This window comes from Pedobacter sp. KBW06 (assembly GCF_003852525.1).
Lineage (GTDB): Bacteria > Bacteroidota > Bacteroidia > Sphingobacteriales > Sphingobacteriaceae > Pedobacter.
Window position 1 is genome coordinate 416,654 of record NZ_QAJL01000001.1, and the last position, 57,671, is coordinate 474,324.

The 57,671-nt window shown below is 43.5% G+C and carries 53 protein-coding genes, 1 other RNA gene and 1 riboswitch (2 of these 55 running past the window's edge); of the genes, 13 read left to right on the forward strand and 41 right to left on the reverse strand.

Features of this window, described 5'->3' with window-relative positions; translation table 11 throughout:
* The 26 genes from DBR43_RS01625 to DBR43_RS01750 form a co-directional block, all read right to left on the reverse strand.
* A protein-coding gene (locus tag DBR43_RS01625; RefSeq protein WP_158622398.1) for a TonB-dependent receptor crosses the window boundary here: on the reverse strand, positions 1-2,720 show its 5' portion. The gene continues 799 nt to the left of window position 1, outside the view; the window shows 2,720 of its 3,519 coding nt (coding positions 1-2,720); it begins with the start codon at positions 2,718-2,720; the stop codon falls past the left edge of the window.
* Positions 2,721-3,015: 295 nt separating this feature from the next.
* Positions 3,016-4,065, reverse strand: a complete 1,050-nt coding sequence (locus tag DBR43_RS01630) for a FecR family protein (RefSeq protein ID WP_124577292.1) — start codon at positions 4,063-4,065, stop codon at positions 3,016-3,018.
* Between the two features lie 73 nt (positions 4,066-4,138).
* Positions 4,139-4,717, reverse strand: a complete 579-nt coding sequence (locus DBR43_RS01635; RefSeq protein ID WP_124577294.1) for a sigma-70 family RNA polymerase sigma factor — start codon at positions 4,715-4,717, stop codon at positions 4,139-4,141.
* Positions 4,718-4,851: 134 nt separating this feature from the next.
* Positions 4,852-5,781: a transporter gene (locus DBR43_RS01640; RefSeq protein WP_317125978.1), complete on the reverse strand. Its 930-nt coding sequence runs from the start codon at positions 5,779-5,781 to the stop codon at positions 4,852-4,854.
* Positions 5,782-5,813: 32 nt separating this feature from the next.
* Positions 5,814-6,875 carry a cytochrome-c peroxidase gene (locus DBR43_RS01645; RefSeq protein ID WP_124577296.1) on the reverse strand — a complete coding sequence of 354 codons (1,062 nt, stop codon included), beginning with the start codon at positions 6,873-6,875 and terminating at the stop codon, positions 5,814-5,816.
* Positions 6,876-6,880: 5 nt separating this feature from the next.
* The gene (locus DBR43_RS01650) at positions 6,881-7,732 is read right to left on the reverse strand and encodes an MbnP family protein (RefSeq protein ID WP_124577298.1); all 852 of its coding nucleotides are present in this window, start codon (positions 7,730-7,732) and stop codon (positions 6,881-6,883) included.
* Positions 7,733-7,783: 51 nt separating this feature from the next.
* Positions 7,784-8,860, reverse strand: coding sequence for a cytochrome-c peroxidase (locus tag DBR43_RS01655; RefSeq protein ID WP_124577300.1), 1,077 nt, complete (start codon positions 8,858-8,860; stop codon positions 7,784-7,786).
* 5 nt (positions 8,861-8,865) lie between these two features.
* Complete coding sequence (locus DBR43_RS01660; protein ID WP_124577302.1) at positions 8,866-9,666, reverse strand: MbnP family protein; 801 nt, start codon at positions 9,664-9,666, stop codon at positions 8,866-8,868.
* Positions 9,667-9,873: 207 nt separating this feature from the next.
* A complete protein-coding gene (locus DBR43_RS01665) occupies positions 9,874-10,230 on the reverse strand; it encodes a hypothetical protein (RefSeq protein WP_233602799.1) in 357 nt (118 codons plus the stop codon).
* 39 nt (positions 10,231-10,269) lie between these two features.
* Positions 10,270-10,530 carry a YHS domain-containing protein gene (locus tag DBR43_RS01670; protein ID WP_199756931.1) on the reverse strand — a complete coding sequence of 87 codons (261 nt, stop codon included), beginning with the start codon at positions 10,528-10,530 and terminating at the stop codon, positions 10,270-10,272.
* Complete coding sequence (locus DBR43_RS01675) at positions 10,527-11,165, reverse strand: SCO family protein (RefSeq protein WP_124577303.1); 639 nt, start codon at positions 11,163-11,165, stop codon at positions 10,527-10,529. Before DBR43_RS01675 ends, DBR43_RS01670 begins: the two co-directional genes overlap by 4 nt.
* Positions 11,165-11,599 (reverse strand): hypothetical protein, encoded by a 435-nt coding sequence (locus DBR43_RS01680; RefSeq protein ID WP_124577306.1) that lies wholly within the window; start codon positions 11,597-11,599, stop codon positions 11,165-11,167. Before DBR43_RS01680 ends, DBR43_RS01675 begins: the two co-directional genes overlap by 1 nt.
* 175 nt (positions 11,600-11,774) lie before the next feature.
* Positions 11,775-12,149 carry a hypothetical protein gene (locus DBR43_RS01685; RefSeq protein WP_124577308.1) on the reverse strand — a complete coding sequence of 125 codons (375 nt, stop codon included), beginning with the start codon at positions 12,147-12,149 and terminating at the stop codon, positions 11,775-11,777.
* A gap of 80 nt (positions 12,150-12,229) precedes the next feature.
* Positions 12,230-12,616, reverse strand: a complete 387-nt coding sequence (locus DBR43_RS01690; protein WP_124577310.1) for an acyl-CoA thioesterase — start codon at positions 12,614-12,616, stop codon at positions 12,230-12,232.
* 35 nt (positions 12,617-12,651) lie between these two features.
* On the reverse strand, positions 12,652-13,656 hold the full coding sequence (locus tag DBR43_RS01695) for a beta-ketoacyl-ACP synthase III (RefSeq protein ID WP_124577312.1): 1,005 nt from the start codon (positions 13,654-13,656) through the stop codon (positions 12,652-12,654).
* Between the two features lie 57 nt (positions 13,657-13,713).
* On the reverse strand, positions 13,714-16,032 hold the full coding sequence (metE, locus tag DBR43_RS01700; RefSeq protein ID WP_124577313.1) for a 5-methyltetrahydropteroyltriglutamate--homocysteine S-methyltransferase: 2,319 nt from the start codon (positions 16,030-16,032) through the stop codon (positions 13,714-13,716).
* A 167-nt stretch (positions 16,033-16,199) separates the two neighbouring features.
* Positions 16,200-16,392, reverse strand: a riboswitch (cobalamin riboswitch).
* Positions 16,393-16,452: 60 nt separating this feature from the next.
* The gene (locus DBR43_RS01705; RefSeq protein ID WP_124577315.1) at positions 16,453-18,207 is read right to left on the reverse strand and encodes an ATP-binding protein; all 1,755 of its coding nucleotides are present in this window, start codon (positions 18,205-18,207) and stop codon (positions 16,453-16,455) included.
* A gap of 74 nt (positions 18,208-18,281) precedes the next feature.
* The gene (locus tag DBR43_RS01710; RefSeq protein ID WP_124577317.1) at positions 18,282-19,409 is read right to left on the reverse strand and encodes a sensor protein KdpD; all 1,128 of its coding nucleotides are present in this window, start codon (positions 19,407-19,409) and stop codon (positions 18,282-18,284) included.
* A 308-nt stretch (positions 19,410-19,717) separates the two neighbouring features.
* Positions 19,718-20,788 carry a porin gene (locus tag DBR43_RS01715; protein ID WP_124577319.1) on the reverse strand — a complete coding sequence of 357 codons (1,071 nt, stop codon included), beginning with the start codon at positions 20,786-20,788 and terminating at the stop codon, positions 19,718-19,720.
* A 156-nt stretch (positions 20,789-20,944) separates the two neighbouring features.
* Positions 20,945-21,511, reverse strand: a complete 567-nt coding sequence (locus DBR43_RS01720; RefSeq protein WP_124577321.1) for a K(+)-transporting ATPase subunit C — start codon at positions 21,509-21,511, stop codon at positions 20,945-20,947.
* Between the two features lie 58 nt (positions 21,512-21,569).
* Positions 21,570-23,603 carry a potassium-transporting ATPase subunit KdpB gene (kdpB, locus tag DBR43_RS01725; RefSeq protein WP_124577323.1) on the reverse strand — a complete coding sequence of 678 codons (2,034 nt, stop codon included), beginning with the start codon at positions 23,601-23,603 and terminating at the stop codon, positions 21,570-21,572.
* A gap of 100 nt (positions 23,604-23,703) precedes the next feature.
* Complete coding sequence (gene kdpA / locus DBR43_RS01730; RefSeq protein WP_124577325.1) at positions 23,704-25,422, reverse strand: potassium-transporting ATPase subunit KdpA; 1,719 nt, start codon at positions 25,420-25,422, stop codon at positions 23,704-23,706.
* A gap of 10 nt (positions 25,423-25,432) precedes the next feature.
* Positions 25,433-25,510 (reverse strand): potassium-transporting ATPase subunit F, encoded by a 78-nt coding sequence (locus DBR43_RS01735; RefSeq protein WP_073235656.1) that lies wholly within the window; start codon positions 25,508-25,510, stop codon positions 25,433-25,435.
* A 269-nt stretch (positions 25,511-25,779) separates the two neighbouring features.
* Complete coding sequence (locus DBR43_RS01740) at positions 25,780-27,111, reverse strand: sigma-54-dependent transcriptional regulator (protein ID WP_124577327.1); 1,332 nt, start codon at positions 27,109-27,111, stop codon at positions 25,780-25,782.
* A gap of 20 nt (positions 27,112-27,131) precedes the next feature.
* Positions 27,132-28,274 carry a M20/M25/M40 family metallo-hydrolase gene (locus tag DBR43_RS01745; protein WP_124577329.1) on the reverse strand — a complete coding sequence of 381 codons (1,143 nt, stop codon included), beginning with the start codon at positions 28,272-28,274 and terminating at the stop codon, positions 27,132-27,134.
* Between the two features lie 174 nt (positions 28,275-28,448).
* On the reverse strand, positions 28,449-29,057 hold the full coding sequence (locus DBR43_RS01750; RefSeq protein ID WP_124577331.1) for an N-acetyltransferase: 609 nt from the start codon (positions 29,055-29,057) through the stop codon (positions 28,449-28,451).
* Positions 29,058-29,251: 194 nt separating this feature from the next.
* Between DBR43_RS01750 and DBR43_RS01755 the strand changes: the two genes are divergently transcribed.
* From DBR43_RS01755 to DBR43_RS01780, 6 genes are all read left to right on the forward strand, one after another.
* Complete coding sequence (locus tag DBR43_RS01755) at positions 29,252-29,905, forward strand: SCO family protein (protein ID WP_124577333.1); 654 nt, start codon at positions 29,252-29,254, stop codon at positions 29,903-29,905.
* Between the two features lie 2 nt (positions 29,906-29,907).
* Complete coding sequence (locus DBR43_RS01760; protein ID WP_124577335.1) at positions 29,908-30,330, forward strand: c-type cytochrome; 423 nt, start codon at positions 29,908-29,910, stop codon at positions 30,328-30,330.
* Positions 30,331-30,648: 318 nt separating this feature from the next.
* Entirely contained in the window at positions 30,649-31,293 is a 645-nt protein-coding gene (locus DBR43_RS01765; protein ID WP_124577337.1) for a hypothetical protein, read from the forward strand.
* Between the two features lie 134 nt (positions 31,294-31,427).
* A complete protein-coding gene (locus DBR43_RS01770; protein ID WP_124577339.1) occupies positions 31,428-32,063 on the forward strand; it encodes a hypothetical protein in 636 nt (211 codons plus the stop codon).
* A gap of 32 nt (positions 32,064-32,095) precedes the next feature.
* Positions 32,096-32,470: RNase P RNA component class A (rnpB, locus tag DBR43_RS01775), an RNA gene on the forward strand.
* A gap of 66 nt (positions 32,471-32,536) precedes the next feature.
* Complete coding sequence (locus tag DBR43_RS01780; protein ID WP_124577341.1) at positions 32,537-33,940, forward strand: sigma-54-dependent transcriptional regulator; 1,404 nt, start codon at positions 32,537-32,539, stop codon at positions 33,938-33,940.
* 69 nt (positions 33,941-34,009) lie between these two features.
* Here DBR43_RS01780 and DBR43_RS01785 read toward each other — a convergent pair whose 3' ends face one another.
* The 5 genes from DBR43_RS01785 to gatB all read right to left on the reverse strand — a co-directional run bounded on the left by DBR43_RS01785 (position 34,010) and on the right by gatB (position 39,935).
* On the reverse strand, positions 34,010-35,803 hold the full coding sequence (locus DBR43_RS01785) for a chloride channel protein (RefSeq protein ID WP_124577343.1): 1,794 nt from the start codon (positions 35,801-35,803) through the stop codon (positions 34,010-34,012).
* A 10-nt stretch (positions 35,804-35,813) separates the two neighbouring features.
* Entirely contained in the window at positions 35,814-36,536 is a 723-nt protein-coding gene (locus DBR43_RS01790) for an RluA family pseudouridine synthase (protein ID WP_124577345.1), read from the reverse strand.
* A 29-nt stretch (positions 36,537-36,565) separates the two neighbouring features.
* Positions 36,566-37,255, reverse strand: a complete 690-nt coding sequence (locus tag DBR43_RS01795) for a response regulator transcription factor (protein WP_069380689.1) — start codon at positions 37,253-37,255, stop codon at positions 36,566-36,568.
* A 105-nt stretch (positions 37,256-37,360) separates the two neighbouring features.
* A complete protein-coding gene (locus tag DBR43_RS01800; RefSeq protein WP_124577347.1) occupies positions 37,361-38,467 on the reverse strand; it encodes a TlpA disulfide reductase family protein in 1,107 nt (368 codons plus the stop codon).
* A 4-nt stretch (positions 38,468-38,471) separates the two neighbouring features.
* Positions 38,472-39,935: an Asp-tRNA(Asn)/Glu-tRNA(Gln) amidotransferase subunit GatB gene (gatB, locus tag DBR43_RS01805; RefSeq protein ID WP_124577349.1), complete on the reverse strand. Its 1,464-nt coding sequence runs from the start codon at positions 39,933-39,935 to the stop codon at positions 38,472-38,474.
* 311 nt (positions 39,936-40,246) lie between these two features.
* On the opposite strand from gatB, the gene DBR43_RS01810 reads away from it, so the two are divergent.
* Together DBR43_RS01810 and DBR43_RS01815 are read left to right on the forward strand one after the other, a co-directional pair.
* Positions 40,247-40,435 carry a hypothetical protein gene (locus DBR43_RS01810; protein ID WP_124577351.1) on the forward strand — a complete coding sequence of 63 codons (189 nt, stop codon included), beginning with the start codon at positions 40,247-40,249 and terminating at the stop codon, positions 40,433-40,435.
* A gap of 4 nt (positions 40,436-40,439) precedes the next feature.
* Entirely contained in the window at positions 40,440-41,366 is a 927-nt protein-coding gene (locus DBR43_RS01815; protein ID WP_124577353.1) for a glycosyltransferase family 2 protein, read from the forward strand.
* A 104-nt stretch (positions 41,367-41,470) separates the two neighbouring features.
* Here DBR43_RS01815 and DBR43_RS01820 read toward each other — a convergent pair whose 3' ends face one another.
* The 9 genes from DBR43_RS01820 to DBR43_RS01860 form a co-directional block, all read right to left on the reverse strand.
* On the reverse strand, positions 41,471-42,469 hold the full coding sequence (locus tag DBR43_RS01820; RefSeq protein ID WP_124577355.1) for a helix-turn-helix transcriptional regulator: 999 nt from the start codon (positions 42,467-42,469) through the stop codon (positions 41,471-41,473).
* A gap of 8 nt (positions 42,470-42,477) precedes the next feature.
* Positions 42,478-42,798 carry a DUF6686 family protein gene (locus DBR43_RS01825; RefSeq protein WP_233602800.1) on the reverse strand — a complete coding sequence of 107 codons (321 nt, stop codon included), beginning with the start codon at positions 42,796-42,798 and terminating at the stop codon, positions 42,478-42,480.
* A 22-nt stretch (positions 42,799-42,820) separates the two neighbouring features.
* Positions 42,821-44,347, reverse strand: coding sequence for a S41 family peptidase (locus DBR43_RS01830; protein WP_124577356.1), 1,527 nt, complete (start codon positions 44,345-44,347; stop codon positions 42,821-42,823).
* A gap of 17 nt (positions 44,348-44,364) precedes the next feature.
* A complete protein-coding gene (locus DBR43_RS01835; protein ID WP_124577359.1) occupies positions 44,365-45,345 on the reverse strand; it encodes a hypothetical protein in 981 nt (326 codons plus the stop codon).
* A 207-nt stretch (positions 45,346-45,552) separates the two neighbouring features.
* On the reverse strand, positions 45,553-46,158 hold the full coding sequence (locus DBR43_RS01840; RefSeq protein ID WP_124577361.1) for a hypothetical protein: 606 nt from the start codon (positions 46,156-46,158) through the stop codon (positions 45,553-45,555).
* A gap of 66 nt (positions 46,159-46,224) precedes the next feature.
* Entirely contained in the window at positions 46,225-47,187 is a 963-nt protein-coding gene (locus DBR43_RS01845) for a hypothetical protein (protein ID WP_124577363.1), read from the reverse strand.
* A gap of 22 nt (positions 47,188-47,209) precedes the next feature.
* On the reverse strand, positions 47,210-47,977 hold the full coding sequence (locus DBR43_RS01850; protein WP_124577365.1) for an HmuY family protein: 768 nt from the start codon (positions 47,975-47,977) through the stop codon (positions 47,210-47,212).
* Between the two features lie 29 nt (positions 47,978-48,006).
* Positions 48,007-48,666, reverse strand: a complete 660-nt coding sequence (locus tag DBR43_RS01855) for an HmuY family protein (RefSeq protein ID WP_124577367.1) — start codon at positions 48,664-48,666, stop codon at positions 48,007-48,009.
* A gap of 14 nt (positions 48,667-48,680) precedes the next feature.
* A complete protein-coding gene (locus tag DBR43_RS01860; RefSeq protein ID WP_124577369.1) occupies positions 48,681-51,044 on the reverse strand; it encodes a TonB-dependent receptor in 2,364 nt (787 codons plus the stop codon).
* A gap of 357 nt (positions 51,045-51,401) precedes the next feature.
* On the opposite strand from DBR43_RS01860, the gene DBR43_RS01865 reads away from it, so the two are divergent.
* The 5 genes from DBR43_RS01865 to DBR43_RS01885 are packed head-to-tail and all read left to right on the forward strand — an operon-like array spanning position 51,402 to position 55,246.
* On the forward strand, positions 51,402-52,232 hold the full coding sequence (locus DBR43_RS01865; protein WP_124577370.1) for a hemin ABC transporter substrate-binding protein: 831 nt from the start codon (positions 51,402-51,404) through the stop codon (positions 52,230-52,232).
* Positions 52,226-53,272: a FecCD family ABC transporter permease gene (locus DBR43_RS01870; RefSeq protein WP_199756932.1), complete on the forward strand. Its 1,047-nt coding sequence runs from the start codon at positions 52,226-52,228 to the stop codon at positions 53,270-53,272. The genes DBR43_RS01865 and DBR43_RS01870 overlap by 7 nt, the downstream gene beginning before the upstream one ends.
* Positions 53,272-54,072: a heme ABC transporter ATP-binding protein gene (locus tag DBR43_RS01875; RefSeq protein ID WP_124577372.1), complete on the forward strand. Its 801-nt coding sequence runs from the start codon at positions 53,272-53,274 to the stop codon at positions 54,070-54,072. Before DBR43_RS01870 ends, DBR43_RS01875 begins: the two co-directional genes overlap by 1 nt.
* A gap of 11 nt (positions 54,073-54,083) precedes the next feature.
* On the forward strand, positions 54,084-55,109 hold the full coding sequence (locus DBR43_RS01880; RefSeq protein WP_124577374.1) for a hemin-degrading factor: 1,026 nt from the start codon (positions 54,084-54,086) through the stop codon (positions 55,107-55,109).
* A 2-nt stretch (positions 55,110-55,111) separates the two neighbouring features.
* On the forward strand, positions 55,112-55,246 hold the full coding sequence (locus tag DBR43_RS01885) for an alanyl-tRNA synthetase (RefSeq protein WP_124577376.1): 135 nt from the start codon (positions 55,112-55,114) through the stop codon (positions 55,244-55,246).
* Between the two features lie 80 nt (positions 55,247-55,326).
* Here DBR43_RS01885 and alaS read toward each other — a convergent pair whose 3' ends face one another.
* Positions 55,327-57,671, reverse strand: partial view of an alanine--tRNA ligase gene (gene alaS / locus DBR43_RS01890; protein WP_124577378.1) — the 3' portion only. It continues 361 nt past the right edge of the window; the window shows 2,345 of its 2,706 coding nt (coding positions 362-2,706); its start codon lies beyond the right edge, outside the window — the gene reads right to left on this strand; it ends in the stop codon at positions 55,327-55,329.

Genomic DNA, 57,671 nt, shown 5'->3' on the forward strand with positions numbered 1-57,671 from the left:
GCTGAAATCTTTTTAATGAGGTTATTGTAAGTGGTCAGTGTCGCTGTTGCATTAAATTTCAAGTCCTTACCGATATTGGTATGTGCAGAGATGGCCAGATCCAATCCATCGTTTTTCATTTCGCCGATGTTCACATAAGGCTGTCTTGAAGCACCATTGGAAGCGATCATTTCCGGATTATACAACAGGTCTTTAATCGTTTTACGGTAGTAATCAGCGGAGATTTCAAACTTCCCACCAAATAAAGTCGCATCTACCCCAATGTTTGAATTGGTATTTTTCTCCCATTTTGCACCAGGGTTACCCGTCGCATTTTTATAGAAGCCGGAAACCACATTGTTTCCCCCACCTATCGCATAGTAAGAAGGCGCAATAGCACTGCTAAAAGTATTGAATCCGTTTCCATTGGTCACGTTCAGCTGATTCCCCATGACACCATATCCTCCTCTGATTTTCAAATCGGTAAGCCATTTCACATCTTTAAGGAAAGATTCCTGAGAGATTCTCCATCCCCCGCTTACAGAAGGAAACCAGCCATATACATTTTCCGTGAATTTAGACGAACCGTCTCTCCTCAGCGTTGCACCGATCAGGTACCTGTCGTTGAAGCTATAGTCTAAACGTCCGATCAAAGAGAACATCGCACTGGCTTCCCGCTCACTGGAAGAATCTTTTGGACCACTTCCGGTATTCAGATTGGTAAAGTTGGGATCAAAAGAGAAATAGCCTTTATTGCTCCCGCTCAGTGTGTTGTCACGATTCCTAAGGTATTCTGTACCCACTACGGCTTTTACACTATGTCTGTCAAAGACTTTCGTAAAAGCAAGCGTGTTTGTCCAGGTATATTCAAAACCTGTATATGAAGATTCGGAATAGGTATTGGTTATGTTATTCTCAGAATTTTCATATTGAGGATGAACAAATGATCTGGAATCACCGGAATAGTTGGCACCTCCAAATGAACTGCGAAGGGTAAGTGATGCCGGCAGGTCGACTTCAACAAAAACATTTCCAAACAACCTGTTATCAGTTGCCCTGTTATTTTTTGTTCTGTTCAACATGGCTACCGGATTATAGCCATCGCCCAATCCACCACCAAAAGAACCGCCATAATTCCCCATAATGTCATATACCGGAATGATCGGTTGCTGACGGAAGGCATGACCAATGGCATTATCGCCCGTCAACCCGCCGATTTTAGGGTTATTTTTAATGGAATAAGCAATGTTCTCACCTATCCTGATTTTTTTACCAATGTTGTACTGCGTATTGGAACGTACGGTATACCTGGTGAGAAAAGTTTCCATCAAGGTACCTTCCTGGTTAAAATAATTGGCAGAAAAAAGGTAACTCCCCTGATCTGAACCTCCGCTCACCGCTACGTTATGACTTGTAATTGGCGCCGGACTGAAAATTTCTTCATACCAGTTTGTTCCGTTTTTATTGGACCGGGTGATCCTGTTAAAACCGGCATACTCTGCAGGGGTGAAAAAAGGTTTTACATTATACAAAGAAGGATTTGTTCCCGGATCGCCTTCCTTTGCTCCCCTTGGTAAAATGTAATCAGGGACAACATAAGTAGGGCCATTTCCGTAGAGCGCATCATTGAGGTCGGTTTCTCCGGAGTTGATCAGCATCTGGCGCTTTAAATCTGCCATTTCCTGAGGGTTCAGGATATCCCATACGTTTCCGCTTTTAGGACGCTGCGTTCCATAATAGGCATCGTAGTTCACCTGGATCTTTCCTTTTCCTTTTTTAGTCGTCAGAATGATTACTCCATTTGCAGCTCTGGAACCATAAATTGAGGCTGAGCCCGCATCTTTAAGCACCTGCGCCGATTCAATGTCGTTAGGGTTGATGTCGGAAGTACTTTGGGTAGGCACTCCATCTACTACATATAGCGGACTGTTGTTTCCGAAAGTATTGATCCCCCGGATTTTCACCTGAGGCTCTTCGCCCGGTTGTCCGGAACCCAGTACGGTTACGCCGGATGCCTGTCCCTGTAACAGGTTGTTCACTGATGAAACCGGTTGTTTGATCATGGAAGAAACGTTCACCACCGAGACTGCTCCCGTCAGGTCCTTTTTCTTTTGTGTGGAATACCCCACTACCACCACCTCACCGAGGGAGGTGGCTTCTTCTTCCAGCTGGACATTGACCGTAGTTTTTCCTGCAGCAGCAACCTCCTTGGTTTTGAAACCGATGTACGTAAAAACCAAAACCGCATCTGCTGACGTTGTGGTAATCGCATAATTACCATTGGCATCCGTCATTGCACCAATGGAAGTTCCTTTTATTTTTACACTTACGCCGGGCAGGGTTTCTCCCTTGGTGGAGCTCACCTGTCCTTTGATGACGATCTGTGGTTTTTTCGCTTCTGCTTCCGCAGCGGCAAAGCTGTCTTTATCGTATAATAAAATGTGCTGATCCACCACCCGATAAGTGATGTTAAGGCCAGCGAGCGTTTCCGACAGGATGTCTCCCAGACGTTTATTAACTACGTTTACAGAGACGATCCGCTCAGATCTGATCATGGAAGGGCTATAAATAAACTTTACCTTAGTCTGGTTTTGGATTTCCTTTAAGATCTGTTTTATTTTACCTTCAGTAATATTGATAGAAATTTCTTTGTTCAGGATTCCCTGTGCCTCTACTTTTTTTGCAAAGGTGCTACAGGTAAATAAGATCACAAGAAATATTTGGCTTACAGATATTCTCATTGCTGTTATTATTAAAGCAACAAATCGCTTTTTATTCATACCTTTAGAAGTTTTGTTCGTTAATGTGAAAATTTCGTTCAGAATCAATTTAACTGGCAATGTCCCGCAACATTGTCAGTTTTTTTTTGGAGTTGGTCTAGTAAAAGTTTCTCTTTTTCATAAGCTGTTGGTTTGGTTGGTTGGTTAGTTGATTGGTTAATTAAATTGCTAATGTTCATTCAGATCTCATGATCTCCTGCAAGGTCCCGCAACGCTGCTGGTTTAGATCTTTTGACCTGTTATTTCTTATCGTTTGTTATTTCTTATTCTTAATGATGATGCTTGTTCCTGAGACTTCATAGGTCGCTTTGATGGACTCGCACAGGAAATCCAGTTTGTTGTATAAGCTCTGTTCAGAAAGATCACCGGTAAACGTATTGTTATATAAAGCCTTATTTTCTACAATAAAATCGATCTCATAGGTCTTTTTAAGTTGTGCAATCACCTCAGACAATGGTGCATCGTTGAACGCAAAAGCATCTTTAACCTCGGCACCACGCAGTTCTGCCGATACCGGCTCAGGATTGCTGACCAGCATTTTTTCAAATACTTTCTCATCACTAACGAATACCGCCTTTTGATTGGGGGTTAAGAAAATGGCTTTATCTGTGCCCAGGATTCCTTTCACAATGGCCAGTCTGCCGGAAACCGGAGAAACCTGAACTTTCCCGGTATGAACAGAAACTTCGGTTGATTTACCTGATGCACTTGTTCTGATCATGAAACTCGTCCCAAGCACTTTGGTGATCACATCTTTACTATACACCATAAATGGCCTGGAAGCATCTTTACTGATCTGGAAAAATCCTGCCCCTTCAAGGGTCACTTCCCTCACATCAGGACTAAAATGAGCCGGATATTTAATTACCGTATTTTTTTCGAGGATAACAGAGCTGCCGTCTTCAAAAGTAATTTTCTCGGGCTTTCCCGAAGTATTGGTACATTCTTTAATGCCCTGTACGGATTGAACGGCCAGGAATGTTGGAATGCGGCTTTCTTCTTTAAAAAACACATAACCGGTGATCAGAATAAAACCGGCAACCGCAGCAGCAATTCCAGTCCACATTCCTGCAGTGCGCCTGCGCTGCTTTGCGAAAACAGGACTTGCCATTTCCGGAGCAGAGATGTCCACATGAATCCGGTCCCAAAGCTTTTGCTCCATGGTATTGATTTCCCTGGAGTTAATTTCGTCGAGGTCTTCTTTGTCGAGCATTCCGTAAAGTTCTTCAACGATTCGTTTTTCCTCGTCTGTACATGTTCCCTGGAGGTATCTGTCCAATAAAAGATGAAATGCTTCTCTGCTCATTATTATAGCTTTTAAACTATATGTAAGCTAAAGGCAGGCGATCCCTAAAGAAAATAAAAATATTTTTCCGTTTTTATAAAAACAGACTGAGAAGGACTGGCAAAAAGAGGTAATCTTTCAAATGAAAACGCATCGATTTGAGGGATTGGGTGATGTGGTACTCTACTGCTTTTTCGGAGATGTTCAGCTCCCTGGAGATGTCTTTTACAGAATAATGCTCCAGTCTGCTCAGCTTAAACACCTCTCCTGTTTTCTTGGGCAACCGGGCGATCCCATCGCTTAGCGCGCCAGACAATTCATTGAGCATCAACAGGTAATCGGTATTTTCTACCGTATCATTCTTCAGAACTTTCAGGTGATCCTGATAGTTCTCCCTTACCAGCTGAGATTTATAATGATTAATGATGCTGTATTTCAGGCCTCCAAAAAGATAATTACTGATGGAAACAATGGTTACGGTCTCCCTTCTGCGCCAAAGGTCTACAAAAAGATTTTGTGTGAGTTCTTCAGCAAGCTCCTTATAATGTGTTTTTTTATAAGCCACCTGGAAGACCCCTTTCCAGTAACGGGTATAAATCTCCCTGAACGCACGTTCGCTGCCGTCTTTAAAAAGAACGACCAGTTCATCATCGGTGAGGACTGAAAGGTTCATATGGCAGTTAGGGTGGTTAGTTGGTCTGGTTCTAACAAATTTAACAATAAAAGTCAAACGGCGATAAAAAATTATCTGCCCCTAACTAACCAATCACTCAGCAGGATTGACAGTGCCTGCTGAGTGATTTTAACCTAAAAGGGTAAAGACATATGTACCATTACCCGGTTTCCGGCTTTCGCCCTTCCTCCTGCGAGGTCCTGGGAACGCACATTCTGGTAATTGGCACCAAAGGAAAGTCCCTTCATCGCCACTTCTACCCCTGCAACAGCGGATAAGGAATAACCTCCGGAGACATCCACATTGTACTTATTGTTTTCTACATCTTTATCGGCAGTCTCATATAAAACACCTGCATTGGGCGCTACAGTAACCACATTTGCCAGTCTGAATTTATAATAGGCCAGCATATTTGCCGTCAGCTTATTTCCATACCGGTAATTGTATTTGTTTTCCGTATTGATCTTATAGTTCACATTTGTGTTCAAACCCAGGTCATTGTAACGGATGTCGTAGGCCGCATTGAGGGTAAAATCAGTGCTCGCGGTCCCCAGCTGGAAGTTGTTCGGAGATTCCTGGATCGCCAGTCTTTCCGAAGGCTCATATTTCCCCGTAGGCACTTTTACCCCGCCTCCAATCCAAACCGATTGCACGAGCAGGCGTTCCCCAAGGGTTCCGCTTTTGTCGAGCAGTTTATAATATCCCATCAGTGCAATGTCTCCAAGGCCATTTTTAGTACCATTGCCGGTCTGACTTTCCCTTTTATTGAAATTATAAGGCACAAAAGCCAAAATCCGAAAGCGGCTTCCGATGTTCCAGCCCCCCCAGAGCTCTGCACTCTGGTAAGTTTCATCGGCAGTGATCGGTGTTCTTTGTCCGAGTGGGCCCAGGTGTGTCTGTAAACTCTTGTGCTGATACCTCAGCCCTATAAATCTTTTGTTAAACTCGGGCAGGATGCCCAGGTAATAACTTCCTACCCCACAGCCACAAATGTCACAGGCTAAGCTGGCAAATGTAGTGGAGCACAACAGCATCAGGCTAATTATTATTTTCTTCTTCATCATTGTCATCGTTGTTTGATCGTTATAAAACCTTGTTATTGTTCAGACAAAAGCTTGTTATTGATAAATTCCTCATCATTTAAAGTGGCTAAGAATGCAGTCAGCTTCGTCTTGTCATTTTCTGTTAAAGCAATTCCCCGGCGGTCTCCCTGCTGAAGTAAGGGATCGAGATTGAGGGTGGCCTGAACTTCTGAATTGTAATGTTCCAGTACGCCCCCAAGACTCAAAAACCGTCCGTCGTGCATGTAAGGAGCAGTATACCTCAGGTTCCTCAAAGAAGGCACCTTAAACTTATACTTATCCGTACTGATGAGGGTAGCGAGGTATAAACCCTGATCATTGATCGGGCTGGGCCCTAAGCCATTGTTCCGGAAAGTGCCATCGGTAAACAGCGGTTCGCTATGGCAGGAAGCACATTTCTGCTTAAACAAAGTATAGCCCTCCTGTTCCTCGGCTGTAAAAACCGCATTTCCTTCTTTTCTCATCACCTTATCATATTTGGAATTGCTGCTGACACACAGGAGCATGAACTGCGACAAAGCCTTCATAAACCTCGCAGTGCTGATCTCTTCGGTTCCAAAAGCACGTTTAAACATTTCCGGGTATTTAGGCAGCTGCCGGAGTTTATTGAACACATTTTCCAGTTTCTCGTCCATTTCCTCATGCGTGGTAATGGGTGCAATGGGCTGTAAGTCCAGGTCGTAAATTCCACCTCCCCACATGAACGATTTGCTCCAGGCAAGGTTCATAATCGGCGGGGAATTGCGCGTTCCCAGACGGTCGTCGATCCCATGGCTCACGTCATGCCCATGCTGTGTGAAAGCAGAAGACTGAATGTGACAGGAACCACAGGTGATGGTATTGTTCCGGGAGAGCCGGGGCTCATAAAACAAAGCCCTTCCCAACTCAAAGCCCTCCTTAGTGACTTTATTGCCGGCAAAATTATAGACAGGCTCCGGGAAGTTTGCAGGTTTCTGAAAGCCCAGAAAATCTGCAATCTTATCGATTACAGGGTTGTCTTTGAGGACCACATCTTTCTTACAGGCCAGAATAAAAATGCCCATCAGAAAAAGCGTCATCCAGTGTTTTTTATTCATGGCGACTAATTTTCGGTATGGTCATGTCTGAACATTTCGCTCAGGTTATTGGCAATGTTTGCACTAAAATCACCAAACATGACGTTCGGATGTGCCGCGATACTGAACGCATTTTTTCCGTTAAAGACTTTCATCAGGTCTACAAACAGGTGGACATTGCTTTGACGGTCCTTCCTCACCCTGGCAATCCCCGCAGCTTTCAGGTCTAACGTAACCGTCCTGATGTTGTTTAATGTTGGGGCATTATAGCCACCAAAACCACCAATATGGTATTTGAACTGCTTTTTACCGGAAGGATCACCATTTTGATCATCAGAGATCACCGCAGAATTTCCTTCGAATTTGAAAAAGATATAGCCGTTTTGCCAGCCCCAGTACATCCCACCCGAATCATGGCCACCACCGTAGGCAGGATCCAGAATTCCGGTCCGTTTTTCCACAGGCATCGTGCTTCTCAGACTGTCTACACCTATGGTAAAGGTTAAGCGGGTATAGTCTCCCTCCGGAACATTGACCTTGGCAAAACGGGTCGTTTTATCGGCACCATTGATCAGGAAATAGCTGTCGTCCTGTTTTACGGTGTATTCCTGACCGGAGGCAGTTGCCACCTTAATGTTACTGATGAAATATTGCAGAAAAGAAATGGAGAACTTCTCTCCTGCAGCATTGGTATACGGACTTCCGGTATTGTTGATGGAAAAGGTCCGCTCTCCGACGATATTGTCGAACTCTACGGAGAAAGGGGCCAGATTTGTTGCCACAAATTCCGGAGCTGCATCTTCTTTTTTAGAACAGGCAGATAAGATCAGAAAGATACCGCCCAGCAGTACCCATTTAACGTTTTTTATGTTGTTCATCTTTGTTTTTTTTATTGGAAAACCAATTTAAAGCCATAAATGGCCATTCTTTCAAAATGGATTTCCCTGTTTTTTATTGGTAATAAATGATTCGTCGGTTAATGTCCCCAGAAAAGCAATCAGCTCCTTTTTCTCTGTTTCAGTAAGCGGAATGCCTATTGCACCATGGTCCTGATAAAGGATGGGATCAACAGTCTGACTGGCTTTTATCCCGGAATTGTAATGCTCCAGCACTTCTTCTATCGTATGGAACCTTCCATCATGCATGTAGGGTGCAGTAAGCAGAACGTTTCTCAGGGAAGGGGTTTTGAATTTCCCCAGATCGGCAGGGTCAAAACTCACCCTGAAATGCCCCTGATAAATCCCCTCCTTTTCATCGCCGAAAGTCGCATCAAGGCCATTGTTATGGAAAGCCTGGTCGGTAAATAAGGCGCCCTTATGACAAGCACTGCATTTTTCACGGTACAGGTTCATGCCCTTCAGCTCCGGCAGGGAAAGCATTGCCTCTTTACGCAGGTACTGATCATAGCGTGAATTGGCGGAGATCAGCGTCCGTTGAAATTGCGACAAGGCTTTTACCACATCTGCTGAGCGGATTTCCTGCTTAAAGACCAGTTTAAACCGGTTCACGTAATCAGGAACTGCCTTCAGCTCTGCTTCCAGTTCATAGAGGTCCTGATGCATTTCATCCTCACTCGTGAGCGGTCCAAAAGCCTGAGATTCCAGATTTTTAGCTCCGCCATCCCAGAAAAGGCCCTGACCTGCCCATGCCAGGTTAAACAATACCGGGGCATGCCGCAATAGCGGACGTCCGGAGAAACCTTTATTGCTCAGGGCTAAGCCATCCGAAAAGGCCAGTTCCTGCCGGTGACAGGAAGCACAGGAAATCCGGTTGTTTCCGGATAACCTGAGGTCATAAAAAAGCCTTCTCCCCAGCTCGATTCCTTCTTCCGTTAAAGGGTTGTCGGGATCTGTCTGGATTTGAGGAAATTCCATTGGCAGCCGGAGCTGAACTTCATGGAGCCCTGCAGGCTTTTCTTCCTGCACTGCCTCCTTTTTACAGGAAATCAGCAATGCAGAGAAGAAAAGTCCGCCAGCAATACCTAGAAAAGCAGAATTGCTGATCATGCGTCTTAGTTCAGCGATTTAACACTGAATACTTTCGTCGCATAGTTTCCTGCTACAGCAGTCATTGCAGTGGCTTGCGCCGCCCCCACAACAGGAGTCGTCATGACATCCAGTCCTTCCAGTGCTTTGGCCACATCTACATTAAGAATGAGATGGCTTGATGTTGAAGCACTGATGCTTAACGTTTTCGGCAGGTCCAGCGTAAGGGTTTTGTAATTGGCATTGAGCCCTGTTTCTATTTTCAATGCTTTCGAGTTCCCTCCTTCGGTTACTTTACCCGTTACAGAACTGAAAATATAGCTCGTCAGCCACATCCAGGAAACATTCGTCATTCCGTTTAAAGGAGAGAGTTCTCCGGAAAGCAGACTCAGGTTATCATTGTATTTAGCATCCACACCTACCGAGAATTTAATGGATTTATAATCTCCTGCCGGAATGTCTTTCAGCACTACATCTTCTCTTTTCGTAGCAGGATAAACAGTGGTAGGGAGGTCGTTGTTAACTCCTTTCAGGTTAATTTCCCCTGTTTCTTCGAGTAAATAATAAGATCCGGGAACTTTAAATTCTGCGCCATTATTAGCTACCAGCACTACATTGCTGATCCAATACCTGAATTTATTGAAATTATAGGTTTTTCCGGAAACAGTAAAGTCCGTATTAAGGGCAAAATCCTGATTCCCAAAAACTGCGTCAAAGGTCAGGGTAGTTTTTCCGTTTGCATCGACGGCATTAATGGGATCTTTATCTTTTGAACAGGCGCTGAATAAGAGTACGGACAGGCTAAGGATGGTTAATATTTTCTTCATTTTATTTAAAATTATGGGTCATACCTCTCCCATTCCATGGGAATGAGCTTCAGGCAGGATTAAAAAAATTGACAATTTTGTTTACAGCCAGTCAGTCTGGTGTTAAGAAACATCAGGACATTTTCATACACAGGTAATTGCCCGAAATGACGGTGATTCCCCGAGATGACGGTAATTTCACTGAAACAATGAAAAAAGAAAAAGCTGTTAAATAAGCGGAAATGAAGAAACCGCGGGTGGGGGGTGAAGAATTTCAGTGATATTTTCCGGCAGGTGGAAAGGCCTTTCTTTTGAAAAGTCTTTCCTGATAAACCAGGCAGGAAAAACAAGCAATACATTTGACTTCATGAAGAAGGGATCTCCTGCATTTTTCTTTTGTGCTTCTCTTTCCTGTCTTTTCTCTTTTTCTTCTGCCTGTCTGAGTTTATTGCTCAGGTAACATTTACCATTGCAATGCAATTCCGGTTTGTCCCTGTTTTCGCAAAGGGTATTGGCAATGTATTGCTGATTGAGTTCAAAACCCGCATAAATGAAGACCCTGCTGAACTGAGTCAGCAGTATCATAGTCAACAAAAATATAGCGGTAAAACTCCTGAACATCATTTATTTCTTAAGGTATTTGTCCGGATTGCTTACGAAAGTCTTTTTACAGCCTGCGCTGCAAAAGCCATACACCACCTTATTATGGTTGTGAGTAAGGGTCGTTCCCTTTTTCACTTTCATTCCGCAAACCGGATCTCTGGCATCGGTTTTAAGGGAATCTGTCTGGGCTTGCGGAGCAGAAAGCAGCTCCGGATTTCCGGAGGATTTAAAGGCCGCAGTGCTGAGTAAAAGCAGCAGGATACAGGTCATCAGTTTTTTCATTTCTTATACTCGTTTAATAAAATATCCATGTCTTCCATGAGCTTTTTCACTTCTTTATCCAGGGTTCCGTCGTAGGCACCCCTCATGCGTTTTTCTTTGTCTATCAGGATCAGGTATCCCTGGTGCATAAAACCACCGGGCGCTTTATTGTCTTCTTTAGCCGCGACGAGATAGTTGCGTTCGGCAAGGGCATAAATATCTTCCTTCTTACCCCAGAGGTATTCCCATTGGCTTCCTTTCACGCCTAATTTATCTGCGTATGCTTTCATTCTCGAAGGAAGATCATACTTCACATCAATGGTATGAGAAGCCAGTTTCACTTCCGGATTGCCTTCATACTTTTTGTATACCTTTAATAAATTGCGGTGCATGGTCGGACAAATGGTTGGGCAGGAAGTAAAAAAGAAATCCGCCACATAGATCGCTCCATTGAAGTCTTTATCTGTTACCGCCACACTATCCTGATTTAGGAGTTTAAATGCGGGAATCGTTCTAAAAACAGTATCTATCACTGTTTTACCATCTACTACCTTCTCCTGTTGTTCCATTTGCAAAAAGGGCAGGCGTTTTGGCTTTTCTTTACAGCTAAAAAGAAACAAAAGAAAAAAGGAAAGACAGGTTATGTTTAATCTCATTATTTTTTGAATTTACTGAGGTAAGCTTCGGATGATTTGATTTCTTTTTTATAGAGGCTGTCTACACGCTGAATCTTCTCTTTTTCTGCTTTGAAATATTTGACAGATTCTTCGTTTGATTTACCCGTTACATCAGGTTCAAATTTATGCATCCAATCGTTCATACTGTCTTCAGCGCTGGTCAGGTCCTGCAGCAAGGCCTTCATGGCTTCTTTTTCTTTTAGCGTATCCAGTTCGGGATACTTTACTTTTAGTCCTTTCAGGTCTTTCAATAAGGTATCCAGCTTCATCTGGTAATTAACGATGGCTGTTTGATCACCCATTACCAGGTCATGAAACTTCATCACTTCATCACGTTCTTTTTTGTAATCTGCGTTTTGCGTACATGCAGCGGCTCCAAGAGCGAGCAGCACTATTCCAACTAATTTCTTCATCTTGATTTTTAAAAATATTCGGGTATGATTAGAGATCACATTTCCAATATGCGGTATAAGGGCAATTCAAAGGATATCAATATCCTCTTCCCTTCGCTGCTTGAAAATATAAGATGTCTAATGTAAGGTTAAGTATTCGCCGCAAATCTGACCTGAAGGGCCAGCAATTCCGGGATTATGCGCTCAGTTGCGGAGGGTGGAAAATCGCATTCAAAATAGATTGCGGCATTCCCGTAGACAGCGGAATATGAAAATGAATTTCCGCGAAGGCATATTGTTTAAATTCCAGGGCATTGACTACGATGGCGTCCTGAATGGGTGTTTTCTGAGCTTGTCTTTCCTGTTTCTGTTCTTTGTCCTGTGCCTGCTTTAATTTTTTCATTAAATAGCACTTTCCATTACAGTGAAGCTGAGGCTTATCTTTATTCACACAAAGCTCGGCGGCGATGTATTTCTCGTTCATTTCAAAACCAGCGAACACAAAAGCATTGGAGAAGTTTACCACAAGTAAACTCAACAAAAGCAATATGGCTGTTGGTTTGATTAACATTGGCGCAAAGATAGGGAACAATTACGGGGATTACCAGACAAAGCATAAAAAAAGCAGGCCTGGGCCTGCTTTTGTATTGATTATTTCAATATTTTTATTGGTTTCTTATGTTCATCAATGGCCACAAAAGAAAACTCTCCTGTAACGGCCTTTTCCCGGTCTTCAGAATACATTTGTTCAATGTAAATCTCTACTCTTACCTTCAGACTGGTATTTCCAATATGACTTACCGTACCGATCAGTTCTACAATTGTTCCTGCAGGGATCGGTTTCTTGAAATCAATCCGGTCGCTACTTACCGTTACCATGATTTGTCTGCTGAAACGGGTGGCCGTAATAAAGGCTACTTCGTCCATCATGTGCATGGCGGTTCCGCCAAATAAGGTATCGTAATGATTGGTGGTATTGGGAAACACGGCTTTAAAAATGCGTGTTTCCGACGCTTTAATTCTATCTTCTACTGTCATTTACTTTTCTTTAAACACTCAATTCCAGGGAAAGCTTATTTCCCTCTCAGTTTGCCCCATTTTAAATAGGTAGCACCCCATGAGAATCCGGCTCCAAAGGCGGTTAATAAAAGTTTATCACCGTATTTGAAGTCATCTTTAAAATCCCATAAGCACAATGGAATCGTTGCTGCAGTGGTATTGCCGTACCTGCCGATGTTCACCTTTACCTGTGATTCTGTAAGGTTCAATTGCTCCCCTACTGCCTGAATGATCCTTAAATTTGCCTGGTGAGGAATCAGATAATTGATTTGTTTAATGTCTAAGTCGTTTGCCCTCAGGATCTCTCTGCAAGTATCCGTCATGCCCTGAATCGCTGCTTTAAATACAACGCGGCCATCCTGACGGACAAAATGTAGGTTCTGATCCAGGGTTTCCTGCGATGCAGGATGTTTAGAACCTCCGGCAGTAACGATCAGGTTTTCCTTCCCGCTGCCATCTGTTCTGAAATAGCTATCTATTAATCCTACTTCTTCTTCTGTTTGTTCCAGTAAAACCGCTCCGGCACCGTCTCCAAAAAGAATACAGGTATTGCGGTCTTTATAGTTGACAATCGAGCTGTTCTTATCGGCACCAATCACTACTACACGTTTACAACGTCCGCTTTCGATCATGCTGGCCCCAAGGGTCAAAGCATAAAGGAAACCGCTGCAGGCAGCATTGGTATCGATTCCCCAGGCATTCTTTAATCCTGCTTTTTCACACACCATACTTCCGGTAGAGACCATTACATAGTCGGGCGTAGAGGTGGATACAATCACACAGTCAATTTCGTCAGGGTGTACATTTCCATCTTCAAGCAATCTTTTCAAGGCATTTGTTGCCAGGTCCGAAGTTGCCACACTGGCATCGTTTACTATTCTTCTCTCCCTGATCCCGGTTCTGGAAACGATCCACTCATCATTCGTTTCCACCATTTTTTCCAGGTCCTTGTTGCTCAAAACAGTTTCCGGAACATAACCACCAACTCCGGTTATCACCGCATTTTTACGTATTCTCATTCTGTGTGCTGTATCTATTAAAACAGGCAAGCATACCACTTGCCTGTTTGATTTTTTTTACAAAGTTACAGCTTCTTCAACATATTCCCGCAGTACTTTTGCAGCAGCGACCATTTCTGTCAATGCTTTTTTTGTTTCGTCCCAATGTCTGGTCTTCAAACCGCAATCCGGATTCACCCAAAGTTGTGCAGAAGGAATCACAGAACGTGCCTTTTCCAGCAGCAAAACCATCTCTTCTTTGGCCGGAACCCGGGGCGAATGAATGTCGTAAACCCCTGGCCCTATTTCATTTGGATATTTGAAGTCTGCAAAAGCATCCAGTAACTCCATTTGAGAACGGGAACATTCAATCGTGATCACATCGGCATCCATGTCTGCGATGTTTTGAATAATGTCATTAAATTCAGAATAGCACATATGGGTATGAATTTGTGTTTCATCCCGGACCCCACTGGCAGAAATGCGGAAAGCACGCACTGCCCATTGCAAATAATTCTGCCAATCGGCCTTTCTCAGGGGCAAACCTTCGCGAATTGCAGGCTCATCAATCTGAATAATTTTTATTCCTGCGCTTTCCAGGTCCACTACTTCATCTCTGATCGCCAATGCAATCTGGGTACAGGTTTCGGAGCGAGGCTGATCGTTACGCACAAAAGACCATTGCAAAATCGTAACCGGACCGGTTAACATTCCTTTCACCCATTTCTCCGTCAGTGATTGCGCAAAGGACGACCAGCGGATCGTCATTGGTGCCGGACGGTAAACATCACCATAAATGATCGGTGGCTTTACACATCTGCTGCCATAACTTTGGACCCATCCGTTTTTAGTAAAGGTAAATCCTGCCAGCTGCTCTCCGAAATACTCCACCATGTCATTACGCTCAAATTCTCCATGAACAAGGACATCAATCCCTGTTTCTTCCTGAAAAATGATCGTTTCTTTGGTTTCCTTTTCAATCAGTGCATCATATTCTGCCTGGCTCAGCTCCCCTTTTTTGAACTTTGCCCTCCAGCTTCTTACTTCCGGAGTTTGTGGAAAGGAACCGATGGTAGTGGTTGGGAAAGAAGGTAATTTCAAGGCCTCTTTTTGAGCAATACTCCTTGAAGCATAAGGATGCAAACGCTGCTCGTCTTTTGCGGTGATCTCCGATACCCTTTGTTTTACGCCAGGGTGATGGATCAATGCTGAAGTTTTTCTGTTGTTACTGGCCTGGACATTACTTTCCAGTTTCAATTGTGCTGAAGCATCATTTTCAGCCAATTGCTTCAAGGTCACCACTTCTTCTACTTTCTGTTTCGCAAAAGACAACCATTGTTTGATCTCCGGCGTTAGCGTGGCTTCATTGCTTTCCAGGTCAAGATCACATGGAGAATGGATCAGGGAGCAGGAAGGACTAATGATCAGGCGGTCTGCACCAATCTTCTCTTTTGCAGTTTCAATCAATTGCAGGGAAGCGCGGAAATCATTTTTCCAGATGTTACGGCCATCCACCACACCGATAGAAAGGACAAGGCTGGAAGGAATTGCCGCCAATACTGTTGAGAGTTGTTCCGGATTCCGAACAAGATCAATATGTAAAGCATGTACAGGAAGCCCAACCGTCAGTTCGGTATTGTCTTTTAAGGCTTCAAAATAGGTAGCCAGCAGTGTTTTAAGTTTAGGAAACTGTTTTTTAATCTCCGCATACACATATTTAAATGCAGCTTTATCTTTCCCGCTCAGGTCTAAAGAAAGAAAGGGTTCATCAAACTGAATCCATTCTACATGTTGTTCTTCCAGTTTTTTAAGGATATCAAGGTAAACCGGCAACAGGTTTTTAATCAGGTCAATCCGGTCAAAACCGGCTTCTTTCTCTTTACCTAACAGTAAATAAGATACCGGGCCAATCAGCACTGGCTTGGTTTGAATGCCCAGTCGTTTGCTCTCCTGGTATTCATCCAGCAATTTGGTGGAGAACAATTTAAACTGCTGGTCTTTGGTAAATTCGGGTACGATATAATGGTAATTGGTATCAAACCATTTGGTCATTTCCATGGCAGTGATGTCCAGTCCTTCTTTCTGATAACCTCTGGCCATCGCAAAATAAAGGTCCAGTTCCGTGTTCGACTTATTGAGGATGACCTCATGGTAGCGCTTGGGAATGGCACCTACGGTAAGGGATAAATCCAATACCTGGTCATAAAATGAAAAGTCGTTGGAAGGAATCAGGTCGATCCCTTTCTCTTTTTGCAGTTCCCAGTTCTGCTGGCGGATGTTCTTTCCTGCCTGTACCAGATTTTGAATGGTACTTTTCCCTGCCCAAAATTGCTCACAGGCTTTTTTGAGTTCTCTGTTACTACCTATACGCGGGTAGCCTAGATTGTTTGTTAGCATTGTCTTGCTTTTTTAATTGATGAAAAGATCAGTTAAAAGTTCTTTGCAGAAATCGCAATGCTGGCGGGAAAAGAAAAAAAGGAAAAATAAATGTACAGGCATACGCATTCCGGAGAAGGTATGTATTGGATATACACCTACCTGACCTATGCTTCAGATCGCGAAAGCATTGTCAATTCGGTAAAGGCAGGTCTCCTGACTTGTAACATTTTTACCATCCTTCCCATTTCTGAATCGAAACAGTGGATATCCTTGGGTAAAAACCTTTTTGTGTTACTTACAGTTGCGCGACAGCTCGTGATTTACACACGATTCCCTATTAATCTACAGCTAAGTAAAACCTCTTCCGGTTGATGAAGAAATAAAGTAAAGAACTTATCAGAACAAAGGTAAGGAAAAATCTAACTCCCCTGGTATACCTTAAGGGGCAACCGGTAAGGAAAAACAGAATTTACTGCCTTCACCCAATGCACTTTCTACCCAGATCTTTCCACTTTCTGCTTCGATAAAATCTTTAGAGATGGCCAGTCCCAATCCCGATCCGGACTTGTTATTGCCATCTGTAGGAACCTGGAAATATTTATCAAATAACCGTTTCTGATAGATTTCCTCAATTCCTTTTCCAAAATCACGCACAGAAAACTCGATGTCTTCTGCATTTTCGATCACCTGAATCACAACTTTAGATTTCTCAGAACTGTAGCGAAGTGCATTGGAGAGGAAGTTAACGAGTACCCATGCGGTTTTTTCTACATCCACATTCACCTTAGGCAAGTTGTTCCTGCTGATCAGTTCCAGTTCAATATTTTTCTGCTCTGCCTGAAAGCGGACAGAATCCATGGCATAGATCGCAATCTTGCGGGGGTCGGATTTCACGAAATTAAGCTGCAGGTTTCCGGTTTCTACCTGTGCCAGGTCCAGCAATTCACTGGTGATCTTTAACAGGCGCCCGCAATCTTCGCGGATGTGTTGAACGAGTTCTTTCTGTTCTACGTTCATCATCCCCACCCTTTCGTCGTCCATCAGCTTTAAACTCATTTTAATGGAAGAAATCGGGGTTTTCAATTCATGGGATACGGTCGCGATAAAATTGGTCTTCGCTTCATCCAGCTCTTTAAACTGCGTGATATTTTTCAGGATGTAGACCTCTCCTGCAGCCTTTGCGGTCTGGTTCATGGCCACATCTGTTTGTCCCTCGTAAACCGGAACGGTAATTTCCCGTTTTTCCAGCTGGAAATAAGATTCTTTATTGTCCGCATAGATCTTCATGGCTTTATCGGTCTGTTTACCCTGAAGAATCCGGTTCAGCAAATCATTCCTTTTCATTAACACTTCTGCATTCTGACCGATCACTGTTTCTCCGTTCAGGTTCAGCAGTTCTCCCGCAACCTTATTAAAAAAGAGAATTTCTTTGCGTTCATTCAAACCGATGATCGCATCCTGTATTTGCTCGATGATCGCTTCAATCCTTAATTTTTCCGATTGAATTTTAGAAAGGTTGCTGTTTTCCCATTTATTGAGCTCATGAGCCATGGCATTGAAAGATACGGCGAGCTCCGAAAATTCATCAGAACCATTGAATTCCAGGCGTTGTTTGTAGTTTTTGCGACTGATCTCACGGATCGCTTCCGAGAACTCCCTCAATGGATTGGCTACGAAGCCAGGGAAATTAACAATAAAAGAAAACAGGATCAGAAAACAAATTGAAGCGGCGAAGATCACATACATCGCTGCTTTTTCTATTGCCTTTTGCGCCGCATCATTTTTGCGTACTATGGCATCCATGTTCAGTTTATCGATGAGCCTGAGTTCCGACCTGAGTTTAGTCACTGCCCCCTGCATCTCAGACAGGCTTGCAGCAGGGCGGTTTATATTTTCATAAGCTTTGCGCAAGGCCGCAACGGCTTCAGCCTCCCCTTTTTCGGTCACATTCTTTCCTTCCAGTTCCAGATAATTTTCAAAATCTTTCTTTGCTGTTGCAGAAAGGGGCAGCTGATGCTCATCCAATACCGCGCGCATATTGCTTGTATAGTTCAGTGTTTCATAATTATCCTTCAGGATCACTTTAGAACTCAGCGAGATTTTATTCATGTAAAACAAAGAAATTGCTCCAAAGAAGATAACCACCACAAACAGGAATCCGAATCCGAGGCGGAGTTTGGTTTTGATTTTCATGACTCTATTTTTTAATACTTGTTTTATATTTTTAAAGGGATACCCCTTGTATTTTCCTTATGTTAATTGACCGGTTATGATAAAATCACCAGGTCTGTTTCTGTCGTAGAAATGTGCTTCAGCAACTGGTTAAAGATTGCCGTTCGCATGATCACCTGGAAGAGGTTCAAATGCGGCTTTCCAATACAGATCGTCGTAATTTCTTTTTCATCTGCCATCCTGGTGATCGTGCCGGTAACGTCATCACTCTTCACTTTGATCACTTCTGCTCCCAGCTCTGTTGCGAGCTTAAAATTATTGATCAGGTGGCGCTGCAAATCTAATTTAATTCTGTCACCACTTTCCTGACTATTCTGCACATACAACACAATCCATGGAGAACGGTAATAGGAAGCCAGCCTTGCCGTTTTACGGATCACGATTTTAGCAGTTTTATTGTTCGTGGAAATACAGGCCATAAAGCGTTCCTGACGCAGTTTGATCTGTTTGGGAATTTCGATACTGATCTTTCTTTCCACATGATGAGCCACTTCTTTTAGTGCCATTTCCCGCAATTGCAGGATCTTTTCCGATTGAAAAAAGTTATCCAGGGCCCTTGAAATTTTACTCTCATCATAGATCTTCCCGGCTTTGAGGCGGTCGATCAGTTCATCGGCAGTTAAATCGATATTGACAATTTCATCTGCCAGCTCTAATATCTTATCCGGAATCCTTTCTGTAATGGGAATTCCGGTGATCTTTTCGATCTCTTCATTCATGCTTTCCAGGTGCTGGATATTTACGGCGGAGATCACACTGATCCCTGCTTCTAAAATATCTACAACATCCTGCCAGCGTTTAGTATTTTTACTTCCTTCTATATTCGTATGGGCGAGTTCATCCACAATCACCACTTCCGGATGGATGTTGATGATGCCCTGTACATCCATTTCTTCCAGTTCCTTACCTTTATAAAAGATCTTTCTTCTGGGAATCACCGGAACACCGGCCAGGAGCGCATGGGTTTCCAGTCTGTTGTGTGTTTCGATATAGCCAATCTGCAGGTCTATTCCATTTTTCAAGAGTGCATGGGACTCCTGCAGCATTCTGTAGGTCTTGCCTACGCCTGCACTCATGCCGATATACACCTTAAATTTCCCTCTCCTTGACCGTTTCACCAGATCAAGAAAATCTTTTACAGAACCTGACTTATTTTCTTCCATTGCTGTTTACCATTTAAGAATCACATAATCCTTATTCACCAAATACCACAGTGCCATAAGCAGCACTAAACCAACACTTAACAGGGGAATAAGTTTAATTGAACTTGTATTATAGTTTCTCTTTTTCATCAGTATATATTTGTTTTTTTTCGATGGCTTTATTGATTTTCAATGGTTCTCAAGAGCTCGTAAGCGAGAGTTACCTGTCATTCCGGGCTGTTCCTGATCGCGTTGTGTTTGCATGATGTCCTGATCGCTTTCAGGTTCAGCACACCGGTCCGGAACGACAGGTAAATCTTTAGCTGTGATTAGAACGATACGGCAATACTGGCCGTCATTGCTGCATTATAATTTACAGGTTTTTGCTCACGAACAAAAACCTTGTCCTTGCTGTCGTAAACTTTACCTTCCAGTCTGACTACCGCATTCGGGAATGGTACATAATCTACATTCAGCGAATAACCTGTTGTCTTAAAACCGTTAGGAGTTCCCGTGGCAATCAGTACCCCATTTTTATCCTGGTAATGTTCTACCCTGCCTGCCAGCGCCCAATTGCTGTTGAAACGATACTGGGCAATGGCCACTGGTGAAAACACTTCGTTCTTTGCCGAACTTCCTTTCGCTTTTTGCTGTGTTCCATAATCAATGCCCAGGGTCACACCAAAATGATCTGTGACTTGAAAAATTCCATATACGTTGTGGTAAAAACGACGGACACGAACAGAATCGGCACCTTCAGTTCCTAAGAAATTACTATAGTTTACGGTAATTTTATCGGTAGGTTTCCAGGTCAACTGCACACCTCCTGCAGGCTGACTGTTGGCATTCTGACGGTTGATGCGTTGCCATCCGTTCAGGTAAAGCGCTGTTGCCGTAAATTTACCATCATTGGTTCCATAAGTAATTTTAGCTCCGGATTCATAATATGGGGTATTTTCCGAAGAGATGTTACGGGTCAGTACCCAGCAATCTTTTGATACGGCACTTTCAAAACCAATATGAGAAGAGAAAATCCCCGCATCGATCCAAAGGTTGGCGGTTTTAGAAATCTTGATCCCTGCGTTTGCTTCCAGCACATTTTTTAATACGCCTGGCTCGGCCGCTAAATTCGCGTTCGAATAGGTTCCTGCCATCAACGCCACATTGGCCCTGATGTTTCCATTGTCGTAACTTCCTTTGATAAATCCAAGGTTTAAGTTCACTTCATTATGTCGGTTATGGGAATAGACAAATCCCGGTCTGTTGTTATCTGATGGTTTATTAAAGTCGTATCCATAATAAGTTTCCAGGTAACCTGTTACTTTAATTTTAGATTCTTCCTGTCCGTAAGAACATAGTGCAGTACCTAATACTGCGGATAATGTAAGTAGTTTCTTCATGTCAATTTTTATTCTATTTTTTTTCGAAGCGATCATCAATTGCTTCATTTTTTTGGCAAATGCCGATGATGGCTTTCATCTTTATTTCCCGTTTGGCTGCCTTTTCCAGATTCGGCAAACGCATCTGGATTGGGCAGCACCATCGGGCGGGGGGAATTATTTCTTCAACTCGTCAAGGGCAACATTCAGCTTCAGCACGTTCACTCTTGAAGGGCCAAATAAGCCAAACAGAGGGCCTTCGGTATTTTTCACTACCGCTTCAGCCACCACTCTTTCGTCGAGCTTGCGGTAGGCTGCCACTCTTTTGATCTGCATGATGGCCCCTGCTTCCGAAATGTTAGGGTCAAGACCACTGCCTGAAGCGGTCACCATATCCGCAGGGATATCAGATTTTTTCAGATAAGGGTGGTATTTTAACAGCGTATCGATTCTTCCGGAAACATCTTTCAGGTAATCCGCGTTTGATGGTCCTTTATTGGAACCACCTGAACCTGCAGCATTGTAGCCTACGGCTGATGGCCTTCCCCAGAAATATTCCGGTTTGGTAAAGGACTGACCGATCAGTGCATAGCCGACTACCTTACCATTTTTGGTTACTTTTTCACCACTTCCTTCACCCGGGGTAAATTTTCCGGCATAGGCGATTGCTAATGGATAGATGACACATAACAGTACCATAAGTACTCCTGTTAATCTCAGTGATGGTATGATGTATTTTTTCATGACAATATTTTTTTCTTTTTGTATTTATTTCAATGATCTCTTTCTATGAATCCGGCAATTAAGCCATCAAAGAAATCAGCATATCAATTAATTTTATTCCGATAAAAGGCGCGATTACCCCTCCTATTCCATAAATAAGCAGGTTTCTGCGCAATAGTGCACTCGCGCCAATTGGCTTGTAAGACACACCGCGTAAGGCAACCGGAATCAACAATGGAATCACGAGTGCATTGAAAATAACCGCCGACAGGATCGCTGTTTCCGGACTGTGCAGGTTCATGATGTTCAGGCTGCGTAATGCCGGGATGGAGACGATAAACAAAGCCGGAACGATGGCAAAATATTTGGCCACATCATTGGCAATGGAAAAGGTAGTCAACGTTCCCCTGGTGATCAGCAGCTGTTTTCCGATCTCTACGATCTCAATCAGTTTGGTCGGATCATTGTCCAGGTCCACCATATTACCTGCCTCTTTAGCGGCTTGTGTACCACTGTTCATGGCCACACCCACATCTGCCTGCGCAAGGGCCGGGGCATCATTTGTACCATCACCCATCATCGCTACCAGCTTACCCTGAGCCTGTTCTTCTTTGATATAGTTCATTTTGTCCTCAGGCTTAGCCTCTGCAATAAAATCGTCCACACCTGCTTTCTGAGCAATAAACTTCGCGGTTAAAGGATTATCTCCGGTCACCATCACCGTTTTCACACCCATTTTACGAAGGCGTTCGAAACGTTCACTGATGCCGGGTTTGATGATGTCCTGCAGCTCAATTACGCCCAATGCTTTTTCATTTTCGGCCACTACCAACGGCGTTCCGCCATTGCTGGCGATTCTTTTCACCTGCTCTTCGATGTCCATTGGAAAAGGATTTCCAGCAGTCAGCACGATGTTGCGGATGGAGTCAAAAGCACCTTTTCTGATTCTTCTGCCATCGGCCGTATCTAAACCACTTGACCTGGTTTCCGCGGTAAACTTGATGAACTTAGAACCTTCCGGTGCTGTGGTCATCAGCTTATCGTCTTGCGAAGCTGCAAGCTCAATGATCGATTTTCCTTCAGGCGTTTCATCAGCTAAGGAACTCAATACACAAGCATCAGTAAAGCTTTTGATGATGATGCCTGCAGTAGGGTAAAAATTGGTGGCTTTACGGTTACCAATGGTGATGGTTCCTGTTTTATCGAGCAACAAGACATCAATGTCACCTGCAGTTTCTACCGCTTTACCAGATTTAGTGATCACATTGGCCCTCAATGCCCTGTCCATTCCGGCAATACCAATCGCGGAAAGTAAACCTCCGATGGTAGTTGGAATCAGGCAGACAAACAGAGAGATGAATGCAGCGATGGTAATTGGCGTATTTGAATAATCTGCAAAAGGTTTCAGGGTGATACATACAATGATGAAAACAAGGGTAAAACCAGCCAGGAGGATTGTTAAAGCGATCTCATTTGGTGTTTTCTGACGGGAAGCACCTTCTACCAGGGCGATCATTTTATCCAGGAAGCTTTCCCCCGGCTGGGTGGTCACCTGAACTTTAATTTGATCTGAAAGCACTTTCGTTCCCCCTGTTACCGAAGATTTATCACCACCGGATTCGCGGATCACAGGAGCAGATTCTCCGGTAATGGCCGATTCATCAATCGTTGCAATCCCTTCAATGATTTCTCCGTCTGTAGGAATGGTATCTCCGGTTTCACAGATAAACACATCTCCTTTTTTCAATTGATTGGAAGAACGGACTTCAATTTTTCCGTTGCTCAACACTACTTTTGCAGGTGTTTCTTCCCTGGTTTTACGTAAGCTGTCTGCCTGTGCTTTTCCTCTTGCCTCGGCAATTGCCTCTGCGAAGTTGGCGAACAAGACGGTCAGCAACAGTACGATAAATACAATGAGGTTATATCCGAAAGAACCCTGACTGTTGTTGCCTAAAGAGTAAAGCGTAACGAACAGCATCACGAATGTTCCGATCTCCACGGTAAACATCACCGGGTTGCGGATCATCAAACGCGGATCAAGTTTGATAAACGATTGCTTTAATGCAGTATTCACTAAAGCAGGTTCAAATAATATATTAGATTTATTTTTCATCAGAATATATTTGTTTTTTTTAAGGTTATGAAGCGATCAGGATCTTAGTATTCATTTCATTAAGCGAATGGTAAGAACACGATGGCTTCATCGAAATGTGTTATTTAATCAGGGTAAAATATTCAGCTACCGGACCTAAAGTCAATGCAGGGAAAAACGCAAGTGCAGCAATGATTACAATGACCACGAAAGTCATTATCCCAAAGGTCAGCGTATCTGTTTTTAAGGTTCCTGCAGATTCCGGAATGTATTTTTTCGAAGCCAGCAATCCGGCGATGGCTACCGGGCCGATGATCGGAAGGAAACGTCCCAGGATCAGCACAAAACCGGTAACTACGTTCCAGAAGATGTTATTGTCGCCCAATCCTTCAAAGCCAGAACCATTATTCGCAGCGGCCGAAGTGTTTTCATATAACATTTCAGAGAAGCCATGGAACCCTGGATTGTTTAACCAGCTGGCCGGTTTCACTGCCCAGCCTGCATCCGGAAAATAAGTAATCGTATAAGCGGCCAATGCCGTTCCCACCAGGATAATAAAAGGATGCAGTAAGGCGATGATCGAAGCGATCTTTACCTCTCTTGCTTCTACTTTATGTCCGAGGAATTCCGGTGTTCGTCCCACCATCAGTCCGGAAATGAAAACCGCAATGATGATAAAGATGAAATAGTTCAGGATCCCGACCCCGCAACCTCCGTAAAAACAGTTCATCATCATCGCAATCAACTGATACATGCCTGTGAGCGGCATTGCGCTATCGTGCATCGAGTTAATCGAACCTGTAGAAATAATGGTCGTTACCGTACTCCAGTAAGCCGTAGCAGTTGGCCCGAAGCGGACTTCCTTCCCTTCCATTGCCCCTGTTGCCTGTGAAATTCCCATTTTTGCAATCGCAGGACTGCCTCCGGTTTCACTGATGACCGTTGGAACCAACAGCAACATCATTCCCAATGTCATAATTCCAAAAATGACCCAGGCCATTTTCTTTCTGCGGATAAAATATCCAAAGGCAAAAATCATCGCCACAGGAATGATCACCTGAGAAATGGCTTCTGTCATATTGGTCAGGTAGTTTGGATTTTCTATTGGATGCGTGCTGTTCACACCGAACCAGCCACCACCATTGGTACCGAGGTGTTTGATCGCCACGAAACCGGCAGCAGGGCCTCTGGATACATTTACCGTATCTCCCTGAAGGGAAATGTATTTATCTTTCCCTTCATAGCTGGTAGTGGTACCGTTAAAGGCCAGAATGATGGCTACCACTACAGAGAGCGGTAATAGCAAGCGGGTAATAGAACGGGTAAAGAATACCCAGAAGTTACCAAGGCTGGTTGTTGTTTTATCCCTGAAAGCTTTAAATAAGACTACTGCAGCAGCGATCCCTGTAGCCGCACTTACAAACTGTAAGAACATGAATACGAAATGCTGCGTGAAATAAGTCGCCCCACTTTCACCTGAATAATGTTGTAAATTACAATTGACGACAAAGCTGATGATACTGTTAAAAGCCAGATCCGGCGACTGCCCAAGGTTGCCATCCGGATTTAAGGGAAGTTTATCCTGATAGATCAGGGCAAAAAATCCGTACACCAACCAAACCAGATTAATGGTCAGCAGCGCTTTCATATGCTGTTTCCAGTTCATCGACTCTTCCGGATTAATTCCGGATAATTTATAGATACCCTTTTCAAGGGGTTTTAGAAAGTCTGTCCAGACTTTCTCACCTGCAAACATCTTTGCCAGATAAATACCCAGTGGTATTCCAATCAGCAAGGTCAGTCCATAGGTGGCAATAATGCCAAGTAATTCAGTGTTCATAATAAATTAATTAAAATTTTTCAGGTTTAATCAGCACGTATACCATATAGATAAATACTGCGATTGCGATAAGAAATAATGCGATCATAATTGTTAGATTTTTTCGAACCAGTCGATTGATTTGTAGAATACCCAGCACATCAGTAGCAGGGCGAGAAGTAGTGCGATTGTTAACATAAATTATCTATTTTAGATAGCCCTAGCCAATTGGCATACCAGAGAAAAGGCCAAAGCCATAAAACACTGATTACAAGCGTATAAATCAACAAAACAGGTAAATACCAGAAATCATAAACGAAAAAACCCTTCCAAAATGGAAGGGTTTTTTATCATAATGAACGGTATTGCTTTTCTGGCTTAGCTGATCTTATACTCTTCCATTTTACGGTATAGGGTGGTCAGACCAATCCCCAATAACCTGGCGGTTTCCGTTTTATTACCTCTGGTATGTTTCAATACCTTATTGATGTGTTGCTTTTCGATCACCTGCATCTTCATAGAATCTTCCTCCTGCGTCTCTGCATGGAACTCATAGGGCAGCAGGCTTGCGGTCACTACATTTCCATCGGCAAGAATCACGACCCTTTCCATTACATTTTTTAGTTCCCGGATGTTTCCCTTCCAGACATGCTTCATCAGCAGTTCAGAAAAACCATCATCCATCACAAAATCAGGTTTATTCACTTTGAAGGCAAATTCTTTCAAATAGTGCTTTGCAATCATCAGGATATCCGTTTTACGCTGGGAAAGGTTGGGCAGTTCAATAGAAAACACGGAGAGCCTGAAATAAAGGTCCAACCTGAACCTTCCTGCTTCTGCTTCTTCTTTAAGGTTCCTGTTGGTTGCCGCAATGATCCTTACATTCACTTTACTCGTATGCGTATCCCCTACCTTAATAAAGGTCTGATTTTCCAGGACCCGCAGGAGCTTTGCCTGAAGGTCGAGGTTCATCTCGCCGATCTCATCCAGGAAAAGGGTCCCTTCATTCGCTTCTTCCAGTAATCCTCTTTTGTCTTTCATTGCCCCTGTAAAAGCGCCCTGTTTGTATCCAAAAAGCTCACTTTCCAGGAGTTCAGGGTTAAAGCCACTGCAGTTCAGGGCAACAAAAGGTTTCATCTTCCTGGGGCTTTCGTAATGAATTGCCTGGGCAAAGACTTCTTTTCCCGTTCCGGTTTCCCCCAGCAGCAATACCGTAGTATCCGTTGCAGAAACTTTCTGTGCCAGGTCCAGTGCTTCTTTCATCGCCCTGGACTGTCCGAGAATACTGCTGAAACTGTGTTTTTTGATGATCTTATTTTCCAGCTCATATACCCTGCGCTGGAGTTTTACTTTATCCATTGCCTTATAAACCAATGGAATGATTTTATCGTTATCGTCACCTTTGGTGATGTAATCAAAAGCACCGTTCCTCATCGCCATGACCCCATCCGAAATGGTTCCAAAAGCGGTGAGGTTGATCACTTCTACATAAGGTTTGATCTTTTTGATTTCTTTTACCAGCTCCACGCCATTGATATCGGGGAGTTTCACATCGCTGATCACTACGTCGACCTCCTGCATGGTCAGGGTCTTCAGTCCTTCCTTTCCGGTATTTGCCTGAAACACCTTAAATCCCTCCAGTTCTATAATCCTCGCCAGGAGGCTACAGATTTTCTTTTCGTCGTCTATTATGAGGACCGTATCTTGCATAGCTGATAATTTAGACAATATTAATAATTATCTGAGACAAGTAAGTTTTTCTTCTTTCCGTGATTGCTAAATAATGACTCCAGCAGCCAGATGTAAGTTGCAATTCCTTCCCTGATCTCCTCCACAAAAATAAACTCATCTGCCATATGTGACCTTGCAGAATCGCCTGGACCCATTTTTAGGGAAGGAACGTCCAGCCAGCCCTGATCAGAACTGGTGGGCGAACAATAGCTGGTCTTTCCGATCTCTTTTCCAGCCATCACCAAAGGGTGATGCCCATCGATAAAAGAAGGGTTCATGATGTTCGGCCTGACGCTGATTTTACAGTTCGTATGGTTATGAATGGTCGTCAATATCTCTTTGGCGGTCCAGGCATGTGTAAAACGAATGTCCACCGTAAAATTGCATTCTCCGGGAACGATATTGTGCTGAATTCCTGCGTTTACTTCGGTAATGGTCATCTTTACCGGTGGCTGCAAATCTCCTTCAATCGGAAAGATGAACTCAGAAAACCATTGCATATCGGCAAAGGCTTTATAGATCGCATTGTCGCCTTCTTCCCTTGCGGCATGCCCGGGTTTGCCAAAACTGGTGCAATCCAGAACCATCGATCCCTTTTCGGCAACGGCCATTTCCATTTTCGTCGGCTCTCCGACGATGGCAAAGGCAATGTTCTGAAGTTCCGGCAGGATACATTTAAGCCCCTTCTCTCCCGAAGTTTCCTCTTCTGCTGTGGCGGCCAGACAAAGGTTATAAGGAAGATCCTTAAAATCATGAAAATGAAGAAAAGCGGCGATTAAAGAAACGAGGCATCCCCCGGCGTCATTACTGCCAAGTCCATGCAGTTTTCCATCTTTTATAAAAGGATGAAAAGGATCATGCTGATAAGCTTTCGAAGGCTTAACGGTATCGTGATGGGAGTTTAGTAAAAGGGTAGGTTTGGAGGCGTCGAAATTTTTGTTGTAACACCAGATGTTATTGAATTTTCTGAGCGTAAACACATCATGGTGATTGAGGAAGGACTCAATTTGGTCGGCAGTATTGATTTCTTCGCCGCTGAAGGAAGGGATGGCGATTAATTTTCTTAACAACTGGACCGGGTCTTCAGTTAAAGTATACAGGTCGGGCAGACTGCCTGAGCTTTTTTCGGAATTGGGATTCATATGCTTTTGATTTGATGATTTGATTTAAAGATTAGGTGATTTGATTTGATGACTTGATTTGACTTGCTTAATTTGACTTGACGATTCGGTAATTTGATTTTAGCGTCCGGTGATTTGATTTTAAGTTTTTAAAATCTGACTGAACGCCCTGGTGCTAAAAGTACTTCCGAACAGTTAATTGGTTTTGGACAGGTACCGCTGAAAAGACTCCAATGACATGGCCGGCTGTTGTTCCTGTTTCACTTTTAAAGGATCGAACAGCATCGCCGTACACAGGCAGTTGCATTTTTTCTTGCCTTCCAGAATGTCGTAGTTGACACAGCTTTTACAGCCTTCCCAAAAGGAAGGGTCATGTGTGATCTCGGCAAAGGTGACTGGTTCAAATCCGAGCTGGGTATTCATTTTCATAATGGCGATCCCGGAGGTGATGCTGAAAACTTTTGCATCCGGATACCGGCGGCGGGAGATTCTGAAAATCCGGTCCTTAATCGCCCTGGCCACTCCAGAATTGCGGAATTTCGGAGATACGATCAGTCCGGAGTTGGAAATGAACTTCCCGTTCTCCCAGGTTTCAAAGTAAGCAAAGCCGACCCATTCTCCGGCAGTGGTTACGGCAATAACGGCCTTGTCGTCCCTCATTTTCTGGGCTAAAGATTCCGGACTTCTTTTTGAAATCCCCGATCCTCTGGCAATGGCAGAGGATTCCGTTTCCTGAATTATTTCATCGACGTATTTTATATCATTTATGGTAGCAATACGCACAAAGATCATTGGATTTTCCATTGTTAAATTATTTTACCAGAGCTCTGGTCAAACCGGGTGCCCAATCGTGCCAGAAAGAAGAAAAGCCGCTTTGAAGATTAATTGGGGGTTGAATAATAATTTCATGACGCTACTGTGGCAATAGTGCACCTTATCAAAATGGCAGGGTTAATTTCATTTTAGCTACCTTTGGCGGATTCAATAATAATAAAATTATGAAGCTGAACTTTTCCCTCCCCTTATCATTTTTATTTGCGCTCGCAATCTTTATCTCTTCTTGCCAGGACGCCAAAAAATTACCCATCCTCGGTCCCAGAGAAGCGGTATCTGTCAAAGATAAAGATGGTTCCATGGGCGTAGACACCGTGTACCAGACCATTCCTGCATTTCGTTTCTTAAACCAGGACAGTATTTACATCACGAACGATCAGTTCAAAGACAAAATCTATATCGCAGACTTCTTTTTCACTTCCTGCACCACCATCTGCCCAACAATGCACAGGAATATGAAAACCATATTTGAAAAATATAAAGACAATCCGGATGTGATGTACCTTTCACATACCATCGATTTTAAATACGACAAACCTTCAGTATTGAAAAAATACGCACAGAAATTAGGTGTAGATGGCAATAAATGGCAATTTGTATACGGTTCAAAAGACAGCGTATATAAACTGGCAGAACACAGTTACCTTGTTGCAGTAATGGAAGATACCACAGCCAGAGACGGTTACATTCATCAGGGATGGCTGGTTCTGATCGACAAGCAAAAACGCATTCGCGGCGCTTATGATGGAACAGATCCAAAACAGGTCGAACAACTGACGAAAGATATTCCTGTGTTACTTGCTGAAGACAAAAAATAACCATGCGAAAACTACTCATCAGTACCATTGTCTTATTTACCCTGCTTACAATGATTTACTCTTGTCAGAGTGCAGATCAGGTAAAACAAGACATTTATTATACCAATGGCCGCGATTATTACATCAAATATTGTCAGAATTGCCATGGCGCCAAAGGTGAAGGCCTGGGTGCATTAGCCCCTCCCCTTACCGACAGCGTCTTTTTAAAAGAAAACAAACAGAAAATAGCCTGTTATATCAAAAACGGAATGAGCGAGGCCATTACCATTCATGGTCAGAAATATGAAGGTAAAATGCCGGATTTCCAAACCCTCGCCGCGATAGATATTGCTCAGATCGTTGTTTACATCACCAACTCCTTCGGGAATAAACAAGGGATGTATACTCTGGAACAAACTTCCACTGATCTGAAAAACTGCAAATAATTCTTGCTTTAAAAGCAACGAAAACTCACCTTATGGGGGCTAATTAAGCCCCCTCAGCAAGCCCAGGCTGAATATCACTAAAAATATTACAAATGCTAATTTCCGGAAAAACAGAGTTTTTCTGAGAAAATAACGTTTTAGCATTTCATCTCGCTCAAAAATCAGCAGCAAAAAATTCCATAGTCTTTATTTATTTCATAATAATGTAAAAGATTCTACATAATATTGTTTACACACACACAAATGAAATCATTATGAGTTCCAACCCCACTAACCATGGACTAAAGACGCATTGGTGATTTTTTAAAAATCTATCAAATGAAAAAATCATTGTTACTATTTGTAGCGATGGTGACTGGTATGGTCGCCAATGCTCAGTACGAGAATGCCAAACAGGTATTCAACAGTCCAAAACTGCAGGAAGCAGTTAAAACCCACAAATTGGTAGCCATCTTGCCTTTTGAGGTCAAGATGACCTACAAAAAACAACCCCGGGATTTCGATCTGGAAACCAACCGGGAGAAGGAAAGAGAAAAGGCTTATTCTATTCAATCCAGTATCTACACCTTTTTATTGCGTAAAGCATCGAAGTATACGGTAGAATTTCAGGATGTAGAAAAAACCAATGTGCTGTTGAAGAAAGCAGGAATGACCGACAAGCTGGGAGAATTTACGAAAGATGAAATTGCCAAAGCCCTGAATGTAGATGCAGTGATTGCTGGTAAGTATGAAGCAGAGCAGTCAAAATCTGAAGCCGGAGCCATTGTAACCACAGTCTTGTTTGGAGGAATGGGAAGTAAAACCGGTTCCGGAGCATTGACAATGATGGTCAATGACGGGCCTTCAGGAGATCTGTTATGGAGGTTCTACAAAAGCATGAACGACGATGTGTTCAGCTCCAGTGATGAGCTCATCGACCGGATGATGAGAAAAGTTTCAAGAAACTTCCCTTACACCAGGTAACTATTTTAATACCCCCTGAATTGGTTTGGTGGTTCTGTTTCTCCCCCCCTGAACGAATCACCAGCCAATTTTAAAAATTTTGATCCTGTAAAAACAATAAACATATTCCAAAAAATTTTAATTAATTAGCGTATATGAAAAAGTCTCTTTTATTATTCATAGCCATGTCAATCGGTATGATTGCCCATGCGCAATTCACTACCAAACAAGTATACACCAGTCCTGAGCTGAAAAAAGCAATGAAGGATTACAAGACAATTGCCATTTTGCCCGTAGGAACCTTGTTGAGCTTTAAGAGCCAGGTTCCCTACCTCAATGAAAGAAATCAGGCCAGCGAAAGCATCAATACCGGATTGGCCAATCAGTCCAGAATATACAGTTACATTTTACCCAGGTCCAGCCGCATGAAAATAGAAATTCAGGACATCGAAAAAACCAACCTGCTGCTCCTGAAATCAGAAATGAGTGCCAGGCCGGATCAGTACACGAAAGAAGAAATTGCAAAAATCCTGGGTGTAGATGCCCTCATTTCCGGATTGTATGAAAGTGATGCTTTTCTCATAGAGGAGCAGATAACCAAAGATTCTTCTTCCATTTCCGGAAGAATCCCAAGAATTTCTACCTCCGTTAAGAATGTATTTACACTGTCGCTTTATGACGGGCAAACCGGAAAACAAATGTGGAGATACTACGATTACCGAACACAATCCAGCTATATCTCCGATGAATTAATAGAAGGAGCCGTAAGAAACTTGCCTTTTATCCAATAAACGCTGTTTTTTTATATCTTTGCAGCATAAAAAATGCAAGCCGTTCTATCGCTGCGATTTATCGGAGAGGAAAGTCCGGGCAACACAGAGCATCCCGCTTCCTAACGGGAAGAGGCTTAGGATTGAAAACCTGAGTTATGGAAAGTGCCGCAGAAAACATACCGCCGATGGCTTTTAAGCACAGGTAAGGTTGAAAACGTGAGGTAAGAGCTCACGAGTATTCCGGGCAACCGGATTGCTGGTAAACCCCGGGAGTTGAAAGACCAAATAGGCTAACGCATGTAGGGCTGCTCGTCCGATGTTAGCGGGTAGGTCGTTAGAGATAAATGGCAACATTTATAGTGGATTAATGGTAGAAATTCTGAGCAATCAGTTTACAGAACCCGGCTTACAGGCTTGCATTTTTTATTTTATCAACTCCTTGTTGATAAAAGTAATATATTCGTATCTAATAAAAATGATGAGCACTACCTATGGCAAAATTATTAATAATTGATGATGAACGGGCAATAAGAAGCACTTTACGCGAAATCTTAGAGTATGAGAACTACGATGTTGACGATATTGATAATGGTGTAGACGGTTTAGAACTGATTAAGAAAAAGAAATTCGATCTGGTATTATGTGATATCAAGATGAATAAAATGGACGGAATGGAAGTGCTGGAACAGGCACTGGCCTATAGTCCTGATCTTCCTTTCATCATGATCTCCGGTCATGGGACAGTCGAAACCGCTATTGAAGCCAGTAAAAAAGGAGCCTTTGACTTCATCTCCAAACCGCCTGATTTAAACAGGCTGTTAATTACTGTAAGAAATGCGCTCGACAGAGGTACATTGGTTACCGAAACCAAAGTCCTTAAAAGAAAAGCGAGTAAAACAAGAGATATATTAGGGAGTTCCGAAAGTATTGGAAAGATCAAAGAAACCATTGAACGTGTTGCCCCTACTGATGCCCGTGTATTGATTACCGGTGCAAACGGAAGTGGGAAGGAACTTGTTGCAAGATGGTTACATGAAAAATCTAACCGTGCAGACAGCCCTTTAATCGAAGTGAACTGTGCTGCAATTCCCTCAGAACTGATCGAGAGCGAATTGTTCGGTCATGAGAAAGGTTCCTTTACCTCTGCCGTAAAACAAAGGATTGGTAAATTTGAACTGGCAAACGGCGGAACACTTTTTCTGGATGAGATTGGCGACATGAGCCTTTCTGCACAGGCAAAGGTATTACGGGCACTACAGGAACACAAAATCAGCCGCGTAGGTGGTGAAAAAGAACTGGAAGTAAATGTAAGGGTCCTGGCAGCAACCAATAAGGACCTGCTGAAAGAAATCGAAGACGGCAATTTCAGGATGGACTTATACCACCGCTTAAATGTAATCAATATCCATGTTCCTCATTTAACGGAACGTGTGGAAGATATCCCGGAAATTGCACAAAACTTTCTGGAAGAAATCTGTAAAGATTATGGCATGCCGGTTAAAAAGATCGGTGATGCAGCGATGGCGGCACTTCAGGCCTTACCCTGGACAGGAAATGTCCGTGAACTGCACAATATGATTGAGCGTCTGATCATTCTGAGCGATAAAGCCATTACAGAACATGATGTGGCTGCATTTGCAAATCCTGGCGGAGGAACAAATATCGGTGCTGCACATAGTTCATCAGTGGGTACGGTTGTACGTACCGCCACACCAAACTACGATAACTTCAATAATTTCCAGGATTATAAAGATTACGCGGAAAAAGAATTTATCAAATTCAAACTGGAAAAGAACAACTGGAACGTTTCCAAAACTGCCGACGACATTGACATCCAACGCAGTCACCTTTACAGTAAGATTGAGAAATTCGGATTAAAGAGATCCGCTGAATAAAGATACAAAACAAAAAAAAGCCAGCTTCCGAAATCAGAAGCTGGCTTTTTTATAGACCCAACATTTTCTTTATTCCATATAATCGGCCTGCCTGCTCAGCAGCGCGCGGTACTTATTAAAGATGGCCGTTTTAGAGACAAAACCAATGTACTTGTCCTGCTCATTTAAAACAGGCAATAACCAGGCATTTTCCTTTTCCATTTTCTGCAATACCATTTTCATCGGATCATCAAGGTGTAAAGTATCCGGAGCAGCAACCATCAATTCTTCCACCTTCACTTCCTGCTCATCCATATGGTTAATGCCTTTCTTCAGCACATCCTCTACATAAAGCAAGCCCTTAAAGCTCAGCTCCTCCCCTCCGATCACCGGAAAAAGGTTCCGTTTAGACTGCAGAATTTCATTTAACCGCTCAGAAATGACATCTCCTTCGTTCAGCACAAGGTAATCACGTTCTACCAGGTATTTCAGTTTCATCATGTTCAATACCGTGGTATCCTTATCCTCATGAGAAGAAAGCTCTCCTTTCTCTGCCAGTGGTTTGGTATAAATAGAATACTTGTTTGCGCTCCTGTTGATCAGGTAAGAGATTGCCGAGGTGATCATCAAAGGAACCATTAATACATAACCACCTGTAATTTCCGCGATCAGGAAGATCCCGGTCAGCGGTGCATGCATGATGGCACTGAGTGAAGCGGCCATTCCTGCAACAATAAAGTTGGCGACATTCAAATGTGCAATGCCCAGGGTGTTGACCGTATAAGCGACCATAAAGCCCATTAGCCCCCCCATAATCAGACTCGGGGCAAAGATCCCCCCGTTACCGCCTGCACCCAAAGTAATGAGCGTAGCCGCAGATTTAGCAAAAAGCGTGATCAATGTAAACAGCAACACTACCCAGGGCAGGTTACTATAAGAAGAGAAGATGCTGTTATTGATTACAGCAAAGTAATTTCCTCCTAACAGGTTCTTAATGGTAATGTAACCTTCCCCGTATAAAGTAGGGAATAAAAACACGAGTAATCCAAGCATCAAACCACCCAAAACTACTTTCTTGTAAGGGTGTTTGATCTTATAAAAGAAACCCTTGATAAAGCTGTTTGCCTTGGTAAAATAAATGGAAAAAAAACCAATTATTGCAGCCAGGATCACGTAATAGATCAGGGCATCCATTTTCCATCCTTCGGTAACAAGGAAGAACAGTTGCTCATTGTAAAACAGCCTTGCGACTACCGCCGCCGTAGCCGAAGCCAGCAGCAAAGGAATAAAGGCAGGAATCGTGAACTCAGGCAAGAGAATTTCAATAGCGAACACAATCCCTGCAATCGGACTGTTAAATGCACCAGCGATCCCCGCAGCAGCACCACAGGCCAGTAACATCGTCGTCTCCCTGTAGGATAAACCCAGGAAACGGCCCAGTACTGAACCAATCCCTGCACCACTGGTTACAATCGGGGCTTCCAGCCCTGTTGACCCACCAAAACCAACGGTCATGGCAGCAGTAATGATCTGGGAGTAAATGTTATGGGGTTCGACCTTACTTGATTTTCTTGAAATGGTATACAGTAAAGGAGTTAAGCCTGTTTCAAATTTCCCCTTTCTAATGAACCTGCGGACATACATGACCGACAATAAGATCCCTATAAAAGGAAAAAAGAAAAAGAGATAATACTTGTATTCCCAATGAAATCCCGTTTGCAGGAAATCCTCAATATGGTGAGTGATGGTCTTCAGCAGTGATGCAGCAAGCCCGGCAAGAACGCCGACAATCAATGCTGCAATCACTAAAAAGTTTCTGTTTGAGATCTTCGTCCTCCGGTATTGGTTAATTGCGTCTACATAATTTACCAGCCGTACGTACATATCTGTTTATTTAAGCGTCAAATTTATCGAGTAATTTGATGAGCGTTGCAAAGTCTTTCGGATAAGGGGCCTCAATCACAATATCAGTGCCGTCCAGTCCTTTAAATACCAGATGTCTGGCATGCAGGGCAAAGCGCTTCATGATCGGTAACTCTTCATCATCTTTCGCGATGCGGTATCCTTTTTTCATGCTGGAAAGGAAAACCGGTTTTCCACGGTACATGTCATCGCCCGCAATGGCCGCCCTTTGCGTGGCCAGGTGAATCCTGATCTGGTGCATCCGGCCGGTAATCGGCTTACATTCTACCAGGGTATAATGACGGTAATTTTTTATGGAATTAAATATGGTTTCTGCACGTTTACCCTCTTTTCTGTCGATGGTAACGCTCTTATTCCCATCGTTGAGGATGGGAAGATCGATAAACAGCTCGTTAAAAGTAAACTGTCCGTCTACCACCGCGTGGTACACTTTGTTCACTTTACGTTTTTCAAATTGCATCGCTACAGAGCGATAAGCTTCAGGTGTTTTTGCTATAATAATCGCACCTGAAGTCTCTTTGTCTAAACGATGACATACCTGTGCATCAGCAGAATACTGCTTTGCCAAGCGTAATATATTGACCTCGCCTGATCCGCCACGCTCATCCAGCGAGGCTACAAATGGAGGTTTATTTACAACGATATAATCATCGTTTTCGAATAGGATAAGATCTTTAAAAGAAGGATATTTCAATACAGTAGATTTAATACTGTACAAAAATACTAAGAAAGTTCGAATTTATAGCCTACACCCTTCACTGTTGCCACATATCGTTCCCCTAATTTCTCACGAAGCTTACGAATATGTACATCAATTGTACGGTTGGTAACCACTACAGAGTCTTCCCAGATGTTTTTCAAAATAGATTCCCTGGTATATACTTTTCCCGGTTTAGAAGCCAGTAAGTATAATAATTCAAATTCTTTTTTGGCTAAAACCACTTTCTGTCCGCCTTGAAAAACAAGATAAGCTTCTCTGTCAATTACAAGATCGCCAATTTCTACTTTATTATCAGAAACTTCATCCGCACTGGAATTTCTTCTTAATATGGCATTAATTCTACTAATCAATGCCCTTGGCTTAATCGGCTTGGCAATGTAATCATCCGCACCAACGTTAAAACCGGCAATCTCCGAATACTCCTCACTTCTGGCCGTTAAAAATACCATAAACGTATTTTTAAACTCCGGAATCGCACGCATTAACCTGCAGGCTTCAATCCCGTCCATTTTAGGCATCATGATGTCGAGAATGATCAGATCGGGATGAACTTTCTTAGCAACCGTAATCCCTTCCTGGCCGTTGCTGGCCAAAAAAACCTGATAACCTTCCTTTTTCAAGTTATATTCAATTAACTCCAAAATATCTGGTTCATCATCAACAATAAGTATCTTCTGTTTTACGGTGCTCATAGCTTTAATTATTTGTTACGAAAATAGGTAATCAATTATAATATACCGTTAGCACAAAGTTAACAAATTGTTAAGTACCTCCTATATATTAACATGAATTTAGGGTTATCGTAAAGTTTTATTTAAGAATGCCTCCAGCTCTTCACCACGTAGGTTTTTAGCCAGAATTTTACCGTTAGGGTCTAATAAAAAGGAACTTGGAATTGCTTCAATCTGATATAGCCTCACCGTCGGACCTTCAAAATCCTTCAATTCTCCGGCATGTGACCAGGCCAGGTGATCCGCAGCAATGGCGTTTTTCCAGGCACCAGGATCTTTATCCAAAGAAATTCCAAGCACAGTAAAGTTCTTTCCTTTATAAGTATTGTAAGCTTTTACCAGGTTTGGATTCTCCTGGCGACAAGGCATACACCAGGAAGCCCAGAAGTCCAGCAATACATATTTACCTTTGAAGTCGGTTAATTTCACCGGTTTTCCGTCTAAACCATTAATGGTAAATTCAGGTGCCTGCTGACCAACCTGTAAAGCTTTCAGTTTCGCCATCTTCACCAAAAACTCCGTTACCGCCGCATTGTCGTTGAAACTGCTCTTAATCTTGTCAGAATAAGCCACCATCTCTTTCTCATATTCCGATGGGTTTAATAAGTTAATGGCATAAAAACCTGCCAGAGAACTGGAATTCTCCTGGGCAAACTTTAAAACTGCTTTATTCAGGCCCTCGATTTCTTCCGTATATTTCGGCCTCATCTGCTCCATGATCATGTCCCTGTTCTGAGGTTGTGCAGCTACCGTCTCGTCAAACTGCGCCTGAATCCCCGCAATCCTGGTCATATACTGGTGTTTGGTCACGTTCAGCTCCTCCAGTTTATCTGCTTCCGCAGCGCCGGAGAGTTTATAGGCCAGGTTCTTATCGGATAAATCTGCAGAGATCTTAATGTCATCTCCGTTTTTAGCGATGATCATATATTCGCTGTTTCCGGCAGAAATCCTGAAAAAATCTACTCCGGGAGTGCTGTGTGAGAATTTAAACTCCCCTTTTTCAGAAAAAACGGTTGAATCCAAAGGCAGTACATTGTCTTTTTGTAAACCAAACAGGTAAACTTTACTTTTTGGAGTGGCATTTTTAAACTCCCCGCTGATCATAAATTTACTTTTGTCTTTACATGCGGCAAAGGCCAGACATACCAATAATAGATAACTGATTCTTTTCATCTGTTTACTTTAATTTATCCTGTAACAATTCATTTATTTTCTGAGCGTCTGCTTTTCCTTTGGCGAGTTTCATCACTTCACCAACAAAAAGCCCCAACACTCCCTTTTTACCTTTTTTATATGCTTCTACCTGAGGCTGGTATTTCGACAGCACTTCATCTACAAAACCAGACAATGCATCTCCGTTTTCTGCAATCAGCAGGTTCAGTTCAGCCGCCAGTTCAGCAGCTCCCGAATCCGGTTGTCTGATCAATTCCGGAAGCAATTCCTGCAAGGCAATCTGCTGGCTGATCTTTTTATCATCCACCAGGTTGATCAGTCCCGCCAGTTGTACCGGTGCCAGTTTAAAATCGGCAATGCCGATTCCCTGCTCATTCAATAAAGCCCTGATTGCTCCTGTTAACCAGTTCACGAGACTTTTCTTATGATTTACATGGGCTAAGGCCCCGTTAAAATAACGAAGCAATTCCTGATCTTCGGAAAGCATGGCCGCTTCAGAAGCATTCACCCCGAATTCTGCCACCAGGCGTTTAGAAATCTCTGCCGGTAATGCCGGCATTTCTGCCTTGATCTGTGCCAGCCATTCATCAGAAATATGGATGGGCGGAAGATCCGGATCAGGGAAATAACGGTAATCATTGGCCTCTTCTTTAGTCCGCATTGGCGAGGTTGTCCCCTGCTCTGCATCAAAATTAAGCGTGCTTTGAATGATGTGCCCTCCCTCAGTAATCACTTGCTCCTGACGGTTGAATTCAAATTCCATCGCCCTGCGTACATTGCGGATAGAGTTGAGGTTTTTCACTTCACAGCGCGTTCCAAATTCGCTGCTTCCTTTTTTACGGATCGAGATGTTCGCATCGCAACGCAAACTGCCTTCTTCCATATTTCCATCACTCACGTTCAGGTGACGCACGAGTTTCCTCATTTCCGTTAATAAAGCCGAGGCTTCTTCCGCAGAGCGGATATCCGGCTCCGTCACAATTTCAATGAGCGGAACTCCGGCCCTGTTCAGGTCCACAAAAGAATACTGATCATCCTGATCATGTAAGCTTTTCCCTGCATCTTCTTCCAGGTGAATCCGGTTGATCCCGATTCTCTTTTCCTCTCCATTGGCCAGGGTCACCATCAGGAATCCATTCTGACAAATGGGCTTGTTGTCCTGCGTAATCTGGTACCCCTTAGGCAAATCTGCATAGAAATAATTCTTCCGGTCGAAATAATTCAACTGGTTGATCGTACAGTTTAAGGCAAGCCCCATTCTGACCGCCTTTGCAACCACCTCTTTGTTGAGCTTTGGCAATGCACCCGGTAAGGCAAGGGAGACCGCAGAAATGTGTTCATTAGGTTTAGCACCAAATGAAGCACTATCCGAAGAGAAGATCTTTGTTTGTGTATTTAGCTGTACGTGGATTTCCAGACCAGATACCAATTCAAATTCTGATGAAGAAACTAGGGTATTCGTACTCATTTATCGGCAATGATTTAACTTAAATTTCGATGGATTAGATAGACAAATATAACCAATTGTGCGTTACATACGCATGTTCAACGTATTATTACCATTGCCAAACAGAAAATTCAGAATGAAAGCATTTTCATATCCCATCATTTTCAACTTCTGCTTTTAATTGATACCTTTAAGCATTAACGCATTGATCGCCTTAAGATGGACAACATGGAGACATCTCTTTCGCCTCAATTACTTACTTATTTTAACAATTGTCAGTTTAAATCAATTACAAAATAATTAATGATCTCACCCTCAAATCACTTAAAACCATGACCAGTTTACGCTCCCTCGTTCTTCCTGTATTGGAAGGAATGGAAGAATCCCACCTGAAACAACAATTATTAAGCTCCACCCTTCATCGACAGCAAAATTTAAAGTCCTTTTTTCACAATAGTTATTTGATTACCATGGACATTTGGCGCCAAACCGGATTGACCTGGAAGATCTCTAAATCTTAGTCAAATGACACATGCTGTTATCATCCCACTCTTTAACAAGGCCGGCTATATCGTTAAAACGCTGGAGTCCCTGATGTTACAAACCAAAATGCCTGATGAGCTGATCATTGTTGATGACCAGAGTACAGATGGCAGCCTTGAGATCGCAAAAGATTTTTTAGAAAAACAATCCTTTTCATTTAGGAATTGCAGAATTGAAATCGTCAGCCTGCAGGAAAATTACGGTCCTGGCAATGCCCGTAATACCGGTTTTCTAAAAACAAACAGCGAATTAATCAGCTTTTTGGATGCAGACGACCTTTATCATCCGCATTTACTGGAAGTCGCCAGCCAGGCTTTTGAAAAAGAGGGCCTTGAATTTTTGGTCCTGAACATGATGTTTCTCCCGGGAGGCGAAGTGTATCCGAACCTGACGGCACTCAAAAAATACCTGCAGCCCCTATCAGAAAATCTTTATGAAGTGATCCATCCACTCAAGGCCGTTACTTCCCCCCGTTTTATCATGGGCGTAGGAAGCAATGTCATCACCAAACGCAGATGGCTGACTTCCATTCAATACAAAACAGGTAGTTATTTAAATGAAGGAATAGATTTCTGGTATCGGGTCCTCAAACACATACTCGACCGGACGGCAATAGGTAAAGTCGCCTTACTCAGCGGAAATTACCTGCAGGTAACGGAAGTCAATGGAAGCTTATCGCGAAAAACCTATGCTCATTTCAAAGAGATCGACTTCCCTCCTGTCCTTTCCCGCTATAAAAACAGCAAGGACCACCACGACCGGCTCCTGATGGGCATGATTGGCCGGCGCTGGTATACCTATTCGATAAAAAGCCTGAAATCACCAAAGCAAAAAATATTGTTTATCGGCCATTACAGTTATTTATTGCCAAAATATATTGGCTATACACTCCGCAGATTACTCTCTTAACCCAAATTATGGTTCCCAAACTTTGGCTGAAAACGATGAAATTGTAAAGGCGCTGATGATCCGGATTACAGGTCATGGATTGCAGATTTCAGAAAATAATTCCATCAGGACTCCTGCCCCTGGTTGACCTCACTCGGCAAAATGCCGAAATAACGCTTAAAAGCATCTGTCAGATGGCTCTGGTGGTTAAAACCTACCGCATTGGCCACCTGCCCTATGCTCATTTTCTCTTCCAGGATCAGGCTTTTAGCCTGTTCCATTCTCAACCGCGTAACATAGCCATAGATCGTTGTACCATAATATTCTTTAAAGCCACGCTTGAGCTTAAACTCATTTAAAGCCACTAATTTCGACAGCTCAATAATGGTCGGCGGATAGCGGTAGCTTTCATCCAGCAGGGCCCTGGCATGTTCAATCTTTTTCAGGTCATCCTGCTTGATCAGGTATTTTTCTACCTCCACCCCTGATTGCATCTGCTCAAGCTGTAACATCAGCAGTTCCAGGATTTTTGATTCTGTATGCAGGCGTTTCAGTTCTCCTGTCCGTTTGCATTCACAAATATCATTGATCACCCGCCTCATTTCGCCGGTCACAGACAAGTCTTTGGCCGCAAAAGAAGTGTATTTTCCTTTTAGAATCTCCCGCACAAAATCGGTATGCAGCATCGAGTGCTGATCAATCAGATGAAAATAATACGACCTGGAAAGCACGAGCAAAAAATATTTGTATTCAATGTCCGGCAACATGGGATATTTCCCTTTCAGGGAGGGAATGTAACGGATGTTATGCCTGCTGCCGGTACGCCTGCTGCTTTTTGCGAGGGCCTTATCTCCTGCGGCATTTGTACCGTAAAAGATAAACTGAGAGGTAATGGTCTCACCTTCCACTTCTGAAAGCACCTTTACAGGCTCATTAAACTGCATGGTGGAATGCACCAGAAAAAGTCCGCCTGCACTCAGCTGGTAATTCAGGAGCTTCTGTACTGCCGGAATCCGGATGTTGATGTTCTTTTCCGAAAGCGGTGTATTGGGTGCGTACATTTCCGGAATCTCTTCTATGAACAACCAATCTTCTGAACCTTCTATTTTCGATTTAATCTTCATCTTTTCTTTTACTTACTCATCAGCACATACACTTCATTCATGTATATGGCTTCATCTATGGCCTGTTTAAACGTTTCAAATTCATCATAACAAAAGGCAAAGCAGATGTCATCATTCGGGGTATGTAAAATGATCCTTTCTTCATCATCGGGAAAAGGAAGACTGTTCTTATGAAAAGGAAGGCTGTTGACCACTTCTCTAAAAGAATCAAAAGCTTCCGCGGTAAAGTTCAGCAGTAAATTATTATGCCATAAATAGTACATCTTACAGCCCAGACAACTGCTCACTACCGTTTCCCCTTTAGTACTCAATACTCTTGTTTTACACATGCCATTATCAATTAATTCATCATTATTTTTTAAGTTTTAACCTGGAGGTAATCATACCACGAAACCCCTTGTCCATTATTGGATCAGGGGTGATTTGATTTGTATTTTCAATAACACTCATTTTTTGCTGTGCCTGGGCATTCCCTTTAGGTGGTCCGTATATTTCTGCGAATACCCCTTTGAGGCATTCCTCTTCCGGATCAGCAAAATCATGGCCGACATCATCAGCGGCTACCAGATCCGGTAAAAACCCGGTGTAATATTCTCCTTCATTTGCCGCATTTTTGATCAGGAAATTGGAAAGGTATAGCGTATACCTGTTGATGTTGATGCCGAAGAAACCTACGGGCTTTCCATAAGTTCGGCTCCCCACCAGCTTCAGGTTGACATAAGGCTTAAAGCTGTTGATCAGCAATTCACTCGCGGATGCAGTCCGGTTACTTACAATAAAGTAAATGTTTTTGAGTGACTCCATGCCGCCCTGTTTGTTAAAGCTGCTGGTATTGCCTGCTACGCTGAAATCAACATCCGCCATGGTCGCCCTTCTGCCATTGACATAAGCCGGATTTCCGTGCTCATCAAAGTAGAGCTGCCGCTTTAAAATGCTTCCTTTCCCCTGTTGCAAAAGGCTGTTGAAATGTTTGGCGTACATCACCTTTCCATTCAATGCCGAAGGCGCCATCAGGTTGGCCAGATATTCCGCTGTTTCTACATAACCACCGCCATTATAACGGAGGTCCAGAATCATATCTGCCGGCTGTTCCGCAGAGAATTTAAGGAAAGCCTGATCCAATTCGGATTTCACCTCATCCAGACGCTCAAACTTTGCGAGCGACAGGTACGCGAACTTGCGGCCTTCTTTGTTGAATACCTGAGATTTTAGCAAGCCATGACTCTTGTAGGCTCCTCTAAGGACAGTAGTCGCGCCCTTACTTCCATCCGGGCGTTCATAGGCGATCGACACCTGTGTTTGTTTCAGTGCCTGTTCTGCCATCACCGGGCTCGCCTGCTGTCCGTTAACCGCTGTTAAACGAAATCCCCTAAACAGGCCCGCCAGATCTGCGGGGGAACCCGGATTAACCGCACTGATATAAACGGCCCCTCCCATTGCTGCGACCTCAAAACCGAGATCATTCCCTTTTACACCCAGCGCAATTGCTGCCACTACACTTCCGTAGGTATTCCCTTCCTGGATAAAAGAATACTTCGGCATTCCGGCAAAAACCGGTTCTTCATAAGCTGCCCCCGTGGCCGGATTCTTCTTCAGCTGACTGATGTCGAACAGTTCCTGTTTAAAGTTTCCAAAATCATTTCCTGCGCCGACATATTTCCTGGGATTAAATTCCGTATAGGAAGGCAAAGCGTCGTTCCAGAGGTAAGTCTGCAGGGAATACAGGTAAATCGAGTCCTTTGTCAGCTCTGCGACCGTCCCCGTCAGAGGAGAAACCGGCCGGTCTTCCGGCAATACGCCCGCTTTTTTACAAGCAGCGACACCTAATACCAGGAGTATCATTCCGGTCAGCTTAAGAGAATTTTGGATCAGCTTCATACCTTTTGATTTTTGGCTTAAGGAACAATCGTCACTGGCGCATCAAAGTCGATCAATGATGCTCCGCCATCTGCATAAGCCGTATCCGGAAAATAGAAATATAAATAAGAATAAACGCCCAATGGCAGATCTGAAGGAATTTGCAAAATCCATCCATCTTTACGTTTTTCTTTAACGATCAATGGGTATTCCGTTCCGGTATTGATGTCATAAAAACCAATTACATTTGCAAGATCAGCATCAGTTCCTCCTTTTACATTGATCTGATCCCCACGTTTTAAGGTTTGTTGCTGCTGAAAGGAAATCCCTGTTAATCTGGGAAACAACAGCTCCGGAGCAAGCTCAAAATCCTGTTCATAATTTGCCGTACGGTTATTGCTGATCACTTTCAACCTCCGGTAATCGCCAACAGGGCCATCAGCAGTAAATTTAATGCTGATCGGAGTTACGGTCTCGACTTTCACTTCCGCTTCTTTACCATCCTTCGCCACTAAAAAAACTTTGACCAGACTGATATCGCTGGAAAAATAATCCCCGCTAACCGTTACTGAACTTGCTTTACTCAGAAATGTTTTTCCTTTGTACACCTTAAAGCTGACACTTCCGATATAAGGCATTACGGAATTGATTTTCATCTTTATTTTATAGGTAGTTATACTTCCGTTTTTGGCGCGGACCGTATAAGCAGTACCATCTTTAAAAGCCACCTTTGTTCCCGATGCGGGCTGAATCTCCGCCCCCTCTGCCACAGTAATCACCGGAGTGATAAAATCCGGAATGGCCTGTTCCGGTGGCCAGTACAATACGATTTCATTGTTTTCGATCCCTGCTTTCAACGTTTCCCCTTTTGCATCTTTAATGGCAAAATTCACGATATTGGAATAAGGAGAAGGCTGTTGTTCTTTTTTACAGGCAGTAAATGCAAGCAGTAAAAAGAAGATCATTAATGGCTTTACAAGGGCCGGCTTACCGTACTTAATGAACCGAATTAGTGTCATATATTTTTAGTTGAAATACAGATATTTATTTTTTTATATACATTAGCGCCTTATTAGAGTCTGGCGAAGACTGGTAGCAGCTGCAATGAAGCTGTATGTTTTAAAAAACAATCCGGGATTTGCAATCACCTTGCTTTAAGTTTTATGCTGAGCACCGGGGCTCTTTTTGAGGGACGATATTTGAAGATGGCGTCCCTCTTTTATTTTCTATTTTAATCTTTTGGTATGGAAGTCTACTGTAGTCGTGAACGGACCAGTAGTTCCTGTTGCAGTAACTGCATCCAGTTGCACTACATATACCGCAGTTGCAGCTGCAATTGAAGTATTGTTGGCAACCACCGCATAACGTTGCGCTACCGGAGTAATCACACGGGTAGTTCTGTTATAGTCATACCATCCCACTGTTGTAGCAGAATTGCTTCCTAAAGTGCTCAATCCAAGAGATACAGATGAAATATCAGTTAAAGTGATGCCGCTTACATTGGTTACTGATGGTGAATCATAGTAGCCCAGAGAATATCCGCTCAATTTTGTGATGTTTCCATTAAAATTGCTTTCGAATTTTACCTGAGCGGTAAGTGCAGGTGCAGTTGCATTGTTTAGCAAGCTATAGTTAATTGCGGTCCATGCAGTTGGAGAGGCAGAAGTGTTCGTTACCTGACCTGCTTCTGTTCCGTCAACAGGAATTACTGCTTTAGCTGAATTTAACGCTAATTTCTGATCAGGAGTTCCTTCGTTTTCTTTTTTACAAGCTGTACCTAATACGGCGATCATCGCCACACCTAGTGTTAATTTTAATAGGGTATTTTTCATAATTTTTTTCTGTTTTTTAATTAAGGATAATATATGTGGGAAAGCTTCCCGGATTGTTTTTTTCTTTTATTTAGGGGTTACGGTCACCGTCCAGCCAAATGCGCTGGCCGGCCATCCCTCAAATTTGAGTGTCGGTTGGTACACTCCTGCAGGGACTTCTTCCGGAACCCGGATCACCGCCTCTGTCCTGTTATAGGAAATGATTGGCAACACTGTTTTCTGGCCTTTAACCATGATGCTGAATTCAGAAAACTGGTGAAATACCTCTGCCCTGGTGCCTATTTTGAAAGTTTCGCCGGCTTTGGCGGTCACCCCGGCATAAGTTACCGTTGGCCTGCCATACACGATTTCCACCGGATATTTAGCTTCGCTAACCAATGAATAGACTTTCGCCCTCAACTTATAGGTCCCGGGATCAACGGTTTGAGGCACCTGTAAATTCCCCAGGCGGTATGTTTTTCCGGAAGGCGTTAAAGCCACTGCAATTCCGGTAGTGGAGCTCGCACTCGGCACCAGTGCAATCTCTTTTCCATCTGCCCCTACTAGATAAACCTTTACTTTGGTCACGTCTGTAGTGTTAAAATTACCGCTCACTGTAATAAATCCATTTCCAATTCCCCATTTGCTGGTGGTAGCTGCTGTCGAAACCTCGTCCAGCACCAGCGGAGTGATTTGTTGAATGTTAATGATCAGTTTGTAAGTGGAACTGCTCTTATCGGCACCTGTAACGGTATAAGTCGTTTTAGTATCCATGACCTCAACCGGGACAACCGCCTCTTTCAAAACCGCACCTTCAGCCAGTTTTATTTTAGGATCAATCACGTCCAGCTGGTAGAAAAAGGGAAGATATACCGTAATGGTCTTGTCACTTTCGTCGATTACCCCGCTGATTTCTCCATCAGATACAGGTACTTTAAAGGATTCAATTCTGCTGTTTGGCTGAGCAGGATAATCAATCTTCTTTTTACAGGCCGTAAACAGAACGGATGCCGTCAGGCAAAACAGGATAAGGATAGAATTTAATTTCATTTTGATATGAGAATTGGTCTTATTATTTAATTTCAAATTTGGTACTGCCTTTAGGCACCAATACATATTCGAAGGTGAAAAACATGTGTGGAGTATCTTTAAACCATTTGTCTGCCGTAAAAGCATCTTTATAGCAGCTGATCATTTTTACCTTCGCATAATTACCGGTAGCCGTACGGATAATGATCGTCCGCATCTCTGGCAAGGCATAGGCCACATGCGTTTTCTGCGGACTTCCGTCACCACGTATGGTACCGCCAAAATCATACAGATACCAGCCTGTACCTTCTCCGAAAGCACCCAGATCATCCGTTCCCACCACATTGCCTTTAGTTTTAAAATCGCTTTCTGAGGGTACATCTGTTACTTCCTCAAATGGCTTTTTCAGGACAATGATTCCTCCTTTTCCACTTCCCCCATAGCCCTGATTGGTTCCGTCAGTACCATTGTTTCCGGAAAGAAAACTATTGTAAAGACCCGTGAATGCCACGTCCCAACGTGCAGTTTTGGCATAGGATGCCGGAACTTCTTCTTTGTTGTCCAGACTGAAATAAGCGGCAGGCTTAGCTTGTGTCGGGTTTTTATCATCGGTTTCCACCGCCAGATTTTCTACCCGCTGCAGCTTATAAAATGGAATTTTACCGGAAGGTTGCGGAGGCTTTACTGTATCTACCGGAGCAGGTTTTTCTGTTACCGGGTTGTCATTCTTGGAGCAGGACATGCTGAAGGAAAGCAGCAGTCCCAGCATCAGCATTCCTGTATTTTTCTTTAAAAATTTCGACGTATTCATCTCTTTCTATAATTGAATGTTTCCTTGTATTAATCTTTGGTGTTGAGGTTTCTGCTGCCGTCCTGCTGCACGTAATAGCGGAAAGTAAAATAAGGAGAAGGCCATTTCAGGTCACTCACTGCTGCCGGGTTTCCTTTATACATGCTGAACATTTCCAGCTTTGCATACTTTCCTTCGGCGGTTCTCAACAGATAGGTTCTGTTTTTAATCGGAACAGCGATATGTGTTTTGAGTTCATAAAAATACCAGCCATTGCCATTTCCTGAATCCCAGCCGGCACCGGTAATCCCGTTTGCGGCAAACTCAGCATCCGCAGGTGCTTCCTTAACTTCGTCATAGGGCTTGTTGATTACCAGCATTCCGCCTTTGCCCGGGCCTCCAAATCCCAGACTGTTCCCGTCTTTTCCATTGTTAACCGAGACAAACGAGTTGTATTCCTTTGCAAATACCAGGTCCCATCCGGCCGTTATTTTTTCGGTTGCAGCTACCTTGGCACCGGTTTTAAGGCTGAAATACAGGGGATCAAATTCAGCTCCCCCTCCTACCGTTTTCCCAACGTCTCCGGGAAGGTCTTTAATGATCGTGCTTTTCCCATCTACCGGCTCCGGTTTTACTTCATCTTTTGTGCAGGAAGCAAAGGCGCAGATGACTGCAAAAAGTGCAATGGTTGATTTTAACTTATTTTTCATATCTGTTGTGCGTTTTAGTCCTTAAAAAATCTCCAGCTGATTCCGGCCAAAATGGCTCTTCCCTGCTGTCCGGGCATCAATTGGTTGCGGTAGTCCATCAGGTTATCAGCGGTCAGCTGTAACTGCAGATGTTTGCGGTAAAAATTCTTCTGTATGGCCAGGTTGAGCAGGAAATATGCCGGCACGAAAGTATCGTACTGATCGATAAACAGGTTGGCCTTATTTCGTTCGGTAAAGCCGTATTTGCTCCTGTAATTCACCCTGAATGATCCGCTAAGACCTGTTTTCACATGCTCATAGGTCACCTTAATATTCGCCATATGGCGGGAGCGGTTAGACATTCCGAAATAATCAGCCCTGACAGAGCGTCTTGGCGGATTAACCCCATCGTAGATTCCCGCATATAAGCCTGTTCCGTTTTTGATGGAATCAACCACCCCTTTATCCACGGCGTATAACAACTGATAACCCGCAGAAAAGTTCAATACTTCAGTGGCTTTCCAGCTCAGGCCAATTTCCGTTCCTGCAGTATAGGCTTTAGCCACATTGACGTAAGAGAAAATCTGCTGGGTATTTGTTTTCTGAGCAACAGCCTCTGCATTGATAAAATTCCTCATGTCGTTATAAAAAACATTGACATCCAGCCTGACTGAATTCAGCGGGCTAAAAATAAATCCTCCGCTATAGGAAACCGATCGTTCCGGCTTCAACCCGGCAATCCTGGAAGCAATCGGATATACACTAATGATCTTGCCCGCATCCTGTAAGATTTTTAATTCCCTCCAGAACTCCTCCGAACCAAATACCGTATAACCGGTTTGTACATTTGTAAATACCATATACAACTGCTGAAAATTCGGCGTTTTGAATCCTGTTCCAACCGCAGCCCTGAGGCTGAGTTTTTCTATGGGTTGGTAATTGAGCCCTATGCCCGGACTTAACTTAGATCCGTACTTGTCATGATAATCATACCTTGCTCCTGTGGTCACATTCAGATTTGGCGCAAGCTGCCAGTCGGCCTGCCCATAGGCAAAATAATTGCTCATGTCTTTTTTTCCGCGGTAGTAGGCATTGTCCAGCAATTCATAAGCTGCACCAGCGCCACCGGTTAACGTCAACGCCCCAAAAAACCGGTGCATTCCTTGTACCTCAGCACGGTGTAAATACTGGTTGAACCTGCTTCCCGGCATCACTATACCGCTGTTTAGATCTGTCACATCCTGCCCGGTCTGATAGCGGGTCAGGTAATACTGCGTTTTTAACCTGGTGCCATTTCTGAAATTCTGGTTCAGCGCAACAGATCCGTTCAGGTCATGTTCATCCATCACATCTTTAGTGGGCTGAACCCCATAAGATTGGTTGTTGACCGATTTTCTACCTGCATATCGTCCGTTAAAATTCAGACTGCTGATTTCAGTTAACTCATAACGTCCACGTCCCTGGAGGGAATAACTGTCGAACGGAGGTGCTGTTTTTCCCTCTTTAAGGTAAGGATTGGAATTGAATCCATCCGTCCGGTAATAATTCCCTGACAGGTAAGCAGAACCTCTTTTGCCTGCAAAAGGAGTTTCCCCCTCCAGCGTCGCATCCAGCATATTAAAGCTGCCATAGCGTAAGGCTGCCATACCCTGCGGTGCTGTAATATTTTTACGGGTCACGATATTGATCACCCCCGCCAGGGCTTCACTTCCAAACAAACAGGAAGAAGCACCTTTTATAATTTCTATTCTTTCAATATTGGAAACGGTGATCCTGGATAAATCAAAATTCCCGTTGTTGCGGCCAACCATGGGCTGCCCGTCAATCATGATCATGGTATAACCACTGTCGAAACCCTGCATTTGCAAACCCACTGCCCGGTTACCGGAAGCGATGTCGTTTACGATCGACAGGCCCGTTTGTTCTTTCAGTACTTCATCCAGCCTTCTGCTCCCCATTTGCTCAATTTCCTTGCGTGTAATCACTGTGGCCGGCATGGCTGTCCTGGTCATGTCTATGAAATTGTCCGGATTTCCATGAACGCCGGTCACGCTCACTTCGTTTAAAGATTCATTTTTCCGGGTTAACCTGATAATCAGGCTATTCTTTTTTCCTGCTTCCACCACTACTTCCTGCGTATGCGTTCCAAATCCAATGGCAGAAATCCTCAAAATATAGGTTCCTGTATACAATCTGTCGATCTCAAATGCCCCCTTTTTATCGGTCAGGGCACGACGCATATCCGGCTCCAAAGCAACTGTAATTCCCGCAAGGGGTTTATCGGCCTCATCGCAGACTAGCCCACTCAATTTCCCTTTGATCTCCTTTGCCATTACAGCATTGGTCAGGAAAAACAGCAGCGCCAATAAGCAGTTCTTTTTAGAGATGTAGTTGTACATTCAAGTATAGTGTATTATTTTTAATCAGTCTAAATAAAGTAGGCAAATATGCTTAGATTTACTAATATCTGCACAACGAAAAAGGGATTATTTTTAACCTTTTCGGGATAACATTTACGGATTCGGGATATATTATAGGAAGAATTAAAAGAAAAGCAGTAATTACGACACTCCACAAAAAGAAGATAAACAATTAAACTACAATGATTTAGATATAAAAAACCAGTAAAAAAACGCCCCTTCTACCCCCTAAAAGAGAAAACATACCAATACCGACAATAAAAAAATAATTATTTGGAATGAGTATAATTAAAGGTTTCTTTGCACCGTTATAAATGTCAATACACAAACAAAAAAATGATCAAAGCGTTCCATACCTTTCTCCTGGTAGTATTATGTTATTGTAGTTCGTCGGCAATTGCGCCGAAACGGATCATCACTTTAAGCGCCGCGCTGACGGAAACAGCAGATGCCTTAGGATTTGGAAGTCAGATCGTAGCAGTAGATGTCACCAGTATTTACCCTGCCTATGTTTCGAAATTGCCCAGGGTGAGTCAGAACCGCGTGTTATCCGCTGAAGGCATCATTTCCTTTTCACCAGACCTGGTCATTGCCCCGGAAGGCGATGTATCCAAAGCCATCGAATATCAGTTAAAATCAGCAGGTATAAAACTGGTCAGCATCAAACAAGAGTACAGTGTAGCCGGTGCTTCAAAATTCATCAGGTCTGTGGCTGCAGCGCTGGAAGTTTCCCAAAAGGGAGAAGTGTTGGTCAAACAGATGGAAAGCAGTATGTTACAATCGCTGGATCTGGTAAAGAAAAACCCCAAACACCCTAAAGTATTGTTCGTTTATGCCCGTGGAACCGGTGTGATGATGGTTGCCGGAAAAAACACCAATATGGATGCCATGATCAGCCTTGCCGGTGGAAAAAACGCGGCCCAGGGCTTTTCAAGTTATAAACCTTATACTACAGAAGCATTGGTAAATGCCAATCCGGATGTGATCCTGATGTTTGATTTCGGTTACAAAAGCCTTGGCGGCATCAACAGCATTTTAAAAATGCCGGGCGTTGGTTTAACCAATGCCGGAAAAAACAAAAGAGTGATCCAAATGGATGGAGAGCTCCTGGTCAGCTTCTCTGTCAGACTTCCACAGGCCATTAAAGAACTCAACAGTAAATGGTAATTCAGAAAGCAAGTCTCTATGTGCTGCTGACGATCGCCTTATTTTTAGCTGCCGCCTTTTCGCTCGGCCTCGGTGCCGTAAAAATCCCCGTCGCAGATGTCATGATCATCCTCGCGAAAAAGATCGGTTTCTTTTCCCGTTCAGCGGTCTCTGTACAACATGAAGGTGTGCTAAATATTGTCCGCCTTCCAAGAGTCGTCCTGGGCATCCTGGTCGGCGCCGCATTGGGCATCTCCGGAGCCGCGATACAGGGCATCTTCCGGAATCCCCTGGCAGAACCCGGACTGATCGGAATCTCTGCGGGAGCTTCTTTAATGGCGGTCATTGTGATTGTATTGGAGATGGCCCTTTTTGCCGGACTGAGCAATCTTCTGGGGTATTACCTCCTGGCTTTTGGCGCTTTTGCCGGTGCCGGAATTGCTGCAATGCTGGTGTATCAGATTTCCCGGACCGATGGAAAATCCAATGTCGCGACCATGCTCCTTGCCGGAATCGCCATCAATTCACTTGCCGGTGCACTGACCGGATTGATCACTTATATGGCCGACGACCAGCAGCTTCGGAACATCACTTTCTGGATGCTGGGCAGTTTAGCCGGAGCCACCTGGGAAACGGTCCTTGCCATCACCCCCTTTGTACTCCTCCCCGTATTGATCCTCCCCCATATGGGCAAGGCCTTAAATGCCTTTGCATTGGGCGAAACACAGGCAAATCAGCTGGGGCTTCGCATCAACCGGATCAAAAGAAATGTAGTAATCCTGTCGACCATGGCTGTAGGTGCCGCTGTAGCCGTTTCGGGAATTATTGGATTTGTAGGTTTACTCGTTCCACATACGATCAGGCTGCTGGTTGGCGTTGATAACAAATACGTATTGCCTGCATCGGCATTGATGGGCGCTTTAATGCTTACCCTGGCGGATATGCTTTGCAGAACGATCATCGCCCCGATTGAACTTCCTATCGGCGTGATCACGGCTTTATTGGGAACCCCGCTGTTCCTGTATATTTTAATTAAGGACAAGAAAAAACTGACCCTATAATGTTAATCGCAGATCACATCAGTTACGAAACAGGAAAGCGCATGCTGGTAAAGGATGTTTCTTTCAGCATCCGCCCGGGCGAGATGCTCGTGATTTTGGGTGCAAATGGTGCGGGAAAATCGACCTTGCTCCGCATGTTGAGCGGAGAACGGAAACCTTCCAAAGGAAGCCTGACCCTGCACCACAAGGAACTGAGCCATTATTCTTCTCCCGAACTTGCGCTAAAAAGGGCGGTGCTCAACCAGCAAAACGTGGTCAATATGGCCTTCATGGCTCAGGAGATTGTGATGATGGGCCGTTACCCGCATTATCAGCACAATCCTTCGCCTAAAGACCGGGAAATCTGTGAGGAAGTGATGGCACTCACAGGAACGAGTCACCTTGCTGAACGCTCCTACCTGAGTTTATCCGGAGGGGAACAGCAAAGGGTGCAGTTGTCCAGGATCCTGGTACAGATCTGGGACATCCCCAATGCCCTGCTCTTAATGGATGAACCTGTTTCAGGATTGGACCTGCAATACCAGCAACAAACTTTAGCCATTGCAAAAGCGTTATCTAAAAGAGGTTTTATGGTGATCAGCATTTTACACGACATCAACCTTGCCGCCCAGTATGCAGACCGGATCCTGATGCTTAAAAACGGCAGAAAATGGTATGATGGAACCGCCTCCGAAGTATTAAACACAAAAAATATCTATGAAGTATTTGAGATCGACTCTGAGGTATTTACCAATCCGAAGACCCTCAAACCCTTCTTTATTCCTAAAAACACAACCGTTAATTTAAGTTCATTATCATAAAAACCAACACCATGATTACAGAAACAAACACCCTGAAGCAAAAATATGAAGCCTATAAAATCGAGAACCCTAAAAAACGCATCAGAGAGGCGGCACAGGAACTTGAAGTAACTGAAGCCGAATTACTGATGACCGGACTAGGTCAGCAGGTGGTTTTCTTACAGCCTGATTTTGAGAAGATCCTTGAATCTGTCACCTCATTGGGTTATGTGATGGCCCTTACCCGCAATGAGTATTGCGTGAACGAAAGAAAAGGCGTTTATGAAGACATTTCCTTTACCCCCCATGCCGGATTGGTACTTGGTGCAGACATCGACCTTCGTTTATTTCTACGTCAGTGGAAACATGGTTTTGCAGTAGAAGAAGCAGGGCGTAAAAGCCTTCAGTTTTTTGATGTCAACGGAACTGCCCTTCATAAAATCTACCTGACCGACCGCAGTAACCAGGAGGCTTATGAGCAGCTGATTCAGCACTTCCGCAAAGCAGACCAGGAAGCGGTGGCGATAGAAAGAGCCCCTGAGGCAGCCCCTCAACCGGAGCTTGCAGATGCAGAAATTGACGTAGCCGGATTTCAGGAAGCCTGGAACAACATGCAGGACAGTCATGAGTTTTTTATGCTCCTGAGAAAGTTCAAAGTCAGCAGAACACAGGCCCTTCGCCTTGCGCCTGCAGGAAGGGCAAAAGAAACCAGCATTGAAGGTTTCAGAAAAGCCATGACGGCTTGTTCAGAAAAGCAGGTTCCAGTAATGGTTTTCACCGGAAATGCAGGTTGTATCCAGATCCACACGGGAAATATTACAAAATTAGTAGATATGGGACCCTGGTTTAATGTTTTAGATCCAGAATTTAATTTGCACCTTCGTGAAGATGAAGTTCGCAGCGTATGGCAGGTGGTAAAACCTTCTACTGACGGTGATGTAAATTCTATCGAATTGTTTGACAAAAACGGAGAAATGATTGTTCAATTTTTTGGAAAACGCAAGCCTGGAATCCCTGAATTAGAGAGCTGGCGTGAAGTCCTGAAAGAATCGCTTTAATTATGACAAATACACCCACATCAGATAAAAAAGCCACCATCTTAAAATGGTTAAAGAAAGTTGGGATCTGGGGATTCCTCTTTTTTCTAGTCAAAGGGCTGGTATGGCTGGCCCTGGGTTACTGGGTATTAAAATAAAAAAATGGCCGGAAGATCTTCCGGCCATTACCGGTTTATTACCGGTCTTATGATATCAATTGAAAAATTATCCCTGCAACTTAGCTTGCCGGGATTAAGTCTGCTGCTTTAGCCAGAACGGAGGTTAAGCCATCCTTATTCTTACCACCAGCCGTTGCATAAAACGGCTGACCGCCACCACCACCCTGGATGTCTTTGGCCAGTTCTCTGACGATATTCGAAGCATTTAAGCCTTTATCTTTAATCAGGTTTTCTGAAAGCATCACCGTAATTCCCGGTTTATCCTCGATCAAGGTTGTAAATACCAGGAAAAGGTCGTCTACCAGATCTTTCACCGCGAAAGCCAAATTCTTCACTGCATCTGCATTTGGCAGGTCCACATGAGTGGCAATCAGGTTTACCCCATTGATCGTTTTAAGGTGATGAACAATTTCATGCTTTAAGTTTGCCGATTGCTCCCCTACTGCTTTTTCCGCATCTTTCTTCAGTTTGGAATTTTCTTCCAGCAATGCAGAAACCGCGGATTTCAAATCTTTATTTCCTTTAAGCAATGCCCTTAGCTCATTCAGTTCCCTGTTCTGGTCTAAAATGAAAGCTTCTGCCTTGTCTGCGGTAATCGCTTCAATACGTCTTACCCCAGCTGCAACAGCACTTTCCGAGATGATTTTAAAATATCCGATCTGTCCCGTTGCCTGTACGTGTGTACCTCCGCAAAGCTCTTTTGAATAATGATCATCAAAAGTGATGACACGTACAAAATCACCATATTTCTCTCCAAACAAAGCCGTTACCCCACTGGAGATCGCCTGATCGTAAGGGATATCTCTTTGTTCTTTCAAAGGGATGTTTTCTCTGATCTTTTGATTCACCAGGTGTTCTACTTTAGCCAGATCTTCATCGCTGATCTTTGCAAAATGCGAGAAATCGAAACGCAGGTAATCCGGATTAACCAGGGAACCTTTTTGGTTCACATGGCTTCCAAGCACCTTTTTAAGCGCCGCATGAAGTAAATGTGTTGCCGTATGGTTGTCTTGCGACAGCAGGCGTTTATCTTCATCTATAACCGCCCAGAATAAGCCATCCAGGTCTTCCGGTAAAGTATCTGTATAATGAACAATTACGCCATTTTCTTTTTTGGTATCTGTAACCTCTACAAAGAACAAGCGGCTATGGTCTTCCAATCGTCCTGTATCTCCTACCTGACCACCGCTTTCCGCATAAAATGGAGTTTTGCTCAGTACAATCTGATATTGCTCCTTTCCTTTAGCACTCACCTTGCGGTACTTTATAATTTGTGTTTCTACTTCAAAATCATCATAGCCTACGAAATCTGTCTCAAGATCTGCATTCACCATGATCCAGTCGCCCGTATCTACAGCTGTTGCCGCTCTTGACCGTTCTTTTTGTAATAACAATGCTTTGTTATATTCCACCATATCAACAGTCCAGCGTTGTTCTCTGGCCATCAATTCTGTTAAATCTATCGGGAAACCATAAGTATCGTTCAGTTCAAAAGCAAACTCTCCGGAAATCACCATCTGGTCTTTTAAGATGCTGTATACCCAGTTGTCTTCAAAAGATTTCTCCAGTTCAATGGCATTTTCTGACATCAGCAATTCGCCTTGTTTTTTCGTATAATTTTCAAAGCGCTGAATTCCTGTAGCCAAAGTTCTCAGGAAGGAAACTTCCTCTTCCAGAACTACTTTTTGTACAAAGTCCTGTTGTAATACCAGCTCATCGAATACCCCTCTAAACTGCTCAGCCAATACCGGAACCAATTGGTTTAGGAAAGGTTCTTTCAGGTTCAGGAAAGTATAAGCATACCTTACCGCACGGCGGAGGATTCTGCGGATCACATAACCCGCTTTATTGTTCGAAGGCAATTGTCCGTCGGCAATTACAAAAGAAATTGCACGGATGTGATCGGCCATTACGCGCATGGCGATGTCTGTTTTTTCATCAGTCCCGTAGGCAATTCCTGCATGTTGCGCAATAAACTGGATCATTGGCTGGAATACGTCCGTATCATAGTTAGAGGATTTCTCCTGTAACACACGTACCAGACGTTCAAATCCCATTCCTGTATCTACATGCTGTGCAGGCAAAGGCTGAAGCGAACCATCTTTAAGACGGTTGAACTGCATAAATACATTGTTCCAGATTTCAATCACCTGTGGATGATCTGCATTCACCAGGTCTTTTCCGTCAACGGCTTTGCGTTCTTCTTCGCTTCTGCAGTCTACATGGATTTCCGAACACGGGCCGCAGGGACCAGTATCCCCCATTTCCCAGAAATTGTCTTTCTTGTTTCCAAGAATGATCTTCTCTTCCGGAACAAATTGTTTCCAAAGCTCATAGGCTTCGGTATCTCTTGGTAATCCTTCTTTGTCGTCTCCTTCAAAGATGGAAACATATAGTTTATCCT

Excerpts from the sequence above, each read along its gene's own strand:
- metE (WP_124577313.1), bottom strand. The coding sequence starts at position 16,032 with ATGCTAACAAACAATCTAGGCTACCCGCGTATAGGTAGTAACAGAGAA.
- DBR43_RS01865 (WP_124577370.1), top strand. The coding sequence starts at position 51,402 with ATGATCAAAGCGTTCCATACCTTTCTCCTGGTAGTATTATGTTATTGT.
- DBR43_RS01755 (WP_124577333.1), top strand. The coding sequence starts at position 29,252 with ATGAAGCTGAACTTTTCCCTCCCCTTATCATTTTTATTTGCGCTCGCA.
- DBR43_RS01690 (WP_124577310.1), bottom strand. The coding sequence starts at position 12,616 with ATGACAGTAGAAGATAGAATTAAAGCGTCGGAAACACGCATTTTTAAA.
- DBR43_RS01650 (WP_124577298.1), bottom strand. The coding sequence starts at position 7,732 with ATGAACAACATAAAAAACGTTAAATGGGTACTGCTGGGCGGTATCTTT.
- DBR43_RS01875 (WP_124577372.1), top strand. The coding sequence starts at position 53,272 with ATGTTAATCGCAGATCACATCAGTTACGAAACAGGAAAGCGCATGCTG.
- DBR43_RS01850 (WP_124577365.1), bottom strand. The coding sequence starts at position 47,977 with ATGAATACGTCGAAATTTTTAAAGAAAAATACAGGAATGCTGATGCTG.
- DBR43_RS01705 (WP_124577315.1), bottom strand. The coding sequence starts at position 18,207 with ATGAAAATCAAAACCAAACTCCGCCTCGGATTCGGATTCCTGTTTGTG.
- DBR43_RS01645 (WP_124577296.1), bottom strand. The coding sequence starts at position 6,875 with ATGAATAAAAAACACTGGATGACGCTTTTTCTGATGGGCATTTTTATT.
- kdpA (WP_124577325.1), bottom strand. The coding sequence starts at position 25,422 with ATGAACACTGAATTACTTGGCATTATTGCCACCTATGGACTGACCTTG.
- DBR43_RS01760 (WP_124577335.1), top strand. The coding sequence starts at position 29,908 with ATGCGAAAACTACTCATCAGTACCATTGTCTTATTTACCCTGCTTACA.
- DBR43_RS01680 (WP_124577306.1), bottom strand. The coding sequence starts at position 11,599 with ATGAAGAAATTAGTTGGAATAGTGCTGCTCGCTCTTGGAGCCGCTGCA.
- DBR43_RS01770 (WP_124577339.1), top strand. The coding sequence starts at position 31,428 with ATGAAAAAGTCTCTTTTATTATTCATAGCCATGTCAATCGGTATGATT.
- DBR43_RS01885 (WP_124577376.1), top strand. The coding sequence starts at position 55,112 with ATGACAAATACACCCACATCAGATAAAAAAGCCACCATCTTAAAATGG.
- DBR43_RS01800 (WP_124577347.1), bottom strand. The coding sequence starts at position 38,467 with ATGAAAAGAATCAGTTATCTATTATTGGTATGTCTGGCCTTTGCCGCA.
- DBR43_RS01750 (WP_124577331.1), bottom strand. The coding sequence starts at position 29,057 with ATGGAAAATCCAATGATCTTTGTGCGTATTGCTACCATAAATGATATA.
- DBR43_RS01855 (WP_124577367.1), bottom strand. The coding sequence starts at position 48,666 with ATGAAAAATAAGTTAAAATCAACCATTGCACTTTTTGCAGTCATCTGC.
- DBR43_RS01665 (WP_233602799.1), bottom strand. The coding sequence starts at position 10,230 with ATGATACTGCTGACTCAGTTCAGCAGGGTCTTCATTTATGCGGGTTTT.
- DBR43_RS01880 (WP_124577374.1), top strand. The coding sequence starts at position 54,084 with ATGATTACAGAAACAAACACCCTGAAGCAAAAATATGAAGCCTATAAA.
- DBR43_RS01825 (WP_233602800.1), bottom strand. The coding sequence starts at position 42,798 with ATGTGTAAAACAAGAGTATTGAGTACTAAAGGGGAAACGGTAGTGAGC.
- DBR43_RS01695 (WP_124577312.1), bottom strand. The coding sequence starts at position 13,656 with ATGAGAATACGTAAAAATGCGGTGATAACCGGAGTTGGTGGTTATGTT.
- DBR43_RS01765 (WP_124577337.1), top strand. The coding sequence starts at position 30,649 with ATGAAAAAATCATTGTTACTATTTGTAGCGATGGTGACTGGTATGGTC.
- DBR43_RS01785 (WP_124577343.1), bottom strand. The coding sequence starts at position 35,803 with ATGTACGTACGGCTGGTAAATTATGTAGACGCAATTAACCAATACCGG.
- DBR43_RS01845 (WP_124577363.1), bottom strand. The coding sequence starts at position 47,187 with ATGAAATTAAATTCTATCCTTATCCTGTTTTGCCTGACGGCATCCGTT.
- DBR43_RS01870 (WP_199756932.1), top strand. The coding sequence starts at position 52,226 with ATGGTAATTCAGAAAGCAAGTCTCTATGTGCTGCTGACGATCGCCTTA.
- DBR43_RS01810 (WP_124577351.1), top strand. The coding sequence starts at position 40,247 with ATGACCAGTTTACGCTCCCTCGTTCTTCCTGTATTGGAAGGAATGGAA.
- DBR43_RS01820 (WP_124577355.1), bottom strand. The coding sequence starts at position 42,469 with ATGAAGATTAAATCGAAAATAGAAGGTTCAGAAGATTGGTTGTTCATA.
- DBR43_RS01835 (WP_124577359.1), bottom strand. The coding sequence starts at position 45,345 with ATGACACTAATTCGGTTCATTAAGTACGGTAAGCCGGCCCTTGTAAAG.
- DBR43_RS01860 (WP_124577369.1), bottom strand. The coding sequence starts at position 51,044 with ATGTACAACTACATCTCTAAAAAGAACTGCTTATTGGCGCTGCTGTTT.
- DBR43_RS01740 (WP_124577327.1), bottom strand. The coding sequence starts at position 27,111 with ATGCAAGATACGGTCCTCATAATAGACGACGAAAAGAAAATCTGTAGC.
- DBR43_RS01830 (WP_124577356.1), bottom strand. The coding sequence starts at position 44,347 with ATGAAGCTGATCCAAAATTCTCTTAAGCTGACCGGAATGATACTCCTG.
- DBR43_RS01795 (WP_069380689.1), bottom strand. The coding sequence starts at position 37,255 with ATGAGCACCGTAAAACAGAAGATACTTATTGTTGATGATGAACCAGAT.
- DBR43_RS01655 (WP_124577300.1), bottom strand. The coding sequence starts at position 8,860 with ATGATCAGCAATTCTGCTTTTCTAGGTATTGCTGGCGGACTTTTCTTC.
- DBR43_RS01685 (WP_124577308.1), bottom strand. The coding sequence starts at position 12,149 with ATGTTAATCAAACCAACAGCCATATTGCTTTTGTTGAGTTTACTTGTG.
- DBR43_RS01840 (WP_124577361.1), bottom strand. The coding sequence starts at position 46,158 with ATGAAAAATACCCTATTAAAATTAACACTAGGTGTGGCGATGATCGCC.
- DBR43_RS01670 (WP_199756931.1), bottom strand. The coding sequence starts at position 10,530 with ATGAAAAAACTGATGACCTGTATCCTGCTGCTTTTACTCAGCACTGCG.
- DBR43_RS01640 (WP_317125978.1), bottom strand. The coding sequence starts at position 5,781 with ATGATGAAGAAGAAAATAATAATTAGCCTGATGCTGTTGTGCTCCACT.
- DBR43_RS01815 (WP_124577353.1), top strand. The coding sequence starts at position 40,440 with ATGACACATGCTGTTATCATCCCACTCTTTAACAAGGCCGGCTATATC.
- DBR43_RS01745 (WP_124577329.1), bottom strand. The coding sequence starts at position 28,274 with ATGAATCCCAATTCCGAAAAAAGCTCAGGCAGTCTGCCCGACCTGTAT.
- DBR43_RS01735 (WP_073235656.1), bottom strand. The coding sequence starts at position 25,510 with ATGATCGCATTATTTCTTATCGCAATCGCAGTATTTATCTATATGGTA.
- DBR43_RS01630 (WP_124577292.1), bottom strand. The coding sequence starts at position 4,065 with ATGAGCAGAGAAGCATTTCATCTTTTATTGGACAGATACCTCCAGGGA.
- DBR43_RS01635 (WP_124577294.1), bottom strand. The coding sequence starts at position 4,717 with ATGAACCTTTCAGTCCTCACCGATGATGAACTGGTCGTTCTTTTTAAA.
- DBR43_RS01780 (WP_124577341.1), top strand. The coding sequence starts at position 32,537 with ATGGCAAAATTATTAATAATTGATGATGAACGGGCAATAAGAAGCACT.
- DBR43_RS01720 (WP_124577321.1), bottom strand. The coding sequence starts at position 21,511 with ATGAAAAAATACATCATACCATCACTGAGATTAACAGGAGTACTTATG.
- DBR43_RS01715 (WP_124577319.1), bottom strand. The coding sequence starts at position 20,788 with ATGAAGAAACTACTTACATTATCCGCAGTATTAGGTACTGCACTATGT.
- DBR43_RS01710 (WP_124577317.1), bottom strand. The coding sequence starts at position 19,409 with ATGGAAGAAAATAAGTCAGGTTCTGTAAAAGATTTTCTTGATCTGGTG.
- DBR43_RS01675 (WP_124577303.1), bottom strand. The coding sequence starts at position 11,165 with ATGAGATTAAACATAACCTGTCTTTCCTTTTTTCTTTTGTTTCTTTTT.
- gatB (WP_124577349.1), bottom strand. The coding sequence starts at position 39,935 with ATGAGTACGAATACCCTAGTTTCTTCATCAGAATTTGAATTGGTATCT.
- DBR43_RS01660 (WP_124577302.1), bottom strand. The coding sequence starts at position 9,666 with ATGAAGAAAATATTAACCATCCTTAGCCTGTCCGTACTCTTATTCAGC.
- kdpB (WP_124577323.1), bottom strand. The coding sequence starts at position 23,603 with ATGAAAAATAAATCTAATATATTATTTGAACCTGCTTTAGTGAATACT.